The 55,425-nt window shown below is 65.7% G+C and carries 53 protein-coding genes and 1 pseudogene (1 of these 54 only partly in view); 28 read left to right on the top strand and 26 right to left on the bottom strand.

Annotation, left to right across the window (positions count from 1 at the left end; translation table 11 throughout):
• Positions 1–1,576, bottom strand: partial view of a sigma-54-dependent Fis family transcriptional regulator gene (locus ACIQ09_RS05335; RefSeq protein WP_398306956.1) — the 5' portion only. 464 nt of this gene lie to the left of the window's left edge; only the first 1,576 of its 2,040 coding nucleotides appear in the window; its start codon is at positions 1,574–1,576; its stop codon lies beyond the left edge, outside the window.
• A gap of 306 nt (positions 1,577–1,882) precedes the next feature.
• On the opposite strand from ACIQ09_RS05335, the gene pedF reads away from it, so the two are divergent.
• From pedF to ACIQ09_RS05320, 3 genes are read left to right on the top strand one after another with little or no spacing between them, the layout of a single operon-like run.
• Positions 1,883–2,311 carry a cytochrome c-550 PedF gene (gene pedF / locus ACIQ09_RS05330; protein ID WP_398306954.1) on the top strand — a complete coding sequence of 143 codons (429 nt, stop codon included), beginning with the start codon at positions 1,883–1,885 and terminating at the stop codon, positions 2,309–2,311.
• On the top strand, positions 2,301–3,146 hold the full coding sequence (locus tag ACIQ09_RS05325; protein ID WP_398306952.1) for a substrate-binding periplasmic protein: 846 nt from the start codon (positions 2,301–2,303) through the stop codon (positions 3,144–3,146). Before pedF ends, ACIQ09_RS05325 begins: the two co-directional genes overlap by 11 nt.
• 5 nt (positions 3,147–3,151) lie before the next feature.
• Positions 3,152–4,102, top strand: a complete 951-nt coding sequence (locus ACIQ09_RS05320) for a beta-propeller fold lactonase family protein (protein WP_398306950.1) — start codon at positions 3,152–3,154, stop codon at positions 4,100–4,102.
• A gap of 127 nt (positions 4,103–4,229) precedes the next feature.
• Here ACIQ09_RS05320 and ACIQ09_RS05315 read toward each other — a convergent pair whose 3' ends face one another.
• Positions 4,230–4,544, bottom strand: a complete 315-nt coding sequence (locus ACIQ09_RS05315) for a c-type cytochrome (protein ID WP_398306948.1) — start codon at positions 4,542–4,544, stop codon at positions 4,230–4,232.
• Positions 4,545–4,969: 425 nt separating this feature from the next.
• Between ACIQ09_RS05315 and ACIQ09_RS05310 the strand changes: the two genes are divergently transcribed.
• Together ACIQ09_RS05310 and ACIQ09_RS05305 are read left to right on the top strand one after the other, a co-directional pair.
• On the top strand, positions 4,970–6,835 hold the full coding sequence (locus ACIQ09_RS05310; protein WP_398306946.1) for a sigma-54-dependent Fis family transcriptional regulator: 1,866 nt from the start codon (positions 4,970–4,972) through the stop codon (positions 6,833–6,835).
• Between the two features lie 315 nt (positions 6,836–7,150).
• Entirely contained in the window at positions 7,151–7,522 is a 372-nt protein-coding gene (locus tag ACIQ09_RS05305) for a hypothetical protein (RefSeq protein WP_398306944.1), read from the top strand.
• Positions 7,523–7,610: 88 nt separating this feature from the next.
• Here the strand turns inward: ACIQ09_RS05305 and ACIQ09_RS05300 are convergent, their stop codons facing one another.
• The 3 genes from ACIQ09_RS05300 to ACIQ09_RS05290 are packed head-to-tail and all read right to left on the bottom strand — an operon-like array spanning position 7,611 to position 9,990.
• Positions 7,611–7,991, bottom strand: coding sequence for a c-type cytochrome (locus tag ACIQ09_RS05300; protein ID WP_398306942.1), 381 nt, complete (start codon positions 7,989–7,991; stop codon positions 7,611–7,613).
• A gap of 45 nt (positions 7,992–8,036) precedes the next feature.
• Positions 8,037–8,684, bottom strand: a complete 648-nt coding sequence (locus ACIQ09_RS05295) for a response regulator (RefSeq protein WP_398306940.1) — start codon at positions 8,682–8,684, stop codon at positions 8,037–8,039.
• A 10-nt stretch (positions 8,685–8,694) separates the two neighbouring features.
• Positions 8,695–9,990 (bottom strand): histidine kinase, encoded by a 1,296-nt coding sequence (locus ACIQ09_RS05290; protein ID WP_398306938.1) that lies wholly within the window; start codon positions 9,988–9,990, stop codon positions 8,695–8,697.
• Between the two features lie 215 nt (positions 9,991–10,205).
• On the opposite strand from ACIQ09_RS05290, the gene ACIQ09_RS05285 reads away from it, so the two are divergent.
• The 7 genes from ACIQ09_RS05285 (at position 10,206) to ACIQ09_RS05255 (ending at position 17,954) form a co-directional block, all read left to right on the top strand.
• A complete protein-coding gene (locus tag ACIQ09_RS05285) occupies positions 10,206–12,077 on the top strand; it encodes a methanol/ethanol family PQQ-dependent dehydrogenase (protein ID WP_398306936.1) in 1,872 nt (623 codons plus the stop codon).
• Between the two features lie 118 nt (positions 12,078–12,195).
• Positions 12,196–12,777, top strand: coding sequence for a pentapeptide repeat-containing protein (locus ACIQ09_RS05280; protein WP_398306934.1), 582 nt, complete (start codon positions 12,196–12,198; stop codon positions 12,775–12,777).
• Between the two features lie 5 nt (positions 12,778–12,782).
• Positions 12,783–13,244, top strand: a complete 462-nt coding sequence (locus ACIQ09_RS05275; RefSeq protein WP_398306932.1) for a c-type cytochrome — start codon at positions 12,783–12,785, stop codon at positions 13,242–13,244.
• A 55-nt stretch (positions 13,245–13,299) separates the two neighbouring features.
• A complete protein-coding gene (locus ACIQ09_RS05270; protein WP_398306930.1) occupies positions 13,300–13,830 on the top strand; it encodes a GNAT family N-acetyltransferase in 531 nt (176 codons plus the stop codon).
• 61 nt (positions 13,831–13,891) lie between these two features.
• A complete protein-coding gene (locus ACIQ09_RS05265; RefSeq protein WP_398306928.1) occupies positions 13,892–14,194 on the top strand; it encodes a c-type cytochrome in 303 nt (100 codons plus the stop codon).
• 10 nt (positions 14,195–14,204) lie between these two features.
• Positions 14,205–15,527: an FAD-dependent oxidoreductase gene (locus tag ACIQ09_RS05260; RefSeq protein WP_398306926.1), complete on the top strand. Its 1,323-nt coding sequence runs from the start codon at positions 14,205–14,207 to the stop codon at positions 15,525–15,527.
• 81 nt (positions 15,528–15,608) lie between these two features.
• Positions 15,609–17,954, top strand: a complete 2,346-nt coding sequence (locus tag ACIQ09_RS05255; RefSeq protein WP_398306924.1) for a fatty acid cis/trans isomerase — start codon at positions 15,609–15,611, stop codon at positions 17,952–17,954.
• Positions 17,955–18,071: 117 nt separating this feature from the next.
• On the opposite strand, the gene ACIQ09_RS05250 is transcribed toward ACIQ09_RS05255, so the two are convergent.
• Entirely contained in the window at positions 18,072–18,641 is a 570-nt protein-coding gene (locus ACIQ09_RS05250) for a hypothetical protein (protein ID WP_398306922.1), read from the bottom strand.
• A gap of 331 nt (positions 18,642–18,972) precedes the next feature.
• Here ACIQ09_RS05250 and ACIQ09_RS05245 point away from each other — a divergent pair, with 331 nt between their 5' ends.
• Both ACIQ09_RS05245 and ACIQ09_RS05240 read left to right on the top strand, forming a co-directional pair.
• Entirely contained in the window at positions 18,973–19,161 is a 189-nt protein-coding gene (locus ACIQ09_RS05245) for a hypothetical protein (protein ID WP_398306920.1), read from the top strand.
• Positions 19,162–19,233: 72 nt separating this feature from the next.
• Positions 19,234–20,154, top strand: coding sequence for a bestrophin family protein (locus ACIQ09_RS05240; protein ID WP_398306918.1), 921 nt, complete (start codon positions 19,234–19,236; stop codon positions 20,152–20,154).
• Positions 20,155–20,172: 18 nt separating this feature from the next.
• Here ACIQ09_RS05240 and ACIQ09_RS05235 read toward each other — a convergent pair whose 3' ends face one another.
• On the bottom strand, positions 20,173–20,556 hold the full coding sequence (locus tag ACIQ09_RS05235; RefSeq protein WP_398306916.1) for a VOC family protein: 384 nt from the start codon (positions 20,554–20,556) through the stop codon (positions 20,173–20,175).
• Between the two features lie 141 nt (positions 20,557–20,697).
• Between ACIQ09_RS05235 and ACIQ09_RS05230 the strand changes: the two genes are divergently transcribed.
• Complete coding sequence (locus tag ACIQ09_RS05230) at positions 20,698–21,390, top strand: helix-turn-helix transcriptional regulator (protein WP_398306914.1); 693 nt, start codon at positions 20,698–20,700, stop codon at positions 21,388–21,390.
• A 24-nt stretch (positions 21,391–21,414) separates the two neighbouring features.
• Here the strand turns inward: ACIQ09_RS05230 and ACIQ09_RS05225 are convergent, their stop codons facing one another.
• From ACIQ09_RS05225 to ACIQ09_RS05205, 5 genes are read right to left on the bottom strand one after another with little or no spacing between them, the layout of a single operon-like run.
• Positions 21,415–23,070 carry a PepSY-associated TM helix domain-containing protein gene (locus ACIQ09_RS05225; protein ID WP_398306912.1) on the bottom strand — a complete coding sequence of 552 codons (1,656 nt, stop codon included), beginning with the start codon at positions 23,068–23,070 and terminating at the stop codon, positions 21,415–21,417.
• A 17-nt stretch (positions 23,071–23,087) separates the two neighbouring features.
• Complete coding sequence (locus ACIQ09_RS05220) at positions 23,088–23,372, bottom strand: hypothetical protein (protein WP_398306910.1); 285 nt, start codon at positions 23,370–23,372, stop codon at positions 23,088–23,090.
• A gap of 1 nt (position 23,373) precedes the next feature.
• Positions 23,374–23,646 (bottom strand): hypothetical protein, encoded by a 273-nt coding sequence (locus ACIQ09_RS05215; protein ID WP_398306908.1) that lies wholly within the window; start codon positions 23,644–23,646, stop codon positions 23,374–23,376.
• Positions 23,643–24,602, bottom strand: a complete 960-nt coding sequence (locus ACIQ09_RS05210) for an alpha/beta hydrolase (RefSeq protein WP_398306906.1) — start codon at positions 24,600–24,602, stop codon at positions 23,643–23,645. Before ACIQ09_RS05210 ends, ACIQ09_RS05215 begins: the two co-directional genes overlap by 4 nt.
• On the bottom strand, positions 24,602–26,755 hold the full coding sequence (locus tag ACIQ09_RS05205; protein ID WP_398306904.1) for a TonB-dependent receptor: 2,154 nt from the start codon (positions 26,753–26,755) through the stop codon (positions 24,602–24,604). Before ACIQ09_RS05205 ends, ACIQ09_RS05210 begins: the two co-directional genes overlap by 1 nt.
• Before the next feature lie 257 nt (positions 26,756–27,012).
• On the opposite strand from ACIQ09_RS05205, the gene ACIQ09_RS05200 reads away from it, so the two are divergent.
• From ACIQ09_RS05200 to ACIQ09_RS05180, 5 genes are all read left to right on the top strand, one after another.
• On the top strand, positions 27,013–27,333 hold the full coding sequence (locus ACIQ09_RS05200) for a YkgJ family cysteine cluster protein (RefSeq protein ID WP_398306902.1): 321 nt from the start codon (positions 27,013–27,015) through the stop codon (positions 27,331–27,333).
• Between the two features lie 74 nt (positions 27,334–27,407).
• Positions 27,408–28,430, top strand: a complete 1,023-nt coding sequence (locus ACIQ09_RS05195; RefSeq protein WP_398306900.1) for an extracellular solute-binding protein — start codon at positions 27,408–27,410, stop codon at positions 28,428–28,430.
• Between the two features lie 216 nt (positions 28,431–28,646).
• Positions 28,647–30,935, top strand: coding sequence for a TonB-dependent receptor (locus ACIQ09_RS05190; protein ID WP_398306898.1), 2,289 nt, complete (start codon positions 28,647–28,649; stop codon positions 30,933–30,935).
• A gap of 94 nt (positions 30,936–31,029) precedes the next feature.
• A complete protein-coding gene (locus ACIQ09_RS05185) occupies positions 31,030–31,713 on the top strand; it encodes a Fe2+-dependent dioxygenase (protein ID WP_398306896.1) in 684 nt (227 codons plus the stop codon).
• A gap of 4 nt (positions 31,714–31,717) precedes the next feature.
• Positions 31,718–32,833 carry an alpha-hydroxy acid oxidase gene (locus tag ACIQ09_RS05180; protein WP_398306894.1) on the top strand — a complete coding sequence of 372 codons (1,116 nt, stop codon included), beginning with the start codon at positions 31,718–31,720 and terminating at the stop codon, positions 32,831–32,833.
• Between the two features lie 36 nt (positions 32,834–32,869).
• On the opposite strand, the gene ACIQ09_RS05175 is transcribed toward ACIQ09_RS05180, so the two are convergent.
• Both ACIQ09_RS05175 and ACIQ09_RS05170 read right to left on the bottom strand, forming a co-directional pair.
• Positions 32,870–34,897 carry a methyl-accepting chemotaxis protein gene (locus ACIQ09_RS05175; RefSeq protein ID WP_398306892.1) on the bottom strand — a complete coding sequence of 676 codons (2,028 nt, stop codon included), beginning with the start codon at positions 34,895–34,897 and terminating at the stop codon, positions 32,870–32,872.
• A gap of 152 nt (positions 34,898–35,049) precedes the next feature.
• Positions 35,050–36,294 (bottom strand): polyhydroxyalkanoate depolymerase, encoded by a 1,245-nt coding sequence (locus ACIQ09_RS05170; RefSeq protein WP_398306890.1) that lies wholly within the window; start codon positions 36,292–36,294, stop codon positions 35,050–35,052.
• Between the two features lie 146 nt (positions 36,295–36,440).
• On the opposite strand from ACIQ09_RS05170, the gene ACIQ09_RS05165 reads away from it, so the two are divergent.
• Positions 36,441–37,094 (top strand): glutathione S-transferase family protein, encoded by a 654-nt coding sequence (locus tag ACIQ09_RS05165; protein ID WP_398306888.1) that lies wholly within the window; start codon positions 36,441–36,443, stop codon positions 37,092–37,094.
• 72 nt (positions 37,095–37,166) lie between these two features.
• Here the strand turns inward: ACIQ09_RS05165 and ACIQ09_RS05160 are convergent, their stop codons facing one another.
• On the bottom strand, positions 37,167–38,216 hold the full coding sequence (locus tag ACIQ09_RS05160; protein ID WP_398306886.1) for a patatin-like phospholipase family protein: 1,050 nt from the start codon (positions 38,214–38,216) through the stop codon (positions 37,167–37,169).
• A 425-nt stretch (positions 38,217–38,641) separates the two neighbouring features.
• On the opposite strand from ACIQ09_RS05160, the gene ACIQ09_RS05155 reads away from it, so the two are divergent.
• Positions 38,642–39,565: a DMT family transporter gene (locus tag ACIQ09_RS05155; protein ID WP_398306884.1), complete on the top strand. Its 924-nt coding sequence runs from the start codon at positions 38,642–38,644 to the stop codon at positions 39,563–39,565.
• Positions 39,566–39,595: 30 nt separating this feature from the next.
• On the opposite strand, the pseudogene ACIQ09_RS05150 reads toward ACIQ09_RS05155, so the two are convergent.
• Positions 39,596–39,727, bottom strand: a pseudogene (locus tag ACIQ09_RS05150) (IS5/IS1182 family transposase); the annotation flags it as partial.
• 239 nt (positions 39,728–39,966) lie between these two features.
• On the opposite strand from ACIQ09_RS05150, the gene ACIQ09_RS05145 reads away from it, so the two are divergent.
• Positions 39,967–40,842, top strand: coding sequence for a lysostaphin resistance A-like protein (locus ACIQ09_RS05145; RefSeq protein WP_398306882.1), 876 nt, complete (start codon positions 39,967–39,969; stop codon positions 40,840–40,842).
• A gap of 142 nt (positions 40,843–40,984) precedes the next feature.
• Here ACIQ09_RS05145 and ACIQ09_RS05140 read toward each other — a convergent pair whose 3' ends face one another.
• Complete coding sequence (locus ACIQ09_RS05140; RefSeq protein ID WP_398306880.1) at positions 40,985–41,416, bottom strand: PRC-barrel domain-containing protein; 432 nt, start codon at positions 41,414–41,416, stop codon at positions 40,985–40,987.
• A 142-nt stretch (positions 41,417–41,558) separates the two neighbouring features.
• Positions 41,559–42,128, bottom strand: a complete 570-nt coding sequence (locus ACIQ09_RS05135; protein ID WP_398306878.1) for a hypothetical protein — start codon at positions 42,126–42,128, stop codon at positions 41,559–41,561.
• A 299-nt stretch (positions 42,129–42,427) separates the two neighbouring features.
• Between ACIQ09_RS05135 and ACIQ09_RS05130 the strand changes: the two genes are divergently transcribed.
• Positions 42,428–43,147: an alpha/beta fold hydrolase gene (locus ACIQ09_RS05130; RefSeq protein ID WP_398306876.1), complete on the top strand. Its 720-nt coding sequence runs from the start codon at positions 42,428–42,430 to the stop codon at positions 43,145–43,147.
• Positions 43,148–43,322: 175 nt separating this feature from the next.
• Here ACIQ09_RS05130 and ACIQ09_RS05125 read toward each other — a convergent pair whose 3' ends face one another.
• On the bottom strand, positions 43,323–44,237 hold the full coding sequence (locus ACIQ09_RS05125; protein ID WP_398306874.1) for a LysR family transcriptional regulator: 915 nt from the start codon (positions 44,235–44,237) through the stop codon (positions 43,323–43,325).
• Positions 44,238–44,354: 117 nt separating this feature from the next.
• Here ACIQ09_RS05125 and ACIQ09_RS05120 point away from each other — a divergent pair, with 117 nt between their 5' ends.
• A complete protein-coding gene (locus ACIQ09_RS05120; protein WP_398306872.1) occupies positions 44,355–45,128 on the top strand; it encodes a sulfite exporter TauE/SafE family protein in 774 nt (257 codons plus the stop codon).
• 28 nt (positions 45,129–45,156) lie between these two features.
• Here the strand turns inward: ACIQ09_RS05120 and ACIQ09_RS05115 are convergent, their stop codons facing one another.
• The 3 genes from ACIQ09_RS05115 to ACIQ09_RS05105 all read right to left on the bottom strand — a co-directional run bounded on the left by ACIQ09_RS05115 (position 45,157) and on the right by ACIQ09_RS05105 (position 46,571).
• Positions 45,157–45,672 carry a DUF4240 domain-containing protein gene (locus ACIQ09_RS05115; RefSeq protein WP_398306870.1) on the bottom strand — a complete coding sequence of 172 codons (516 nt, stop codon included), beginning with the start codon at positions 45,670–45,672 and terminating at the stop codon, positions 45,157–45,159.
• Between the two features lie 87 nt (positions 45,673–45,759).
• A complete protein-coding gene (locus tag ACIQ09_RS05110; RefSeq protein ID WP_398306868.1) occupies positions 45,760–46,248 on the bottom strand; it encodes a hypothetical protein in 489 nt (162 codons plus the stop codon).
• A gap of 116 nt (positions 46,249–46,364) precedes the next feature.
• Positions 46,365–46,571: an addiction module protein gene (locus ACIQ09_RS05105; RefSeq protein ID WP_398306866.1), complete on the bottom strand. Its 207-nt coding sequence runs from the start codon at positions 46,569–46,571 to the stop codon at positions 46,365–46,367.
• Positions 46,572–47,116: 545 nt separating this feature from the next.
• On the opposite strand from ACIQ09_RS05105, the gene ACIQ09_RS05100 reads away from it, so the two are divergent.
• A complete protein-coding gene (locus ACIQ09_RS05100; protein ID WP_398306864.1) occupies positions 47,117–47,716 on the top strand; it encodes a PEP-CTERM sorting domain-containing protein in 600 nt (199 codons plus the stop codon).
• A gap of 198 nt (positions 47,717–47,914) precedes the next feature.
• On the opposite strand, the gene ACIQ09_RS05095 is transcribed toward ACIQ09_RS05100, so the two are convergent.
• Positions 47,915–49,015 carry a hypothetical protein gene (locus tag ACIQ09_RS05095; RefSeq protein WP_398306862.1) on the bottom strand — a complete coding sequence of 367 codons (1,101 nt, stop codon included), beginning with the start codon at positions 49,013–49,015 and terminating at the stop codon, positions 47,915–47,917.
• A gap of 522 nt (positions 49,016–49,537) precedes the next feature.
• Between ACIQ09_RS05095 and ACIQ09_RS05090 the strand changes: the two genes are divergently transcribed.
• Entirely contained in the window at positions 49,538–49,723 is a 186-nt protein-coding gene (locus ACIQ09_RS05090; RefSeq protein WP_398306860.1) for a type II toxin-antitoxin system RelE/ParE family toxin, read from the top strand.
• 117 nt (positions 49,724–49,840) lie between these two features.
• Positions 49,841–50,128: an addiction module antidote protein gene (locus ACIQ09_RS05085; protein WP_398306858.1), complete on the top strand. Its 288-nt coding sequence runs from the start codon at positions 49,841–49,843 to the stop codon at positions 50,126–50,128.
• Between the two features lie 182 nt (positions 50,129–50,310).
• Here ACIQ09_RS05085 and ACIQ09_RS05080 read toward each other — a convergent pair whose 3' ends face one another.
• The 3 genes from ACIQ09_RS05080 to ACIQ09_RS05070 all read right to left on the bottom strand — a co-directional run.
• A complete protein-coding gene (locus tag ACIQ09_RS05080) occupies positions 50,311–51,735 on the bottom strand; it encodes an efflux transporter outer membrane subunit (protein WP_398306856.1) in 1,425 nt (474 codons plus the stop codon).
• A 133-nt stretch (positions 51,736–51,868) separates the two neighbouring features.
• Complete coding sequence (locus ACIQ09_RS05075) at positions 51,869–54,940, bottom strand: multidrug efflux RND transporter permease subunit (protein WP_398306854.1); 3,072 nt, start codon at positions 54,938–54,940, stop codon at positions 51,869–51,871.
• Positions 54,941–55,109: 169 nt separating this feature from the next.
• Positions 55,110–55,425: efflux RND transporter permease subunit (locus ACIQ09_RS05070; protein WP_398306852.1), on the bottom strand; the 316-nt coding region annotated here is incomplete at its 5' end.

Below are 55,425 nucleotides of genomic sequence, written 5' to 3'. Positions count from 1 at the left end.
GGGACGGCAGGTTGATGCACAGGCCGTTGAGGCGGTAGTACAAGTCTTCGCGGAAACCGCCGCGGGCCACCTCCTCCTTGAGCCGCCGGTGGGTGGCGCAGACCAGGGTGATATCCACTGGAATGCTCTTGTTGGTGCCCAGGGGCGTGACGCAGCGCTCCTGCAGCACCCGCAGCAGGCGGGCCTGCAGGGACAGGGGCATGTCGCCGATTTCATCGAGGAACAGGGTGCCACCGTGGGCCTGCTGGATCTTGCCCACGGCCCCTTCCTTGCGCGCGCCGGTGAAGGCCCCGCCGGAATAGCCGAACAGCTCGGACTCGATCAGGGTCTCGGGGATGGCCGCACAGTTGAGGGCCACGAAGGGGCCGCTGGCCCGGGGGCCGCTGTTGTGGAAGGCCTTGGCAAACATCTCCTTGCCGGCACCGGACTCGCCCTGGATGAGGATGGGGATGTCACGACCGAGTATACGGGTGCCCTTGTCGATGGCCGCCTGCAGACGTTCGTCACCGGTGGACAGGGACTGCAGGGTCAGGCGCGGCTTGACCCCTGCAGGTGTAGCAACGGTCGCTGGCTCCTGGCGTGTGCGAGTGGCCAGACGTTCGCCCTTGGCATCCACCAGCACCGGCGCGTTGGCAGCCATGGAACCGAAGTTGCCCCGCAGACGGGCATAGAAGCGCTCGCCGTTACGACCCGAAATGGCAATCAGCGATGAGGGATCGCGGCGTGCCCGATCAATCAGGGTGCTCAGGGGCACGTCGAAAAGCATGTTGTAGTGGCGCCGGGGCAGATCCTCACGGCGCATGCCCAGCAGTTCCAGCGCGGCCTGATCGGCCCCCAACAGGTCGCCGTCGGGGCTGATGGCCAGCAAGGCTTCGCACAGGCTGCCCACATGGTCAGGGCGGGAATGGAAGCTCAGCAGGCCCTGGTGAGCAAATTCGGATTCAAAGAGGCGTTTTTCGATGATTCGGGAGGACATCTTGACGAGGCCGAGGGAGTGACGCTGAAAGGCGCGATAGTCACTGGAAATATCCAGAACCCCCATCAGACGGCCCTGAGCATCCTGGATGGGTGAAGCGCTGCAGGTGAGGAAGGCGTTGCCTTCGAAAAAGTGCTCGGAGCCGAACACGTTGACTGCGCCCCGTTCGGCAAGGGCGGTGCCGATGGCGTTGGTACCACGCTCGAACTCATGCCAGCTGGCACCCGGGTGCAGGGCCACCTGTTCTGCCCGGCTCAGGAAGTCGGCATCGCCATAGCTCTGCAGCACCATGCCCCGGGCGTCGGCCAGGATAACCATACTGTGGGAGTTGCGGATCTGCTCGAAGAGATGCTCGAGCACCGGCTGAGCATGGGAAATCAGAGTGCGGTTGCGCTCCCGGGCTTCGGCCACGCCACGCACATTGGGCTCGTTGACCTCGACCCGGGCCGGGTCCAGCCCGGCCTGGCGGCAACGTTCCCAGGAGCGCAGCACATTCTGGTCGAGCAGGGCTTCAGGGAGCTCGCCCCGATCAAAATACAGCGATCGCGCTTCCTGGAGGCTCACGGCGCGAGCCTCGACACTAATAGGAACCAGCATCATCTCCTCCTCCGCTTGTGCGGATTGTCACCAGCCCGGGGCCGGTTTTTTGGGTGTGTTCCAAAATGTAGCAGGTGGGTCACATTTCAACAACGCGACTGCTCCACTACGATTCCCTTACAGCAAGTGTCGGGCCAGCTTATCGGCCCATAAGGAAAACTGAGAAAGGGCGCCCCCACCTAAGCACCCCACCGCCACCACGACTCCGCTCGGCAATTGGCACGCCCCTTGCTGAATGGGAAGTACACGGTGGTCTGCCAGCCCGCGGGTCCACTCGATGAATTCCAATCATGACCAAAGGTGATCCAGGTGACTGTTCGTAACTCTTCCCTCCTCCGCGCCCTTTCCGCTGCTGCCCTGACCCTGGCCACGAGCCTCGCCCTCGCCCACGGCGACGTCGTGCCTCAGGCTGTCGACACCTCGTCCCTCAAGCAAGTCGGCAACGACTGGCTGACCAAGAACCCCTACCTGGGCAACAAGGAAGCGATCCGCATCGGCGACTCCGCCTTCAACCAGAACTGCGCCCGCTGCCACGGCCTCGGCGCCGTGTCCGGTGGCATCGCCCCTGATCTGCGCTACCTGCCCGCTGGCCAAGAGGGCGACGAGATCTTCATGCAGCGCATCCGTAAGGGTGCCACCCGCGACGGCCGCGTTTACATGCCCCCGTTCGAAGGCATCCTGAGCCAGGAAGCCATGTGGACCATCCGCGCCTGGCTGGAGACCGTCCGTGAAGACTGATCGTCGTCACTTTCTGCTGACGGCCTGCGCTGCGGCGCTGGCCGTCAGCCTGCCCGCCCGGGCCGACAGCCTGAACGACATCCGCAAACGCGGCAGCCTGCGGGTGGCCGTGTACAACAACTTCCCGCCCTACTCTCACCAGGGCAAGGGCATCGACGTGGAACTCGCCGAGGCTCTGGGCAAGCAGCTCGGGCTCGCTGTCCAGGTGGCCGGCTACAACCCCGACGAGGACATGGACGACGACCTGCGCAACATGGTCTGGAAGGGGCACTATCTGGGCACCCAACCGTCCGACGTGATGATGCACGTGCCCGTGGATTCTTACCTGCAGGGCAAGAACGACAAGGTAAAGATCTTCGGGCCTTACCACATGGAGTCCATCGCCGTCGCCCGCGTGCAGCGCATCAATCCGATTCGCGGCTCGGCGGCCAACGCGCTGGAAGTCTTCACCCGCGAGAAGATCGGCGTGGAAGGCCGGACCCTGGCCGACGGCTTCCTGCTCGGCGCCCTCAATGGTCGCCTGCGCGAAAACGTGGTGCACTTTGCCAGCGTGGCTGCCGCCATCGACAAGCTGAAAGCCGGCGAGTTGGCGGCCGTGATGGGCTCGCGCTCGGAGATCGAGGCCGCCCTGGGCAAGGATACGCGCTTCGTGATTGAAGCAGTGCAGATGCCCGAACTGAAGTTCAATCACTGGCCTCTGGGCATGGCGGTGAAAGCGGATGACAGTACCCTGGCAGACGCCCTCGCCGGCGCCCTCAAGGAACTGCAGAAGAACGGCACGATCGCAGCCATCTTCGCCCGCAACGGCATCACCCACCTGCCCCCGACCCTCTGACACCAATGCGCTCAAGCCCCTCCTTCCGCCTGCTGCCCGCCCTGCTCGCCGGCCTGATCCTGCCCGCTGGGGTACTGGCCGCGCCCTTTGCCTATGTGCCCAATGAAAAGTCAGCCTCGGTATCGGTGATCGACACCGCCACCGACACGCTGGTACGCACCCTGCCCGGCGGCCAGCGCCCCCGCGGCATCGCTACGGACGGCAAGTATCTGTACATCAGCGAGGCCCCCAGCAGTAGCCTGGTGGTGGTGGATATCGACAAGGCTAAACAGGTTAAGAGCATTCGCCTGGGCGAGTCACCGGAAGGGGTCAGCGTGTCGGCCGACCATCGTCTGATCGCCGCAGCGGTGGAGGAGTCCAACAGCGTCGTCGTGCTGGACGCCCGCAAGCGCAAGCAGCTCGCCGAGATCAAGGTGGAAGGCGAGAACCCCGAGCACGCCGTATTCAGCCCCGACGGGCGCTGGCTACTGGTCAGTGCGGAGAACGCCGAACAGGTGGATCTGATCGACGTGAAAGCGCGCCGCCAAGTAGGCAGCATCCCGGTGGGCAAGCGCCCCCGGGGGATCGGTTTCACCCCGGACGGCAAGCGCGCCTACGTAGCCTGCGAGCTGGCCAGTACGGTTTACGCCATCGACATGGAAAGCCGGAAGGTGATCGCCGAGATCAAGGCCGGCACCTACTCCAACGGTGTGGCCATGGCCCCGGACGGCAGCCGGGCCTATATTTCAAACGGCAAGGACGGCACGGTGAGCGTCATCCGCACCGCCGACAATCAGATCGAGGCAACCATACCGGTCGGCAAGCGCCCCTGGAACATGGCCGTCACCCCGGACGGTCAAAAGCTCTATGTCGCCAACGGACGCTCGAACAGTGTTTCGGTCATCGACACGCGGCGGCTCGAGGTCATTTCCGAGGTTCCAGTTGGGGAATTACCCTGGGGCGTGGTGATCCACTAGCACCTCCGCGCAAGGCGCAAATGACCGACTTCTGAACACCCATGCGCCAAAATGGAGCGATCGCTCCACACTGACACAGAGATACAAAAAGGCCCTTACGGGCCTTTTTGCTTGTCCGGGTCCCGAATCACAGCTTGAGGATCCACTCCACTGCCGCCTTCAGATCCGCATCGCTGATCTTGTCAGCCGCGTGGGGGGGCATCGGAATCTGACCCCAGTTGCCAGTGCCGCCACTGCGGATCTTGGCACTCAGCACGGCTACCGCATCGCCCTGCCCCTTGTACTTGGCTGCAACGTCTTTGTAGGCCGGACCGACGCGCTTCTGATCGACGGCGTGACACGCCACACAGCGCGCCTTCTTGATGATCTCCTCCGACGCCATGGCAGGCGACACGGCAGCGAGACCCAGCGCGACAGCGCAAGCCAGTTGGACAACTTTCATGAATGTGCTCCTCCAAGTTCTGGATTGATTTTGATCCGCGAGAGCGGGCCAGACGGGCCGGAAAAAAAGCCGGACGGCACGAAGCCGCCCGAAAACCGCCTTGCACCCTGGTATCAGCAAAAAGTGTGCGGACTCCGACAAAAGGAAGAAACCCCTTTTACGACAACAACTTGAGTCAATAGCCAGACAAGCCCAGGTGCTCCCGCCGTGCTCAGGGCTTGCACACCTGCTCCATAGCGTTACGCCGCCAATGAACACCTGCACACCGCCATACCCACGCGCAGAAAAAGGCCGCTCTGCCACCTGCATGACAAAGGCACGCGCAAACCCTGCACTGGCGGGAGATCCAGACAGGACGCGGCGCGGCGCATGCATATTTACAAACGCTCCCACGCCACGGGCATGTTTCGTGCTGTTAAACCCGAGTGAAAGACACGGACCCCAACGCCACTCCCCTCTCCCCGGAAGCCATCCGGCGTTCCTGGGAACGCTGTGCGGCAAGCGGGCTGCGGCCTGACGAGCGCCAGCCGGAGGATCGCAGCCACCCCGCTCGCCTGTCCGACCGCCTGGAGGCGAACGCCCGGCTGGTGACTTATGCGCAACCCATCATGGAGCATCTGCACCAGCAGATCGCACGCAGCTCGTCCACCATCCTGCTGGCCGACGACACGGGCACCATCCTGCGCTCAGTAGGCGACTCGGATTTCATTGAACGGGCCGCCCGCGTCGCCCTCAAGCCCGGCCACTCCTGGTCGGAAGCCGTCATGGGCACCAACGCCATCGGCACCGCCCTGGCCGAGCAGCGCGCGGTCGCGGTGATTGGCGATGAGCACTACCTGGACCGCAACAAGTTCCTCACCTGTATCGCCACGCCCATCCACGCTCCCACTGGCGGCGTACTGGGCATTCTCGATGTATCCACCAGCGCCCGCCTGACGCAGGTTCACGCCCAGGCCCTGCTCCAGACCACCGCCGAGATCATTGAGAACCGCCTGATCGAAACCGTCACCGATGCAGCCGTGGTGATCCACTTCCACCACCAGCCAGAAGCCCTTGCCTCGCCGCTGGAAGGCTTGGCTGTGTTTGATGAGGCAGGCAACTTCCTGGCTTGCAACCGGCGCGCCGAGCGCCTGCTTGGCATTGCCGACACCCGCTTCACCCGGCCACCCTTCTGGGATATCTTCGAGACCCGCTGGAACACGCTGCTCGACCACGCCCTGCAGAGCAGCGCCCGTCCGACCACACTGCGCAGCCACCTGGCGCGCGAGTTTGTCGCCCACGTGCGGGTCAGCAACCTGCAGCGCCTGCGTACCGCCACGGCATCCAGGGAAAGCACCGTCAAGCCCCGCGCTCGGGATCTGCCGACCCTGGACGACCTGGACCTGGGCGACAAGACCGTCACCCACGCCATCCGGCGCGCCCGACGCATCCTAGGACTGGATATTCCCCTGCTCGTCCAGGGCGAGACCGGCACCGGCAAGGAAGTCTTTGCCCAGGCCTTTCACCACAGCGGCCCGCGCCGCCACGGCCCCTTCGTGGCGATCAACTGCGCCGCCATCCCGGCCACGCTCATCGAGGCCGAACTGTTCGGCTACACGCCGGGCGCCTACACCAGCGCCCGCAGCGAAGGTGCCCGCGGCAAGCTGCGCGAGGCCCACGGCGGCACCCTGTTCCTCGATGAAATCGGCGACATGCCCCTGAAGCTCCAGGCGGTACTGCTTCGTGTGCTCGAAACCCGGAGAGTCACGCCCCTGGGTGGCGGGCCGGAAGAATCCATCGATCTGTCCCTGGTGTGTGCCAGCCACCGCTCCCTTAAAGCCCTGTGCGAGCGCGGTGAGTTCCGTCCCGACCTGTATTTCCGCCTCTCGGCCATGAGCCTGTCATTGCCCGCCCTGCGTGAGCGCGGCGACATCGAGGCCCTGGCCCGGCGCCTGCTCCACGACGAATCCCCTGGACGGCCAATCCGCCTGTCGGCCTCATCCCTGGATCTGATCCGCCGCCACCCCTGGCCAGGCAACATCCGCCAGCTGCGCAACGCCCTGCGACTCGCCGCCGCCATGCTGGCGCCCGACGAAGACACCCTGACCCCGGCCCACCTGCCCCAGGAGCTCACCGACGACCCGGATCTGCCCCCCGCCGGCCCCGCCGCCCAGAGCCTGCGCGCCGCCGAGAGCCGTCTGGTCGGCGATACCGTAGCGCGTCACAAAGGCAACATCTCCGCTGCCGCCCGCGAACTGGGCATCACCCGCACCACCCTCTACCGCAAACTCCGCCAGCAAGTGGCTCCCTGACTGTTGCCGGGAGTACCAGCGGAGCTTGCGCTCCCCTTGGCCGGATGCGCTGAGAATGGCAAAAGAGATTCCAGGGGCGGCGCGTAGGGGCGACTTCAGTCGCCCATCATGCACAGATCACCGGCATGCCCCTGATCGAAGTCCGCGGGCGACTGAAGTCGCCCACACAAGTGAGGCCACACGGGCAGTCAGACGACGCATGAAACCGGGCGCTCCAGGATAAATTCGACGCTACGAAGGCCCGCCTTCTCAGCCCGTCGTGACCCGCGCCCTGTGGGATACTTCGGCCCGGACTGCCACTCAGGAACACGCGCCTTGAATCTTCGCCCCTTTTCCGCCCTCGCCGCCGCTCTCGCCCTCTCGGCCTGCGCGCCCGCACCCAGCCCGATCCCTGCCGAGATGCAGGCCGAGTTCCAGCCCGGCATGACACTGGAGGATGCCAGCAAGCGGCTTACCGCCCGCGGCACCACTTTCTCCCTGAAGACCGAGGCGGAGTGCATGGCCCTGGTGGAGCGCAGCCCCAACATCTCCCAGCTCCGTCCGCGGGGCGGTCCGTGCATCTTCGGCAAGATTCCCCTGTCGAAAACCTGGTTCGGCGGCCATACCGACCTCATCCTGCAGATCGTGTTCTCGGCCGACAACACCCTGGCCGATGCCCACTTCGAGGAAATCGGCAGCCTGATGTAGGCCCCGAAATGGAAAAACCCCGACGGGGGGACGACCGGGGTTTTTCGCTACAGCATCCTTCGCGGCCACAGCCGCGCGCATCACGCCATCACTTGGGCGCCAGGGTCAGGATCCACTTCACCAGTTTCTTGGCGTCGGCTTCCTTGATGGCGACCTTGTTGGGAGGCATGGCCAGACCGCTGACCTGATCCTTCCAGTGGCTGCCGTAGGGGTTGGAGCCTTCCAGCACCACGCGGGTCAGGAACGCATCGGCACCCGGCTTGCCCTTGTACATCTTGGCCACATCCTGCCAGGCGGGGCCGATCGGGGCCATGCCGTTAGGGCCGGGCGTGCCATGCTCGATGGAATGACAGGTCATGCAGCCGCTCTTCGCAGCCAGGGCCTTCATGTCGTCGTCCACGGCCGCGAAGGCGGTCGTCGCGGTCATGCCCAGACCGGCCAGAAGGGCGATCTTGTGTAAGGCGTTCATCTTTCTTCTCCTTGACTAAAAAAGGCGTTCATCCGGGCTCCATCGTCACGCCGGGCTCGCCGACCAATCGATCAGTCCGTAGCGTGCGGCAAGCCGCAGCAGCTTGAAATCGTTGTCGGCATCCAGCTTCTGGCGAATGGCCGACATGTGATTGTGTATGGTCTTCTGACTCAGATGCATGGTGCTGGCGATGGCACAGGGCGATTCGCCGCTGGCCGCCAGGCGCAACACGTCGAACTCCCGCGGCGTCAGGCGGGACAGCAGGGCCTCGCCATCAAGGGCAGCGCCGGCCAGCGCCTGGGCCACATCGGGGGACAGAACACGACGACCGGCGGCCACGTCGCGGATTGCATCAAGCAACTCGACTGGCTCGCTGTTCTTGGTCAGATAGCCCAGGGCGCCGACACGAATGGCCTGGGTCACGTAGCTCGGGTTGTCGTGCATGGACACCACCAGCACCCGCAAGCCGGGCTCGCGGGCCAGCATGCGGCGGATCGCGTCGATGCCGCTGCTGCCGCGCAGGTTCAGGTCCACGATGGCGAGGTCGGCGCCCTGCTCGACCAGACGGGCATAGGCTTCGTCGGCGGAGGCCGCCTCGCCGACGACACGCATGTCGTCCTCCGCGTCAAACAGGCGCCGGTAGCCGTTACGCACCACCGCGTGGTCTTCCACCAACAGGATCCGGATCATCATCGAGCCCTCCTCAGGCTTGCCCCTGAGCCAGGGGCAAGCTCAAATGCACGCGCAGACCACCACCGGGGGCCTCATCCAGCCAGCAGCGGCCGCCCGCCATCTCGGCCCGCTCCCGCATGCCGAGAAGCCCGCCACGGGCCTTGCGGACCACATCCGCCACCTGCCCGACCCCGTTGTCGCATACGGTCAGCTCCACTGCCCGGCCAACCTGCTGCAGCGACAGACGGACACGGCTTGCCACACTGTGGCGCAGCACGTTGGTAAGAGACTCCTGCAGTGTCCGGTAGAGGGCAAGCCCTGCCGCCGGAGGCAGGCTCGGAAGCGTGTCCGGAAACTCCGTCTCGATACCAATATCAGGCGCCCGACCACGCCAGCCGCTCACCAGATCGTTGAGAGCATCCACCATCTGTAGTCCTTCGAGTCCGTGAGGGCGCAGTTGGGAGAGAAGAGTCCGAACCTGACCGATCATGCGAGTCGCTTCATTGCGTATGTCTCGGGCGCTTTCCGCCAGGTCTTCCGGGGAGGCCCGGCCGGCGTGGCGTTCGATATAAGCGGCGGAAATATTGACAGCCGTCAAGGCCTGGCCAAACTCATCGTGCAACTCCCGTGCCAGCTCCCGGCGTTCGGTTTCCTGCAGCTCCAGCAGCTGACGGGCAAGCTGCTGGCGCGCTGCCCGGGTCTCGGCCAGCTCAACCGACAGGCGCTCCATGGCCCCGGCGATGCTGGCGAATTCCTTGAGGCGGAAAGGCGGCAGACTGATCTTCTCCTCGCTGCGGCCAATGCGGGCCAGCCCCTGCTCCAGCTCCCGCACCGGCTTCAGGGCCCGATGGGCGGCCAGCCAGGCCACGACAGCCATGGCCAGGGAGAAGATCACCAGCGTGGCGATGATGCGCACACCATCGCGCAGCACCTCATGGATCTCGGCCCGGGCATCGGCGCGAATCACCAGAACGCCATCGCCAAGGGGAATGCGCCGCTCGTGGATCGGGCGCCCCGCCATGAAGTAATCCACCAGCGTCGGCAGCACGCCATCTGACGCTGGCGCAACACTCTGCTCCAGATTGGAGCGCTCCACCGACAGCGCAACGTGTCGCAACTGACCACCTGCCAGCAAGGCCTCCAGTTCGCCGGCTCGCTGACCGTCAGAGGCACGCAAAGCTAGGATGGTATTGACGAGGCGTGTCGAGGCTTCCATCTCCTCGGCCACATCCTCCCGCAGGGCCAGCCCCACCCAGGCCACGGCCATTGCCAGTAGCGCCATGGCGAAGCCAAGCACGTAGCCAAACAGTCTCCAGCGCAGGTCCATGCCCGCCTCCTTCTTATTGATTTATGGAGACGAAGCAGCAAGGCATGTGCCAGCTCCCGGAACCAGCGGGAAAACTTCCCGCCCCCGGGGGGAGGCGTTCCCACGACAGGGGCCGGAGGCGCCTTCCATACTGCGCCTCGTTCCGGGCCAAGGTGCCGCATGGGAGGCAGGCCCGGAAGCGACGAACGACAACATTCCGGAGACAAGGACTCACCATGAAAAACAGACGCGTCAATCTCAAGCCCGGCCTTCTGGCCTTCGCCCTCGCCGCTGCATTCGGGACTTCCGCCCAGGCAGCCGGTACCAAGGTTACGTGGGACGACATCCGGAACGACGACAAGACCCCCGGCGATGTGCTCTCCTATGGCCTCGGCCTGAAGGCCCAGCGCCACAGCACCCTGAAGACGGTCAACACCAAGAACGTGGCTAACCTCGTCCCCGCCTGGAGCTTCTCTTTTGGTGGCGAAAAGCAGCGGGGCCAGGAAAGCCAGGCTCTGGTGCACGATGGCGTCATCTACGTGACGGCCTCCTACTCCCGCATCTATGCGATTGATGCCCGCACCGGCAAGCGCCTGTGGGAGTACGAAGCCCGCCTGCCCGAGGACATCCGTCCCTGCTGTGACGTGGTGAACCGTGGCGCCGCCATCTACGGCGACAAGGTCTTCTTCGGCACCCTGGACGCCGGCATCGTGGCCCTCAACAAAGACACCGGCAAGGTGGTTTGGAAGAAGAAGTGGGGCGACCATAAGGTCGGCTACACCATGACCGGCGCGCCCTTCGTGATCCAGGACCAAAAGAGCGGCAAGGTGCTGCTGGTGCATGGTTCCTCGGGTGACGAGTTCGGCGTTGTGGGTTGGCTGTTTGCCCGCGACACAGAGACCGGCGAGGAAGTCTGGGCCCGCCCGATGGTGGAAGGCCACATGGGCCGTCTCAACGGCAAGGACAGCACCTACACCGGCGACCCGAAGGCACCCAGCTGGCCCGAGGGCCCGGACGGCAAGAAGGTGGAAGCCTGGAGCCACGGCGGCGGCGCCCCGTGGCAGACCGCCAGCTTCGACATCGAGAAGAACATGGTGGTCATCGGCACCGGCAACCCGGCCCCGTGGAACACCTGGAAGCGCACCAAGGAAGGCGACGATCCGCGCAACTGGGACAGCCTGTTCACCTCCGGCCAGGCCTATGTGGACGCCAGCACCGGCGAGCTGAAGGGCTTCTTCCAGCACACCCCCAACGACTCGTGGGATTTCTCCGGCAACAACTCGGTGGTGCTGTTTGAATACAAGGATCCGAAGACCGGCAAGCTGGTGAAGGCCTCAGCCCACGCCGACCGCAACGGTTTCTTCTTCGTGACCGACCGGGAAAAGCTGGCCACCGGCGCCGGCTACCCCAACAAGCCCACCTCCCTCCTCGGCGCCTACCCGTTTGTGGATGGCATCACCTGGGCCAAGGGCTTCGATCTGAAGACCGGCAAGCCGATCATCGTCGAAGGCCAGCACCCGCCCAAGGTCAAGGAAGGCGCCGACAAGGGCGAGAGCATCTTCGTCTCCCCGCCCTTCCTGGGCGGCACCAACTGGATGCCCATGTCTTACAGCCCGGACACCGGTCTGTTCTACATCCCCGCCAACCACTGGGCCATGGACTACTGGACCGAGAACCTGACCTACAAGGCCGGCTCCGCCTACCTGGGCCAGGGCTTCCGCATCAAGCGCCTGTTTGACGACCACGTGGGCACCCTGCGCGCCATCGACCCGAAGACCGGCAAGATCGTGTGGGAACAGAAAGAGAAGTTCCCCCTGTGGGCCGGCACCCTCACCACCGCAGGTGGGCTGCTGATCACCGGCACCTCCGACGGCTACGTGAAGGCCTTCGACGCGAAGAACGGCAAGGAGCTGTGGAAGTTCCAGACCGGCTCCGGCGTGGTGTCGGTGCCCATCACCTGGGAGATGGACGGGGAGCAGTACGTCGGCATCTCCTCCGGCTACGGCGGTGCGGTGCCCCTGTGGGGCGGCGACATGGCCGACCTGACCAAGCAGGTCACTCAGGGTTCGTCCTTCTGGGCCTTCAAGCTGCCCAAGAGCGCACGCTGAGCAGGGCAGCCCCGGGCCGGAATACCTCCGGCCGGCCCGGGGCCTTTTCCCTGTCCGCCCCCGTGGGGTCGAGTTTATTCGACCCCACGGGATAGCCGCATCCACAAGGAGTTTCCCCATGCTTCGCCCACCATTGTTCGCACTGCTGGCAGGGCTAACGCTCGTCACCGCGCCCGCCTCTGCCGCCGGCAACCCTGCCGAGCCCCAGGTCTACGGCACCTGCGGTATGTGGCCTCACGCCCGCTGTCGCGGCGTCGACCTGCGCCACAAGGACCTCTCCGCCCTCGACCTCGCCGGCGCCGACTTCACCGGTGCCAACCTGGCCCGGGCCGACCTGCGCGCCGCCAACCTGGCCGGTGCGATCTTCGACGGCGCCGACCTGAGTGGCGCCCGCATGGCCAAGGTCAACGCCCCCGGCGCATCTTTCCGCAACGCCAAACTGATCGGCACCGACCTGGAGTTCGCCAAGCTGATGCGCACCGACTTCACCGGAGCCGACCTCACGGTGGCCAACCTGGAGGCCGCCCGCACGCCCTTTGCCTGGTTCGTCGGCGCCCGCCTGACCAACGCCAACCTGCAGGAAACCAAATTCAACGCCACCAATCTGCGCAACGCCAACCTGGAAGGTGCGCTGCTGCGCTACACCATCTTCCCCGACTCGTCCTTTGAGGGCTGCACCGGCTGCCCCACCGACTGGTGACCCCCATGGCTGCCCCCCTTCTGCTTCGCCTCAGCGCCGCACTCCTGATCCTGAGCAGCCCCGTGCTCGCGGCCGAAATCGCCGACCCCAACGTCGTCGTCGATACGTCGAGCCTTCCCCCCATTGCCGCCAACGCACCCGAGGGCAACCCCTACCGGGGCAATGCCCAGGCTGCCGAGATCGGTCGCGCGGCCTTCAACCAGGCCTGCTCCCGCTGCCACGGCGTTGACGCCGTCAACAAGGGGCAGGTCGGCCCCGACCTACTCAAAATGGACCGCTCCTGCCCGCGCATTGCCGACCCCGCGATCCGTCAGATGTGCATCCTGGACCAGGACGACTTCTTCCTGAAATCGGTCCAGGACGGCAAGACCCGCGTCGGCGTGGTGCATATGCCGGCCTGGAAGGATGTGCTGCCGCCGGCCGCCATCTGGACGATCCGGACCTTCCTCGAAAGCCGCAGCCGCTGAAATCCCGGGCCGGACGGGGGATAATGCGCGGCCCATCCTGTCACCGCCTGTGTCCGTGTCCTCCCCGCTCCTCGTCCGCCCCGCCCGCCTCGCCGACCTGCCGGCGATCCTGCACATCCAGGCCCGTTGCTACACCGCCATCGTCCCCGAGTCCGCTGCATCCATGGGGGCCAAGGTGGTGGCAGCACCCGACAGCAGCTTCGTCGCCTGCCAGGGTGAGCACATCGTTGCCTACCTGCTGGCCCTGCCCTGGCGCTTCGATGCCCCGCCCTGCCTGGATGCCACCGAGTGCCGACTCCCCGAGCAGCCCGACACCCTCTACCTGCACGACCTGGCCGTTGCCCCCGAGGCCCGCGGCAGCGGCGCCGCCGACGCGCTGGTGCAGGCTTTCCTTGCAGCGCTGGGCCGCCTGCTGCTGCCGCGCGCCAGCCTGATCGCCATCCAGGGCTCCGCCCCCTGGTGGGCCCGCCACGGCTTTGCCCGGGTGCCCGTTGATGACGCTTTGCGCGCCCGCCTGGCCGGTTATGGCCACGACGCGTCATACATGTCCCGCAGTGCAGGTCAAGCCACCCTAGCCGTCACTTAAGGCCGACTTAAGCCGCAAGCCCGACAGTTCGTCTCCGACACCCCACCATCGGAGACAACCCATGACAAAAACGTCAGCGCCCTGCCTGGCAGCACTCCTGCTGCTCGCTGCGCCTGCCTTTGCCCAGACCGTCGACAACGGCCGCCTGCTGGCCTCCAACTGCTTCCAGTGCCACGGCACCAACGGCAAGCCCAGCGTCGGTGGCTTCGACCGCCTGGCCGGCATGTCCGCCTCGGAGGTCTATTCGGAGCTCAAGGAGATGCAGGGCAAGACCGTCGGCAACGACATCATGAAGATCCACGCACGGGGCTACACCGACGCCCAGCTGCGGGCCATCGGCAACTACTTTGCCGCCCAACGCTGAGGAGCCCACCATGATTGATCGCAGACAATTCGTCACCCTGCTGGGTGCAGGCGGACTCGGCATGCTGCTCAACGCGTGCGGTGGCGGCGGTGGTGGTGGCGGTTCGGATGCCGTGGGAACCGGCGGCACCGGCAGCACCAACAGCGTGCCCACCAGCGGCACCAGCGGCCGGGTCGTCATCGTGGGGGGCGGCATGGCCGGCGCCACCGCGGCCAAGTTCCTGCGCCTGTGGGGCGGCAGCGGCATGGACGTGACCCTGGTCGAGCGCGACCGCCAGTACCAGTCCAACATCCTCTCCAACCTCGTTCTTACCGGGCAGCGCACCATGGCCAGCCTGGCCTACACCCATGCCCAGCTGGCCAGCGCCTATGGCGTGAAGGTCGTGTACGGCGATGTGGCCGAGATCGATCCGGCCGGCAAGCGCGTCCTGCTGGCCGACCGCAGCAACCTGCCCTACGACCGCCTGATCCTCGCGCCGGGCATCGCCTTCGACACCCTGCCCGGGCTCGAGGGCGCGGGCGACAGCATCGTCCACGCCTGGCAGGCCGGCCCCCAGACGGTCACCCTGCAGCAACAGCTGGCCGGCATGAACGCGGGCGAAGTGTTCGTGATGACCATTCCGAAGACGCCCTACCGCTGCCCGCCTGGCCCCTACGAGCGGGCCTGCGTGGTGGCCGACTGGCTGAAGACCCGCAAGGCGGGCGCCAAGGTGATCGTTCTCGACGCCAATGCGAGCATCGCCGCCGAGCCGGCCACCTTCGAAACCGCCTTCAACTTCACCCATGCCGGGGTCATCGAATACCACACCGGGGTCACGATCAACCACATCGACCCGTCCACCCGCACGCTCGACACCAGCGCCGGACTGATCCGCGGCGATGTGCTCAACCCCATTCCGCCCCAGCGCGCCGGCGCCATCGTCAGCAACACCGCCGGCCTGGTGAACGTCAATGGGCGCTGGGCCGGTGTGGACGTGCGCAGCTACGAGTCCACTGCGGTCGCCGGCATCCATGTGATCGGCGACGCCAACGGCTCGACCCAGCCCAAGGCCGGCCACATCGCCAACGCCGAGGCCAAGGTCTGCGCCGACGCCATCCTGCGCATCTTTGCCGGCGGCAGCCCCGACCCCTCCCCGGTGACCAACTCGGCCTGCTATTCGCCGATCACCGCCAACACCGCCTCGTGGCTTACCGTGGTGTTTGCCTACGACACGCTCACCGGCACCATGAAGGCTGTGCCCGGCGCCTCCGGCGAAGCCTCGTCGATCAACCGGGAGAACTACGACGACATGTTCGTGTGGTTCAACAACCTGATGGGAGACAGCTTCGCCTGATCTCCACCGGATTCGACCCGCCCGGCAAGGGCGGGCGGATTCCGGCACAATTCGCGCACTCGCCACCCCACCCCTGACCCGATGCGTGCGCTGCTCCACCTGATCCTTCTCCTCCTCGTTGCCGGCTGTACCACTGTCGTGACCCAGGTCCAGCTCGACCGGCAACTTGGCCGACCCGACCCGACGCGCTTCGACCGCCCCGCGGCACCGCCCGCCGAGGCCCCGGACTACCAGACGCGCGTGCGCCCCATCCTCGAACGCCGCTGCGTGGCCTGCCATGCCTGCTACGACGCCCCCTGCCAGCTCAAGCTGACCCGCCACGACGGCATCACCCGCGGCGCCAATCCCGAGTCAGTGTATGCAGGCACCCGCCTGCTGGCGGCCAGCCCAAACCGGCTTGGTTTCGATGCCCACAGCAACGCGGCCTGGCGCGACAAGGGCTTCCACCCGGTACTCAACGAGCGCGCCTCCACCCCCCAGGCCAACCGGGATGCCAGCGTGCTATACCGCATCCTGGCCCTCAAGCAGCGCTACCCCGGGCCCGACAGCGGCCCCCTGCCTGCAGGGCGCTTCGACTTCTCCCTCGACCGCGCGCAAACCTGCAGCCGCATTGAGGGCATGGGGGATTTCGAGAAAGATCATCCGGAATGGGGCATGCCCTTCGGCCTGCCTGCCCTGAGCCCGGCAGAGCACGACACCCTGAGCCGCTGGATCGAAGCCGGCGCCCCCTTCGGCCCCCGTGCGCCGCTGCCACCCCAGGTGCTGGCGCGAGTGGGCGAATGGGAGGCGCTGCTCAACGGCAACAGCCTGCGTGACCAGCTGGCGGCCCGCTACATCTACGAGCACTGGTTCATCGGCCAACTGTACCTGGACGACAAGCACGAGCACCGTTTCGAGCTGGTGCGCAGCCGCAGTGCCCCGGGCCAGCCCATCGACGTCATCGCCACCCGGCGCCCCTATGACGACCCCGGCGTGGCCCGGGTGTACTACCGCCTGCGCCCGACCGACGAAACCCTGGTGGCCAAGACCCACATGCCACTGGCCCTCGATGAAGCGCGCCGGGCCCGCCTGAAAAAATGGTTCTTCGACGCGCCCATCAGCGTGGATCGCCTGCCCGGCTACGACCCGAAGATCGCCTCCAACCCCTTCACCACCTTCAAGGCCCTGCCGGTGGACGCCCGCTACCGCTTCATGCTCGACGACGCCGGCTTCACGGTGATGGGCTTCATGAAGGGACCGGTGTGCCGCGGGCAGGTGGCCCTCAACGTAATCAACGATCATTTCTGGGTGCTCTTCTACTCACCGGAGAGCGAAGTCGCCCGCGACACCCAGGGCCTGCTCGACGCCACCCGCCCCAACCTGCGCATGCCCGCCGAGGACGACAGCAGCACCGGCATCCTGGCCTGGAACAAGTACGCCCGGGCCGAGCGGCGCTACCTGGAAACCAAGAGCAGCTACCTGGCCAACCTCCCCCGCATCAGGCCGCAGGTCACCGACCTGTGGAACGGCGACGGACGCAACCCCAATGCCGGCCTCACCGTGTTCCGCCACTTCGACAGCGCCTCCGTGATCCGCGGCCTGGCTGGCGAACAGCCCCAGACGGTGCTGCTCATGGGCTACCCCTTGTTCGAACGCATGCACTACCTGCTGGCGGCCGGCTTTGACGTGTATGGCAACACCGGGCACCAGCTCGCCACCCGCCTGTACATGGACTTCCTGCGCATGGAAGGCGAGGAGAACTTCCTCACCCTGCTGCCTCTGAAGAACCGCCAGAAGGTCCTCGACAGCTGGTACCGGGGCCGCCCCGACCCGCGCATCCGCCAGTTTGCCGACGCCCGTGCCTACTTTCCGGGTGAAACCGGCATGCGCTATCGCACGGCCGACCCCCTGGGCGAGCTCTACGCCACCGTGCACCGCCACCTCCGCCCAGTGCGCCCCGGCGCCCTGGAGCTCGCGCCCAACGGGCTGAGGGCCGAGCAGGTGGCCCAGTTGCGCAGCCTCAACGACATCACCGGCCGCAGCGCCTCGCAGATGCCCGAGCACAGCCTGCTGGTCGTGCACAACGGCAAGGGCCCTGTCCGCGTCCTGTCCCTGCTGCGCAACAGCGCCCACAGCAACGTGGCGGGCCTGTTCGACGAAGACGCCCGACGCCTGCCCGACGAAGACAGCCTGATCGTGCTGGACGGCGTTGTCGGCGCCTACCCCAACGTGATCTTTCATCTGGATGCCGACGAGCTGCCACGCTTTGTACGCACGGTACGCAACCTGGCCAGCGATGCCGACATCCTGCGCCTGCACCAGCGCTTCGCCATCCGCCGCACCGACGCGCGCTTCTGGCGGATCAGCGATGCCATCCACGACTACTGGCAGAACGCCGACCCGCGGCAGGCCGCCATCCTGGACTACAGCCGCCTCGACAACCGCTGAGCGGGCCCAACGCCCAGCATCAATAACAAGGGGCTGCCGAAGCTGCCCCTGCTGACCCTGGCGGACGGGGATGGCGGCCACCCCCGGCGCTTGGTCAAGCCATCCTGCACCTGGCCATCAAGGCAGACACAGCTTGCCGGTGACCGACGCCGAGGTGCCGATACTGTTGCCCAACACAGCAAGGTGTCCGGTGACTTTGGCGTACGCCCCCTTGCCGTCGGAGCCCGAAATCAGGATCTGCTCGGTCACGGCACCGGTGCTCAGGGAGCCATCAGCCGCCACCTTCACCTGGGCCACGATCACGTCGTTGCTGTAAAGCGCCGTGCGGTGCTTGCCCGAGCCGATGTAAACGACACTGCGGGCCGTCTGGATGCTCTGACGCGGCAGCGAGGTGGCAGCGTCGATCACCGCAGCCGGCGTCGCCGTGGGGCCGGTGAGGCCCACCAGCGGCTCGGCCGTCACGCCGGCATACCCCGTCGCGGCCGGAAAGCCGATCAGGTTGAGAGCCACGCTGAAACACTGGTTCTGGTAAGCCGGCACCTGGCTGCCCAGGGTATTGATCTGGCAAGAGGTATCGGGCAGCAGGCGGACATTGCCCAGCACCGGCACACAGGCGGCACCGGCAACGCCGGACAGCAGGGCCAGGACGACGGGAGCGAGGACTCGGGAAGCGACACGTGCATTCATGGGGGGCAGTCTCCTTGACAGATAATCGGACAACACAGGCCCACCCGACAGCACGTGGCCGCCGCCGCGGGCAATCCGCAATCATGATGACGGCACGCTCCCTGTGGACGGGTCAGCACCCGCCGGCGAGCGTGACGGATTTAACGAAACCAGCTCACACGCAGCCCTCCCAATGGACGGCAAACAGCCTCACTCCCCCCAGAAACCCCCCTTATCCCCGCATTGAATCAAGCAATTTGTGCAATGCAACATCCCGCGCTAAGGTAAAAGTACCCGGCCATACCGCCCACAAGGCCAGGCCGGGCCCCATAGTTCCCACAAGGAAAGCGCCATGCACACCCCAGACCATCCCGGCAGCGACCTGTTGCACCTGATGACCACCGCCCGCCTCGAACACGACCGCGCCCTAACCAACGGCTTCCGCAGCCTGGCCGCTGCACTTGCCACCGCAGTTGCCGCCATCGTAAAACCGTCCCTCAGGGCCCTTGCCCGCCCCGGCCCCCTGCACTCCGTGCATTGAACTGCCCGCAGGGACGAAGACCGGCCCCGCCCCACGGGGCCGTCTTTCATTTATCCAGCCACCCATCCGCCCATGATCGTTCGCCCCCGCCCCACCATGCGCCAGCTCTTCTTCATCTGGAAGGGCTCCATCATTCCCCTGATCTTTCCCCAGGTGCTGTTCGTCACCGTGGTCGCCACCCTCGTCACCCTGGTGGCGTCCCTGGCAGGCCCACGCTTTCCCGATTTCGCCAGCGGCCCCTTCACCTTCCTGGGCATTTCCCTGTCGCTCTTTCTGGGCTTTCGCAACAACGCCTGTTATGACCGCTGGTGGGAAGCCCGCAAGCACTACGGCAACCTGCTGGTAGTGATGCGCAGCCTGGCCCGGGACAGCCAGATCCTCGACTGTGATGCCGACGGCCGCCACCAACGCCGTGAAGTCCTGCGCCTCGCCACCGCCTTCACCAAGGCACTGACCGCCCGCCTGCGCGACCGCCCCGTGGCGGATGCCGTCGATGGCGAACTGAGCGCCAGCGAACTCGCTGCCCTGGTCACCGCCAGCAACCCGCCCGACCACCTCCTGCGCCGGATCACCAGCGTACTGCTCGAAGCACGCCGGCCCGGCCGCCTCGACTCCGTCACCTACATGGGACTGGCCGAACACATCAACCAGCTCACCGCCATCCAGGGCGCCTGCGAACGCATCCGCCACACCGCCCTGCCCTTCGCCTACACCCTGCTGCTGCACCGCACCGCGCACCTGTTCTGCGTGCTGCTGCCTTTTGGCGTGGTGCACTCCCTGGGCTACGCCACCCCGCTACTGACCGCGCTGGTGGCCTACACCTTCTTCGGCCTGGATGCCCTCGGCGACGAGCTGGAAGAGCCCTTCGGCACCGCCCAGAACGACCTGCCCCTGGACGCCATGACCCGCAACATCGAGATCGACCTGGCCGAGTATCGGGGCCTGGACGAGGTGCCCGCCCCCCTGAAGCCGGTGGACTTCGTGCTCATGTGATGAGCGCACCGGCCTCGCTCAGACCTTGTCGGCGCATCCTGGAGCATGCAGCCCAACGCGGTTGCCTTCACTATCGGCAAACATGGCGATGCTTCCGATCTCCGGGGACAGCGCCGTTGGCGGCATCAGCACCTTGCCGCCGGCGGCCTCGGCCCGGGCCAGGGGAATCGACAGATCGTCCCCCCCGTGGAGGTAGATGACCACGCCGTGATCACCGGGGCGACCCTGGGGACAGGCCAGGAGCGCCCCGCCGGTCGCCGGCTCGTCATACGGGAAGAGCGCCATCTGCATCCCCTCCATCTCCTCCAGCCTGAGCTGGACGTCAAAAGTCGCTTCGTAGAAGGCCCGGGCACGGGCCAGGTCGGACACGGGGATCTCGAACCAGTTGATCAGTCTTTTCATGGCAGGCTCCTGAATGAAATCATTGAAGTAACGGGAGACGCCAGTCTGCCAAGGTCCTCCTGACACCCTTGCGTCAGGAGCCCCCGGCAGATCGGTCCGCCAGCGGGGTTATCCTGACAGCCTTATGTCAGGAGCCCAGGTATGCGCCGTGCCGACCGCCTGTTTCAGATTGTCCTTTTGCTCGACCGGGGCCGCGCCGTAACCGCCCGGGAGCTGGCCGAAGCCCTCCAGGTATCGGAGCGCACGGTGTACCGGGACGTGGCCGACCTGTGCCAGGCCGGCGTACCCATCAAGGGAGAAGCCGGTGTGGGCTACCTGCTCCGCCCCGGCTACCGCCTGACCCCGCTGATGTTCGATCCGGAAGAGCTGGTAGCCTTGTCCCTGGGCAGCAGGATGGTGCGCAGCTGGGCCGACCCCGCGCTGGGCCATGCCGCCGAGCGGGCCCTCCTGCGCATCGAGTCTGTATTGCCCAGGCACCTCCGCCAGGCCCCGGGCAGGGACGCCCTGCTGGTGCCAGACTTTCATGTGCCCGACGCCATGCGCGCGCCCATGAGCACCCTCCGCGCCGGAATCGCGGCCCATCACAAGCTGCGCATCACCTACACCCGGGCCGATGGCGCCTGCAGCGAGCGGGTGATCCAGCCCGTCGGCCTGGTGTTCTGGGGTGAAACCTGGACCCTCGGCGCCTGGTGCGAGCTCAGGGGCGGGTTCCGCAGCTTCCGTCTTGATCGCATCGCCAGCGCCACGCCCCTGGCCGAGCACTTCGACAGCACCGGCATGCTCGCCCGCTACCTGCAGGCCGCGCAGGAGGAGAGCTGCCATAACACAGCCTGACGCGGCAGCATGAGCCGCCCCCGATCACCTGCCCTGGAGACCCACCTCGCCCCGGCTCTCCCCGGGGCGCCCGGGCGCCCCATCTGACCACACACTGTCCGGCGCCCCCTGCCGGACACGGCGCGCGGTGGCCCGGGCCATCCAGGCAAGTGCCCCGGCGCCGGCAAGGGCCGTCAGATCCACCCCGATGCAGGGCAGGGATGTATGTGCCCAAAGCTTCAGACCCGGCGCCAGCACGGCGAAACCGGAGGTGAGCGGAATGGCCAGGGTGGCAATCACGGCCAGCCACAGCAGGGGCACCACAGCTCTCGCCGCCCCCCGCAGGAAAGCCCAGGCCACCGCGCCCAGGAAGGTCGCGTAGTAGACGGGAAGCAACCAGGCGTTCGCATCACCCACAAGCGCGTAGGCCCACCGGGTACCTGCAATGGTCAGGGAGATTCCGCTGACGCAACCGAGGCACACCCCCACGGTGGCTGCGGCCAGCAGGCGCACATCACGGCGTTGCTCCGGCACGTCGCCCCCCTGCCGCGGAAGCTTCCGGCGTCGGCTCTCGACCCATAGCAGGTTGCCGCTGTAAAACAGCCAGGCGCCCGCCAGGCCTAGCAGGAAGTACATCCACTGGACCGCGACTCCGCCGAAAGCCGCCATGTGGAGAGCAAAGAAGCTGCTGACAAAGAGATTCGGCGTGCTCTGCCGTCCGGGCAGAAAGTCGCTGTTGATCACCTTGCCGGTGTAGGGGTCCAGCGCGGCGAAACCGCCCCTCGCCCGCGGCGAGACGGCGGCAGCATCCTTGCCCCAGACCCGGACCACCGCCCGCGGCCCGGTGACCTGCTGATACTGCAGCAGTGTCGGCTCGAAGCCCGGGGCGAACGCCCTGGCCCGGGCGAGGAGTTCGAGGGGCGGCAGCATGCCTGCCGGATCACGCACCGGCGCCGCAGCCGCCACGGGCTGGCGCTGAAGGGCTGTTGCCCACTTGCCGTCATGGAGGAGCCTGTCCTGCACCACGTAAATACCGTCATGGTAGGCAAACACCACCGCAGTCAGCGCCATGACCAGGTGAAAGGGCAGGCTGACAATGCCAACCACATTGTGGGCGTCCAGCCACATGCGCTTCAGGTTCTTCCCCACCCGCAAGGCAAAGAAATCCTTGACCAGCGAGGGCAGGAGCACCACCACCCCCGAGACCAGCGCCAGGGTGTAAAGCGCCGCCACCACGCCCATCACCCAGCGATTCGGGTCGCTATCCACGGGCAGGCCGACCACCCGGTGGAGTACGTCAATGAAGGACGCCACCCGGGAGGGATGAGCCGTCTCGATACGCGCCTGTCCTGCGCCGTCCAGGGTTGCCACGTAGTGGCGCACGGCGGATTCGTCGTGGTCATCCCCGTCCGGGTCGCGAACCTCCCAGGTCATGGGGCCCGGCCGGTGCTCCGCGTCGGCGAGGTGAAGGCTAAAGTCCCGCGCCACCGTCGGGTCCGCAGCCAGCACCCGGGCGATCAGCTGGGGCGCTTCGGTCAGCGGCACAGTATCGATCATCGCCGGGGGTGAAGCCCAGCGGGCCAGAGGCTCCTTGAAGACGGTCAAAGCCCCCGCATAGAAGGCGATGAACAGGGCCATCCCCGTAAGGATGCCCGTCCAGGTGTGAACCACCTTATAGATACGGACAAATTCACTTCTCATGATTCAGGCCCCACAGGTCAGAGGAGATACAGAAGGCCGGCAACGAACGCACTGGCCGCGCCAAGCCACAGCCAGGCCCGCACACCGCTGGAGAAGAAATACACAGCGCTGAGGACGCTGAGCCATATCGGGGGCACCATCCACATGGCGAGCTGCCCCCGGACGGCCAGGGGTATCCCGGCGTTCACACGGGAGAACAGGCCACTGCAGGCGATCGCCAGCACGCCCCCCAACACGAGGCCGGCCAGCGTCTTGGAGAGCCAGTCGCGCTGCACTGGCCGGCGGGATTGTTCAGCCCCCATGTCAGCGCCTCCTCCCCATGCCCCACATCGCCCCCAGATAAGGCAGCACAGACAGGGCGAGCATCAGCAGGGTGACAAGAACAAAGCTGGCCGCCAGCGCGTGCAGGCCCTGAGCAAGGCACAGCCAGGCCGCGACGATCAGCGCCAGGGCCACGATACGTGCCGGCACGGCCGGCAAGGGCTGCGTACGCCAGCTCTGGTTGGGTGAAGCCAGATAGAGGCAGCTACAGCCCGCGATGCAGGCAGCGATGCCGATCAAGCCAAGGATGTTCATTCGATGGTGTCCGCCTTGGGTTGGGAAGACAGCCCTTTTGCCCGGGGCTGCTCGAGGAAAAACTGCATGCCCCGGCTCATCGCCGGCAGCCAGACGGGGCCATGATCCTCGCCTGCCAGTTCGTGATAGACCACCCGGTCCTGTCCGCCAGGCTGGCCCTGCAGCAGCCTCGCCAGCGCGCGCGCCTCCGGGATCATGCTGCGGCTCCGGATCATGGCCAGGAGGTCGGGGGAGTAATTGCCCTTCGGAGGGTCATCCTCCAGGGCTCCAACACTGATCTGCACGCGGGGCAGGCCTGCCGGCCCCTGCCGCAGGGGCGGGCTCTTCATCACCCGGTGCTTGCGCCACCAGATCGAGGGACTGGATGCAATGAAGGTGGAGAAGCTGTCCGGCCGGGTCAGCAGGGCGTGCGTCACCAGCAGGCCACCAAAGGAATGTCCAAAGAGGGCCTGCCGCGTCCTGTCGATGGGATAGCGGGCCTCAATCAAGGGCTTCACTTCCCCCTCGATGAAGTCCAGGAAGGCCTCTGCCCCTCCGCCGCCGTCCGGGCTACCGGCCTCCACCCCACCCGGCGTGTAGTCGCGCCTGCGGGCCACCACATCAAAATCGCCTGCACCGGGATAGCCGATACCCACTACGAGGGGCGGCACCAGCCCGGTCACCTCGCGGCGGCTGGCTGCGCTGCGGGCCAGAAAAGCGGCCACTGGAAAGGCGGCGTTGCCATCGAGCACATAGATCACCGGATGCCCCTCGGCGGGGGCGGGCGACGCCGGTTCGGACACAAAAATCCGGTACGGGTGGCCGCTCTGCCGGGCCTTCAGATCCAGCTGCCGCGCAGCGGGCAGAACCACCGCCGACCATCCGCCCTCCCCATCGGCCGCACCGGCCGGGAGTGCCATGCCTCCCAGCAGGATGGCGGCCGACACGCACACCGCCCCCCGTTGCCACTCTCTCATCACAGATCGAAGGTCGCCGAGGCCGACACCGTCCGCGGCGCACCCAGCGTCGCCATGGAGAAGCTGTCGCTGAAGCTGCCGGACCAGTAGTGCTTGTCGAAGAGGTTGTTGATGTTGAGCCGCAGCACCACTCGGCGCTGCTCCACGCGGGTCACGTAACGGGCCCCCACATCCACGGTGGTCCAGCTGGGAATCTGCTGTCGATTGGCCGCATCCAGATACTGGCTGCTGGTCGCGATGATGCGACCGGTAAGGGTCAGGCCGGACAACCAGGGGGTGTCCCATTCGGTCCCCAGGTTGCCCTGCCAGCGCGGTGCACCAATGGCTGTGTTGCCGTTGTAGCGGTCGTAGGCAGTGCGGGTCTGCACGCCCTGGGTGTAGGTGGCGCCCCCCAGCAGTCGAAGCGTGCGCGTCAGCTCGCCAAAGGTGTTCCACTCCAGCCCTCGGACCCGCTTCTCACCCTCATCGGTATAAGTCGGGTTGCTGCTGCTGCCAATGGCCACCATGGTCGGGCGGGTAATCTCGAACAGGCTCACGGTGTTCGAGAAGCCCCCGACGCTCCACTTCCCGCCCAGCTCCTTCTGCTCGGTCTCGTAGGGCGCAAACACGACGTTGCGGTTGGTGGCCAGGGTATCGGTGACCGTATCTCCCCGGCTCAAACCCTGAACATAGTTAGCGTACAAGGACAGCGACGGCCCCCAGGGCTTCACCACCACCGCCAGGGCCGGCGTCACCACGCTCTTGTCGTACCTGGCCGTCACCGCACCGCTCGTGGCGTTGTAGTTGACCGTCTTGACGTTCTGGTTGCGCAGGCCGAGGGTCAGGCGGACCCGGTCATCCAGGAAGGAGACCGTATCCACCAGCGCGAGGCTGGAGAGCGTCGTATCGCTGGTCTTCGGCGCCCGGCCCGGCGCCTGGGGCATGACCAGGGTCGTCAGGGGCGAGTAGATGTTGGAAGTGACCGCCGCAGCCGAATTGGTGGCCAAGCCGCTTTCCTGCTCCAACGTGGTCAAGTGCAGGACCAGCTCATGCCCGACCCCGGCGGTCGAGAACTGCGACCTGAGCCCCGCCTCGGACGAGATGCTGTCGGTATAGGAGCGGGTGCCATTGCCGATCGCCATGAAATTGCCGTTGGCAGCGATGTTGCGTGCGTGGGTACCGTTGATGAAGCCGACCGACTCGAAATCCATCACCCCCAGGCCGGCAAAGGCCGTCAGGAAGCGATTGAACTCATACTCCGCCCGCGCCACCACGGCCTTGCTCTCCAGGGTGCCGCTGGCACCGGGGAAGAGATTGGTACGAGGGCTAAGGGCGTCGGGGATCGGGGTGGTCGCCTGGAACCAGTACATCGCCGGCGTCCCGCCGGAGAAGGACTCCTTGCTGTAGTAGGCATCCACCGATGCCTTGAGGGCCTTGCCCTGGTAATCCGCCGCCGCCGATACAAACTCGCGCTTCTTCGACTGGCCATCCAGATAGGTGTCGCCGTCATTGAACGCACCGTTGATCCTCAGGCCCACCTCCTTGCCCTCGCCAAACCGCCGCCCCAGATCCAGGCTGGTGCCGAACTGGCTTTTCGACTGATAGCCCACCGACACGCGACTCAGCGGATCGTCCCCGGCGCGCTTGGGCACCAGATTGATCACACCGCCCACCCCCCCACCGGGCGCCATGCCGGTGAACAGGGCCCCCGGCCCCTTCAGCACCTCGACCCGCTCCACTGCCTCCAGGGGCGCATGGCCACTGGGCGCGAGGCCGAACATGCCATTGAGGGCAAGCTCCGAGGCATTCACATCGAAGCCACGGATGCGGTAGTTCTCATAGGCGTGGCCACTCGACGTGGTAAAGCGCACGGACGGATCATTGGCCATCACGTCGGCCACATTGCGCGCCTGTTGATCGGCGATCAGCTCGGCCGTGTAGCTGGTGATGTTGAAGGGCACGTCCATCACATCCTGGTTTCCAATGGCCCCCAAACGGGCTCCTTTCGCCACCTGGCGGCCCGCATGGGGCGCTGGCAGATCGGACGCACGCTCCGCCTCCACCGACACCCTCACGGCCGGCAGGGTGACCTCCCCTGCCCCGCCCGAAACCACCTGTGCCAGTACCAAAGTCGGACACGCGATCGCGCTGATCGCCAGCGCGACCGGAGTCATTCGCAGCGCCATGTTTCTTGTTCTCCCTGAATGAATAAGACACTGGCTGGCGACGGCTGGCTTGTGCGGACGGTGGAGGTGGGCAAACCCGATGGGATACCGCCCCTCCGTGACAGCACGCACTTTAAATGATAATTATTATCATTACAATACCATTTACCCGGCGATCCGGCGAGACCGTGAGGTGCTGCAGGGCTCTCCCGCTGCTCGCAGGGCATGCCAGAATCCTGGTCTGCAACCTGCGAGCACGCCTGCCCATGAGCCACACCGCCCCCAACCCCTGTCTCGACTGCGGTGCCTGCTGCGCCAGTTTCCGGGTGTCCTTCTATTGGTCAGAAGCCGAAGCCCGGGGCCTGCCGGTCGAGCTCACCGAGCAGGTCAATGCCTGGTTCAGCTGCATGGGGGGCACCAACCAGGCCCGCCCTCACTGCATCGCCCTCGAGGGCCAGGTTGGCGGCGCAACCCACTGTCGCGTCTATGAGCAACGCCCCTCCCCCTGCCGCGAAGTGGAGGCCGGTGACAGCCAATGCGCGAAGGCCCGGGCACGGCACAATCTGCCCGCCCTGTTTTGCGAATGACTTGCATTTGCAAACAGCAACAAGTCTCGATAACATCTGTCGAGTCTTCCGCCCTTATCTGCACCGACCCGACCATGACCAAGCTGAAAACCCTTGCCGCCCTGCTGGCCGCCAGCGTCACCGTGGGCAATACGGCTTATGCCGCAGACAGCGAACTGAACCTCTACACGGCCCGTCACTACCAGACCGACGAAGCCCTGTACTCCAACTTCACCGCCCGCACCGGCATCAAGATCAACCGCATCGAAGGCAAGGAAGAAGAGCTTCTCGAGCGCATCCGCAACGAAGGGGCAAACAGCCCGGCCGACGTCTTCATCACCGTTGACGCTGCCCGCCTGGCCGCCGCTGACCAGTACGGCATCTTCGCCAATGTGGATTCGCCGACGCTCAAGTCAGCCATCCCGGCCCACCTGCGCACCGACCGCTGGTTCGCCTTCTCCACCCGCGCCCGGGTCATCGTGTACAACAAGCTTGACGTGAAGCCTGACCAGGTACGCAACTACGAAGACCTGGCCAAGCCCGAACTCAAGGGCAAGGTGTGCGTTCGCTCCGGCAACCACCCCTACAACCTGTCCCTCGGCTCGGCCCTGATTCAGCACATCGGCGCAGCCAAGACCGAAGAATGGGCCCGCGGCCTGGTGGCCAACTTTGCCCGCGCGCCCAAGGGCGGCGACACCGACCAGATCAAGGCTGTCGGCGCTGGCGAATGCGGCGTGGCCCTGGTCAATTCCTACTACCTGGCACGCATGCTCAAGTCCACCAAGCCGGACGACCAGAAGGCCGTCGAGCGCATCGGCGTGGTGTGGCCCAACCAGTCCAGCTACGGTGCCCACATCAACATCTCCGGCGGCGGCATGCTGAAGACGGCACCGCACAAGGAAGCCGCGGTCAAGTTCCTGGAATACCTGGCCTCTCCCGAAGCCCAGGATTACTTCGCCAACGGCAATAACGAATGGCCGGTGGTGGCCGGCGTCAAGATCTCCAACCGGGGGCTTGAGGCCATGGGCAAGTTCAAGGCTGACACCCTGCCGGTCGGCAAACTCGCTGACTCGGTGATTGAAGCCCAGAAGATCTACGACCGCGCCGGCTTCCGCTGATTCCAGCTGTTAGCGGCAGTTCGCTGCACATCATGTAAAGGCCGGGAAGTTCCCGGCCTTTACATTTCTTGACGCAGTGCAGCGCACTTATTGCCAATCATTCTCATTAGCATTACAATTGCAACAAGATCTTTCGGGCAAGCCAGCCATCTGCTAGCCAAGCCAGCCAGCCTCAGGTCGTGAAACTCCAACGTTTTCATTACGAGAGGCTTTGCCATGGCTCACAAAAAAACCCGCCGCCACGCGGCTGCAGACCGCCACCGAACCCCCGCTCCGTCGGCCGCGCCGGCCGCATCCGTCTCTGACAAGGTGGTGCTGCCCCTCGGCGCCATGATGTTCGCCGCCTCCATGGGCGCCTTCGCCCAGACACCCGCCGCCCAAGGCGACGAGAAAACCCTCAAGCCGGTGGTCGTGAAGGCCGATGCCGAGCGCGAGCAGGAAGGCAAGAACACCCTGCGCACCACCTCCACCCGCATCGGCAAGGGCAAGCAGGAGCTCCGCGACATTCCCCAGTCCGTCACCGTCGTCACCGAGAAGCTGATGGACGATCGCAAGATCGACACCGTCAAGGAAGCCCTCAAGATGACCTCGGGCATCACCTTCCTGGCGGCCGAAGGCGGCGAGGAAGACATCCGCCTGCGCGGCTTCCCCCTCAACACGACCGGCGACCTCTTCATCGACGGCATGCGTGACCCGGCCTTCTACGACCGCGACACCTTCAACTTCGACCGCATCGAAGTGCTGCGCGGCTCGGCCTCCATGCTGTTCGGCCGCGGCTCCACCGGCGGCGCGGTCAACCAGGTCAACAAGCAGGCCCGTCTGCTCGACGAGACCCAGGTAGACGTAACCCTCGGCAGCCACCAGTACCGCCGCGTGGTGGCCGACATCAACCTCAAGACCGGGGACGACTCGGCCCTGCGCATCAACGCCATGCGCACCCTGGCCGACAACAACGGTTCCGGTTCCAGCCTGGACAAGTACGGCTTCGCCGCCGACTACCGCTGGGGCATCGGCAGCCGTGACGAGTTCGAGGTGGGCTTCTTCTACCTGGAGAACAACAACGGTATCAACTACGGCCTGCCCTACATCCGCAAGAGCGCCACCGATGCGAGCCTGACCACCATCCCGGTCGACCCGAAGAGCTACTACGGTGCCACCAGCGACTACAACCGCGGCTCCGCCGGCTATGCCAGCTTTGCCCACACCCATCGCTTCTCCAGCGATACCGAGCTGGTCACCAAGGTCCGCAAGGGCGACTTCAACCGCGACCAGCGTGCCAGCACCGTGCGCATTGCCGGCGCAGCCCTTCAGCCTGGCGGCATCCTGGCCACCCGCGAGAACTTCAGCAATAACACCGTGCTGAACCGCGGCACCCAGAACAAGATCCAGAGCATGGAGAACCTGTTCGCCCAGAGCGACCTGTCCACCAAGTTCGAATCCTGGGGCCTCAAGCACCATGTGCTCGCGGGTGTCGATTTCGCCTGGGAGAAGAAGATCGTCCGCGGCGCCCGTACGGCTGCCCAGGGCGGGGTGACCATTCCGGCCAAGCCCACCACCACCATCGGTGGCGGTGGTACCGGCTGGGTGGACGAAGACGCCCGCGTCATCGGCAAGACCGGCGAGTTCGAGAGCCTCGCCGCCGGCGTGTATGCCCAGGACCTGATCCAGGTGGCCCCCCACTGGAAGCTGCTGGCCGGCCTGCGCTACGACGGCATGTCGGCCCAGTACGACACCTTCAACCTGACCTCCGGTGCCGTCAGCAACTACCAGCAATCGATCTACAAGATGAGCAACCGCTTCGGCGTGCTGTTCCAGCCGTCCGACCGCCACTCCTTCCACCTGTCCTACGGCACCTCGTTCAACACCTCCGGCGACACCTACTCCTACAGTGCGGCCACGGTGAACACCCCGCCCGAGAAGAGCATGAACCTGGAGCTCGGTGCCAAGATCGACTCGGAGGATCGCCGCATGAGCAGCCGCTTTGCCCTGTTCCGCGGAGTCAAGCTCAACGAGCGCAACACCGATCCGCTGCTCAATATCGCCGTGCTGTCCGGCAAGCGTCACGCCACCGGCTTTGAAACCGACGTGATCGGCAAGATCACCCCGCGCTGGGAAGTCTTCGGCTCCTACACCTGGATCTGGGACGCCGAGATCGACAAGGGTGCGGAAGGTGCCGAGGGGGTGGGCCGTCGTCCGTCCCTGATCCCGAAGCACCAGGGCACCCTGTGGAGCACCTACCAGGTCACCGAAAAACTGCGTGTCGGCGCCGGCGCCAACGCCCGCACCAAGATGACCCCCAACCGCAACCCGGTAAACCTCTACTCCGATGGCTACGTGACCTACGACGCCATGGCCGAGTACGAAGCCATCCCCGAGCGGCTGACCCTGAAGGCCAACCTCACCAACCTGACCAACAAGTTCTACGCCGACGCCATGTACGCCAACGGGCACTACATCCCTGGCTTCGGGCGTACCTACTACCTCACCGCCAGCATCAAGTTCTGATGAAGCGCGCAGGATAAGCAGCACGAAGGAGGGGATGCACCTGTCGGGGCATCCCCTCCTTGATCCTTCCCAGCTAGCCATCGCACACCCAGCCATGCTCCTCCAGATCCCCGAACTGCTGACCGCCGACGAAGTCCGCCAGGCCCGTCAGGCCCTCATCGACGCCCCCTGGGCCGATGGCCGCGACAGCGCTGGCCCCCAGGCCGCCACGGTGAAGAACAACGAACAACTCCCTCACGACTGCGCCCCGGCGACCCTGATCCGCCAGCTGGTGCTGCGCGCCCTCGACCGACACCCCCTCTTCCTCACCGCCGCCCTGCCCAAGAAGATCTTCACCCCCCGGGTGAATCGCTATGGCGGCGACACCCCTTACTACGGTGGCCACGTGGACAACGCCATCCGCTTCCGTGCCGACACCGGCGAGCGGGTGCGCACCGACGTCTCATGCACCGTCTTCCTGGCTGACCCGGACGAATACGAGGGCGGCGAGCTGCAGGTCCAGGACACCTATGGCGCCCGCGGCGTCAAGCTCCCTGCCGGCCACGCCGTGCTCTACCCGGGCACCAGCATCCACGAAGTCACCCCGGTCACCCGCGGCCACCGCCTCGCCTGTTTCTTCTGGATTGAAAGCATGGTGCGCAGCGACGAACAGCGCCGCCTGCTCTTCGACCTGGACATGGCCATCATGCGCCTGCGCGAAAAGCACGGCGAAACCGCCGAGGCCGTGGACCTCACCGGCACCTATCACAACCTGCTGCGCATGTGGGCGGACACCTGAGACCATGAACACCCGGACCACCCTGCCCGAGGGCGTGATCTCCCTGCCCGGCCACGAGGCCCATGCCCGCAGTGTCCTCGACGCCAACGCCTGGGCCTACTTTGCCGGCGGTGCGGCCGACGAACACACCCTGCGCGCCAACCCCGCGGCCTGGGAGGCCCTGCGCCTGCACCCGCGCATCCTGCGCCCGGTGGCGGGCGGGCACACTCGGGTCAGCCTCCTGGGGCGTCGCCTGGCCCACCCCATCCTGCTTGCCCCGGTGGCCTACCAGCGCATGGCCCACCCCGACGGCGAGCTCGGCACCGCGGTTGCCGCCTCGGCCCAGGAGGCCGGCCTGGTGCTCAGCACCCAGGCCAGCACGCCCCTCGAAGCGGTGGCCGACGCCATCCGCAATGATCCCGACCGGGGCCCCCTGTGGTTCCAGCTCTACCTGCAGCACGACCGGGGCTTCAACCTCGAACTGATCCGTCGCGCCGAAGCCGCCGGCTACGAAGCCCTGGTGCTCACGGTCGACGCCCCCTGCAACGGCGCCCGCGACCGGGAACGCCAGGCCGGCTTCCGCCTGCCCCCCGGCATAAGCGCCGTCAACCTGTCCCAGCTTTCGCCGCGCCCAGACCCCGCGCGGCACCCTCACCAGAGCGCACTGTTCGACGACCTGCTGCAGCAAGCCCCTACCTGGGACGACATCGCCTGGTTGCAGGCCAGCACACGCCTGCCCCTCATCCTCAAGGGCGTGCTGCACCCCGACGACGCCCGCGAGGCCGCCCGGCTGCAGGTGGGCGGCCTCATCGTCTCCAACCACGGCGGGCGCACCCTCGACACCTTGCCCCCCACCGCCGAAGTACTGCCCGAGATCGTGGAGGCTGTCGGCGGCAGCCTGCCGGTGCTGGTGGATGGCGGCATCCGCCGCGGCACCGACGTGCTCAAGGCCATGGCCCTCGGCGCCGCCGCGGTGCTCATCGGCCGCCCCTACATCTACGGCCTCGCCAATGCCGGCGCCCTGGGCGTCGCCCATGTGATCCGCCTGCTCCGCGATGAGCTGGAAATCGCCATGGCCCTGAGCGGCTGCCGGACCCTGCAGGCCATCCCCACCGACCTGATCCGCCTCGCACGCTCGTAACCCGGCGCCCCTGAACCGGCGCCGGGGGCCTCCGGCCTAGAGGCGCAGACGCGCCACTTCGCCGTCCAGCTCGCGGGCCACCTTGAGAAGCTCTTCGGCCTGACCGCGGTTGACCTCGGCCGACTGGCTGGTTTCAGACACCGCGCGGGCCACCGAGTCAATGCCGCCGGAGATCGCCTGACTGGCCTGGGTCTGCTCGCGGGTGACGCGGGCAATCTCGGCCACCGCGCCGGAAGTGCGCTCGGCCCGCTCGTGAATGGCCCCGAGAGCAGCCTCGACGCGACGCGATGCGTCGACGTTGCGCCCCACCTGTTCCACCGCCCGGCGGGCCGAGGCGGCCACCGAATCCACACCCTCCTGGATGCTGCCAAGAATGGTGCCGATGAAGGAGGCCGACTTGGCCGACTGCTCGGCCAGCTTGCGCACCTCATCGGCCACCACGGCAAAGCCGCGCCCCTGCTCGCCGGCCCGGGCGGCCTCGATGGCCGCATTGAGGGCCAGCAGGTTGGTCTGGTCAGAGATATCACGGATGGCGTTGAGGGCCTTGTGGATCTCCAGGGAGCGCTGGCCCAGCTGCTCCACCTGGGTGGCCGCGTCCTGCACCGTGTCGGCGGTGCTGCTCAGATGGACGATGGTTTCATGCACCGTGCCGACCCCCTCCTGCACCGACGCCGCCGTTTCACGGGTCAGCTCCAGCGCATGGGCCGCGTTGCTGGCCACCTGCTCGACGCTATTGCTGAGTTGGCCCGTGGTGCTGGCCATGGCGCCGGCCGACGCGCTTTGCTGGCGGGTCGTCTCACCCAGCAGGCGGGACGATTCGGACATGCTGCCGGCGGTGCGCTGCAGGTGATCGCTGGTCTGACGGATGCTGCCCGCCAGGACACGCATCGAATCGGCGGCGCTGTTGATGCTGTGGCCGATCAGGTCCACCTCGCTGCGGCTGCCCGGGCTGGCCGCGGCACGCACGGTCAGGTCACCGCTACCGAAGCGCGACACCAGCTCGGCCAGATGAGACAAGGGGCGGAGACGCTGACGCAGAAAGAAGGCCAGGGCCAGCACCAGCAGGGCACCGCAGCCCACCGCCAGCAGGGCGATCTGATTGCGCAGGGCATTGGAGTCCTCGATGAACTCGTCCACCCACGACCCCGTGGCCACCAACCAGTGCAGGTCGGGCAGCTCGCGCACCACCACCATCTTCTCGGCCTCGGCACCGGACTCGCCCCAGCGGTAGGTCAAGGTGCCGTTCTTTTTCTCGATCAGGCTCCCGACAATGCGGCGTACAGGTTCGTCCATCTCGGCCAGGGTCTTGCCCTGGAACGTCGGGTGATAGATGAAACGCACATCCTTGGCATCACCGGAGGGCACCGACACGATGTAGGGGTAGCCGGTCTTGCCGACCTTCATGCCAGCCAGCTTCTCCTTGATGAGGCTCACATTGGATTCCGCATCCACACGCATGGTCACCGCACCGATCACGGCGCCGGACGCATCCCGCAGGGGTTCTGCGGCGAGCACGAACATCTTGCCGTTGCGCTCCAGAGAGCCCAGGAAGGGCTTGCCGGTGAGCAGGATCGACGGATAGTCGCCGTTGTTGTCCACCACCTCACCGTGCCGGGGCTTGCCCTCCTTGTCCTTGAGCAGGGTGGCCACCCGGTAGAAGCGGTCGCCCTTGCGCACCAGGAAGGCGGGTTCCCGGTCGCTGTGCAGCTTGCTGTAAGCGGACAGGATGTCGGTGTTGGCGTTGAGCACCAGGTTGCCGATGGCGATGCCCGGCAAGCTGGCCTTGCCGGTGGGTAGCTCGGCGCCGGTGAGGTGCGGGGTGCCGGGCATGGACTCGATGAACTGGCCGAGGGCATCCTTGGAACGCTTCTCCAGGGCATCCTGGGCGTAGGCCAGCATGGATACGGTCATGTCGGCCTGCAGGGACAGGGACTCCTCCGCCCGGTCGATGGCGTTCTGGCGGGACATGATGGCAAGGGTGGCCACCAGGATGGCGACCATGAGGGCGATTCCGACAGTGCACAGCAGTACGACCTGCTGCACGATGGGCTTTTGCTTGAGCATGTATTTTTATTCTCGAAATGGCGAAAACCGCAGCAGGAGCCAATCTCCGGGGAGAGGACCGGCAACGCTGCAGCCACTTCGTATCGGCCCGCAAGCCGTCAGCTTGAGCGCCTTTACACGCCCCGCACCTCGAAAAAGGCCGGCGCCGAAGCCTATTCGTCGAAAGCGTGGATGAAATCCCGGATGCGCGGATAGATCTGGCGATCCCAGCGCTTGCCGTTGAAGACGCCGTAGTGGCCGACCGAGGCCTGCAGGTGGTGCTGCTTTCGGTAGGGCGCCAGCTTGCTGCACAGATCGTGGGCGGCCAGGGTCTGGCCGATGGAGCAGATGTCGTCCCGCTCGCCCTCCACCGTGAACAGCGCAGTGCGGCGGATCGCCTCGGGTTTCACCAGGCGGCCGCGGTATTCCAGCACACCACGCGGCAGCTGGTATTCCTGGAAGACCTTGCGCACCGTCTGCAGGTAGAACTCGGCGGGCAGATCCATCATGGCCAGGTATTCGTCGTAGAACTCCTTGATGCCATGGGCCTTCACCGTGTCGCCCTCCACGTAGTGGCCGTACATCTTGCGGAACGATTCCTTGTGGCGGTCCAGGTTCATGCTCATGAAAGCCGAGATCTGCAGAAAGCCCGGATACACCCGGCGCAGGGCCCCCTTGTAGCGCAGGGGCACCACGCCGATCAGCTTGCTCTCGAACCACTCCATGGGCTTGGCGGTGGCCAGGTTGTTCACCTCGGTGGGGTTGATGCGGCAGTCGATGGGCCCGGCCATCAACGTCATACTGCGGGGCTGGTGGGGGTGATTGTCCTCCGCCATCACCGCCACGGCGGCCAGGGTTGGCACCGTGGGCTGGCATACGGCCACCAGGTGGGTGTGGGGGCCGAGCCAATCCACGAAACGGATGATGTGCTCGATGAAGGTGTCCAGGTCGAAGGCCCCCTCGGACAGGGGAATGTCGCGCACGTTGTGCCAGTCGGTCACGTACACGTCGTGGTCCTGCAGCAGGGTCTGCACGGTGCCGCGCAGCAGCGTCGCAAAATGCCCCGACACCGGCGCCACCAGCAGCACCTTGGGCTCGACGCCGGTGGCCGGGGTCTTGCGAAAGCGCAGCAGCGAACAGAAGGGCGTATTGAAGACCACCTCCTCGGTCACCGCACAGGTGCCCGACGGCGTGTCGACAGTGTCGATATTGAAGGGCGGGCGATGATGGGTCAGGCCGGACAGGGCCAGCACCTCACAGGCCGCCGCCGCCTTGCGCAACGTGCGGCTGTGGGGCAGCCAGAACAGGCTATGGTGTAGCCAGGGCGCCAGGAAACGCGCCGCACCGCGCATCGGTGTGGTCAGGTCGGCCACGGCCTGATAGGCCTGGTAATGCAGGGCAGGACTATTGGGGAGCATGATTTTTTTGTGATGCTGCTGTTGGGTTCCGGATACTAGCAATTGGCATGCCGTCACGGATACCCTTGCAGGCACGTGGCTTGCTCGTATCCTCACCACACCAGGCTCAACGCCCCACCCCGAACGCCCTGCCGGAGAACCCCACCATGGCCGTCACCCTCACCCTGAGCAGCAAGAATTACTCGTCCTGGTCCCTGCGCGGCTGGCTGATGGCCCGCTTCGCCGGCCTCAGTTTCAAGGAGGAGATGGTCGAGCAGGACGACGCCGGCGCTCGCGCCGAGCTCCTGCTGCTGGCGCCCTCGGTGCGCGTGCCGCGCCTCACCCACGGGGACATCTCCGTCTGGGACACCCTGGCCATCGGCGAATACCTCAACGAGCTCAAACCCAAGGCCGGGCTATTGCCGGCCGACCCCGCCGCCCGGGCCCACTGCCGCTCCATCTGCGGCGAAATGCACTCGGGATTCAGTGCCCTGCGCTCGGCGCTGCCCATGAACCTCAAGGCGCGCTTCCCCAATTTCACCGTGTGGTCGCGGGCCAATGGCGATATCGAACGGGTCACCGAGATCTGGCGCGACTGCCTCACGCGCTACGGCGGCCCCTACCTGTTCGGCGCCCGGCGCAGCCTGGCCGATGCCATGTACGCCCCCGTAGCCACCCGCTTTCTGACCTACGACGTGCCCCTCGACGAAGCCTGCGCAGGCTACTGCCAGACCATCATGGCCATGCCCGAGATGGGCGAATGGATCGCCGCGGCCAAGCTCGAACCGGACGACATCGAAGAGCTGGAAGTGGAGTTCTGAGAGCCACGCACCACCCCGCGAGACCGCACCATGTCGAGGCGCATGCCCGAACCCGGTGCGCTGCGGCCGCCACTACTCGAAGAGCCCCCCCAGATCGATGGAGGTTTCCCGCCCGACACGGGGTAGATGGTGACCGACCCAGCGTTCCGCACGGGCCCGGCCCTGATCGCGCAGGGTGTGCAGGAAGGCCCGGGTTGCGTTGAGCTTGCTGGCCGTCCCGGCCTCGAGCAGCTCCTCGGCCTCGATCAGGTGAAAGCGCAGATCCATCAGCTTGCGCTCAAAACGCCCCAGCGGCAGCCAGCCACGTTCCGCACCGATATGCCGACGCGCGTGGGCGATCATGCGCATCTCGCGCAGGAAAGTCGTTGAAAACCCCAGCTCCACGCTGCGTGCAGCAATCTCCTCGGCACTGCGCGGGGCCCTCGGCCGCACCAGCGGATTGAGCAGGATCAGCAGGATGTCCGGCGTGGAGCACTCGTACATCAGCGGGTAGATCGCCGGATTGGCAGTGAAGCCCCCGTCCCAGTAAGCCTCGCCATCAATCTCCACCGCATGGTGCAGGGTGGGCAGACAGGCCGAGGCCAGCAGCGCATCCTCGCTCAGCTCGGCGGTATGGAACAGGCGCACCTTGCCTGTGCGCACCTGGGTGGCGGCAATGAAGAGCTTGAGGGAGCACTCGCGCCGGATACGCTCAAAATCGAACTGGGCCCGCACCACGTCGCGCAGGGGGTTCAGCTCGAAAGGGTTGAGCTGGTAGGGCGAGAAAAGCCGGGTGATGCCCAGCATCATGTTCACCGCCGCCGGCAGCGAACCATCCCCCGCCGGGTTGAGGCTGTGCAGCAGATCCAGCTCGAAGGGCGTGGTATCGGCCACCGCCTCCCAGAAGGCGCTCAGACTCTCCCTCGCCCCCTCCGCGCCCCCTGTCGTCCAGCCCTGGGCCAGGGCCACAGCGTTCATCGCCCCGGCGCTGGTGCCGCTGATGCCCTCCAGCGCCAGCCCCTCTTCCAGCAGGCGGTCCAGCACGCCCCAGGTGTAGGCGCCGTGGGCACCGCCCCCCTGCAGGGCCAGGCTCAGGGCCGGTGAAGCCGCTGCGTCCCTCTTCCACCATCGACTGACTGACATTGCGTGACTCCTTCAAATCGGCACATGTTGCACTGCACAATACCTGAAGGATGGACGGAGAAGGGTTTCAGAAGTTCGATACAGACCGCCATACTGCGCCCTCCTCCCCGGTCGCTTCGCCGGGTTCAGCCCCCAGGTGCAGCCGATCCCGATTGCCGGGCCGTATGCGATGAGCCAGCGCATCACCCTGCCGATCCCCCGCAACCGGGCAAAGGCCCCAAACCTGCTGACACGTTAGGCCGGAGCGCCGGAGGTTCCGGAGAAAGGCAGGAGGCCAACGCCAGCCAGCTGCGAAGTCTCTGCAAAGGCGGCGCTGATTCACGCGCCGGATGAGTCTGTTGCCATCAAAAACACGTCGCCCTGAATCTGGGCAGGGACGCCCTCCCGTGCTCTACTCCCTCCGCCAGAAACCTCATCGACACCCCATGAACAATCCCTTGCACCCCCATCAGCCGCAGCGGCTATCGGACACCACAAAAGGCCTGATCGCCGGACTGCTGGTCGTAGCCTGCTGGTCCGGGTTCAACATCGTCTCGCGCTTCGGCAGCAAGGGGCTGTTTACGCCTTTTGATCTGGCGGCCATGCGCTATGGCGTTTCGGGCCTGCTGGGCGGATTCTATTTTCTGCGCAATACCCCTTTCGCCGACTGGCCACGCTATTTCGTACTCAGCGTTTTTGGCGGCCTGGGCTACGGGTTGTTTGTTTACTCCGGCTTCTCGTTTGCCCCGAGCGCCCATGCAGGCATTTTTGTAAACGGAGGGATCCCGTTCTGCACCGCAGTCCTCGTAGCGCTCACCACCGGCCTCCACCTGGCACGGCACACCATGCTCGCCCTTGCCCTGTCTGCCTGCGGGCTGCTGCTGATCGGCATCGACAGCCTCCTGTCCCACCACGGCCAGAACGAACTCATTGGTGACGCGCTCTTTCTGGCTGCCGCCATGTCCTGGTCCATCTTTGGCCTGCTGATGCGCCGCTGGCAGATTCGCCCCGTGCTGGGCGTCTGCGGCATCGCCTTCTTTGCCCTGTTGCTCTACTCACCGGTCTACCTGCTCTACCTGCCCAAAAACCTGCCCACCGCCGGCTGGGGCGACATCGCGCTGCAGTGCGTCTACCAGGGCTTCATCGCCGCCATGCTGGCCGCCGGCCTCTATAGCTACGCTAACCAGAAGATCGGCGCCTGCCAGGCCTCGATGATGCTCTCGCTGGTTCCGGCGGTTTCCGCGATTGGGGCATATTTCATCCTGGACGAACAACTGACGTGGACGGTCATGGCAGGCATCGTTGTCGTTTCGGTGGGTGCGGTAATCGGGGCGATGCCGGTGCGGGGCAGCGAGCGGGTGATGCGCTAGCGGGCCGATGCAAAACACCGAGATCTGGGGTCGGGCTTCTCCGATGAAGCGGGTCTTTCTCATTCCGCCCACTGTCTTCAGCCACCCGAAGATCTCTTCAACACGCTTTCGTTTCCGCTGGCTGACCTTGTAGCCCCCGGTGCAGCTTGTCCGTCCGTCGAGCCCCGGTGAATTGCCCCGCCGCCTGATGCTCACCCAGGGTGGCGTCGGTGATGAGCAGATCCACGCACAGACCGCTCCGGTTCTCCATGAGGGGATGTCCTTCTTGAGCGAGGCTTGCCTCTGATGGATATCCGCAAGTATAAACTTGAGCCCTCGACCACGTATTCGGCATGCAAAATGCGCACGACACGCCCATCGTCCCGGATCTGCGTCCGGCAGTCTGAAGCGGGTACAGGTGCATGAGCCCGGCCCATGACGCGAGACCGGCCCTGTGGCTGCGTGTCCTGCAGTTCCCTCTCGTGCGGCTGATTCTGCTGGGTGGCACCCTGTTCTTGATGATGGGTGTGAGCAACGGTTTCAGGCTCAATCTCTCGGCCGAGCCCCTGCTGGCCCTGGCGGCGGCAGCGGGTATGGCGGCGCTGGGACTCGCCGTGTATTTTGGCCTTGTTCGGCTCATCGAAAGGCGCCCGGTCAGCGAGCTTGCCCTGCCGGGGATGGGCCGGGAATTCGGAACCGGGCTGTTGATCGGCGCCGGCCTATACACCCTCTGCGTGCTGATCCTGATGGTGCTCGGCATCTATCGCGTCGACGGCATCAACCCCTGGGCGTTCATGCTCCCGGCCATGGCCATGGCCTTGAGCTCGGGGGTGCTGGAAGAGCTGATCTACCGGGGAGTGCTTTTCCGTGTTCTGGAGGAGTCCTTTGGAAGCTGGATCTCTCTGGCCGTGTCATCGCTCATATTCGGCCTGCGCCATTGGCTTGCCCCGTCAGGCACCCTGCTGGGCGCTCTCTGCATCAGCATCGAGGCCGGCCTGCTGCTTGCCGCCGCCTACATGCTGACCCGCCGTCTGTGGATGAGCATTGGCTTTCACATGGCCTGGAACTACACACAGTCAGGTATTTTTTCCGGAATTGTGTCCGGGGCTTACGCCAAACCGGGCCTGATCAAGGCCACCATCGAGGGACCGCTTGTAATGACCGGAGGCGAATTCGGTCTGGAATCCTCGCTGATGGCCTTGCTGCTCTGCACCAGCGCTGGCGTGGTGCTGCTGATCAAGGCCATCCGGCGCGGCAGCATCGTGCCGCCGTTCTGGAATCGCACCAGGACGAACTAGGCCGCGCATGGCACCGCGGTACTCTCCATCGCCAGACCGGACATCTCTTCAGGACTGGAGAGGCGCCACGATACCGGGGTGTCGCACCCCTCCTTACCACGCACCGCCACCCACGCCACAAGGCTGACGCCGGCTTGCAGCGCTAGATCGAGTACATGGGGCGACCGTAGTAGGCGTGAATCCCCTCGGCCCATTCGGGGTTGGCCATGTCGGGCCAGGTGTCCTTGTCGAAGCCCGGCGCCCGCGCCAGCTGCTCCTTGTCCACGTCGAGCATGAAGCGCTTGTTCATGGTGTCCAGGGTCAGGGCGCTCCAGGGGATTGCAAAGAGCTTTTCACCCATGCCGAGAAAGCCACCGAAGGACAGCACGGCGTAGGAGATGCGCCCGCTGCGCATGTCCAGCATGATCTCCTTCACCTCCCCCAGCTTTTCCGCCTGACGGCTGTACACGTCGTTGCCGATCAGCGTTTCAGCGCCCATCAGCGCCGGGCCGGGCCCCTGCCCTGCATCTCGCCCGATCCCGCCATCGACCCCGGCCTTGTAGATGCCCAACTTGTCGCGCTCTTCGTAGTTCATGACTGCCTCCTACTGGATTCCCTGGAAAAACTGCCGGAACGCCGAGCCAGGTCCATGACGTTCTGCACACCACCATGGGCTCGCGGCGGACAACGGTCTGTCGGGCAGCGCACACACCCGGGCCGCAACCCGGCGGACACGCTCAGGTGGACTCCGTGGTGACGCCATCCCGGCCGCGGAACGAGGCCTCAAGAACTACCCTGGCCAGTTCCCGATCGGGGGCCGCGTGTGTGCGGACCACCAGCACCGTGTTGCCGGCCTGAATGGCATCCGTCACCAGGTCCGAGAAGCGCCCGTCCTTGCGATTGGCCCCGACAGCCGCCCCAACAATGCCACCGATGCCGGCAAACCAGCCGAGCATGGCAAGGGGGGCCACCACCGGGCTGGCGACAAACAGGGTGATGCCGGACGCCACGATGGCCAGGGCACCGAGGGCGCCCACTCCGGTCCCCATCAGCGTGCCGATGCCGCCATCGACCAGCACATCCTTGAGCACGTCATCACTGAGCACGTCGCCGGGCTGGGGCGGCGTTTCATGGAAGATCCGCATCTCGGTGGCAGAAATGCCTTGCTCCTCTAGCAACTGGCGCACGCCTTCGGCCTCGTCCCGCCCGGGATAGACGGCGGAGAGCACATGAGTTGTTTGTTCGATCCCCGGGCCTGCATTCAGGTCAGGGGCGCGCGTCATTGTCAGTTCGGTCAGATTGTTCATGGAAGCTCCTCGTCAGCATGGGTAAAGGCCTTGGCAGAGACACGGCAAAGGCCCCCTGGCATCAGCGGCGCGGCACGAGCAGCGTCCACGGCAGCCAGACTGGCCTTGGGAAAGCCGGCAACTGATTGTCTTCCCGGTGTTGGACGCGTTCCGTACGCTGGCATACATCCAGCACAGGAAGCACCGCGAACTAAAATCCTTACAAGAAGATCATAGTAAGTGCGACAGCGTACCGACGTGGCCAGGGCGGCCCTGTCACCGTTCCCTCACTGATATGCCCCCCTTCCAAGGAGCTCACCATGAAGCCGACAAGCTGCGTCCCCCACGTTCTGTTTCTGCCCGGCCTGCTCAACGACGCCAGTCTGTTCCAGAAGCAGATTGACGTCCTCACCGCCGTAACCACCACCGAGGTGGCCGACCTGACCCAATCCGACAGCATTGCCGGCATGGCCGACAGCGTACTGAAGAACACCCCGGAAGCACCCTGTGTGCTGGTCGGCCTGTCCATGGGCGGCTACGTGGCCTTCGAGATCATGCGCAGGGCGCCCGAGCGCGTGGCCAGCCTGGTGCTGCTCGATACCTCGGCCCGGCCCGACACACCGGAAGCCACGGCCGCACGGGTGGCACTGATGAAGCTGGCAGAGACCGATCTCGAAGCCGTCTTTGAACAGCTGATGCCGCGCCTGTCCCACCCTTTGCGCATGAACCTGCCGGCAGTGCGCGGCGTGGTGCACTCGATGATGAGCAGCCTCGGCAAGGACGTCTTCATCCGCCAGCAAGGCGCGATCATGACCCGCCCCGACAGCCGCCCGGAGCTTGCCCGCATCCAATGCCCCACCCTGGTGATCTGCGGCCGCCAGGACCTCGTCACACCACCGGAGCTGGCGGAGGAGATTGCCCACGGCATCCCGGACGCCCGCCTCAGCATCGTCGAAGACAGCGGGCACCTGTCTACCCTCGACCAGCCCGACGAGGTCAGCACGCTCCTCCTCGAATGGGTCCGGAACATCAAGTGCTGATCGTTCATCGCCGCGCACCCCAGCCCCATCCTCGCGCGGCGGCTCCCGTGGGGGCGACTTCAGTCGCCCATCCGTGCGTGATACCAGGCACCGTTCGTTTCTCGGAGTCCGCGGGCGACTGAAGTCGCCCCCACGGTCCCTCCAGCCACCCTGCGTAGATCCATGCGCCATTTCGCTATGGCACGTCATTCAGCCCCGTCTGCGCGAACCACGCCTCCAGAAACTCCACACACACCTTGACCTTCGCCGACACCGACAGGCGGGACGGATAGACCGCCCAGACATCGGCCTGCTGGAAATACCCGGGCAGTACCGGCACCAGCACGCCGGTGTCGATCTCGTCGCAGATGTCCCAGGTAGAGCGCAGGATGATGCCGTGGCCGTCGATGGCCCACTGGCGGACGATCTCGCCGTTGTTGGCCGAGAGCGGGCCGCTGACCTTGATGGCGATACGCCCCTCCGGGCCGTCCAGCTCCCAGCGCCCGAAATCCTGGTCGCGCTCGCGGATGGGGATGCAACGATGGGCGTGGAGATCATCCAGGGTGGCAGGCGTGCCGAAGCGCGCCAGATAGGCCGGCGCGGCGCACAGCACGCGCCGGTTGCGGGCGATGCGACGGGCGATGACATTGCTCTCATGGACCCGGCCGATGCGGATGTCGAGCTGGAAGCCCTCCTCCACCAGATCCACCAGCCGGTCATACAGCTCCAACTGGATCTCCAGCTGGGGATGGTGCCCGGCCAGGGCCGACAGGGCCGGGGCCAGGCGGCTGCGCCCGAATCCGGTGCTGCTGCAGATGCGCAGGAGCCCGCGCGGCGCGGCCTTCTCCCGGGAGAGGGCCTCACCCATCAGATCCACATCTTCCAGGATGCGCAGCGCCCACTGGTGCACGATCTCGCCCTGACCGGTGAGCGTCACCTTGCGGGTCGTGCGGTGAAACAGCTTCTCGTGCACAGCGGCCTCAAGCAGGGCGATGCGCTTGCTCACCACGGCCTTGGAGATGCCCAGCTCCCGGGCGGTTTCGGCAAAGCTGCGGTGGCGGGCCACCACGCAGAACAGGCGGAGATCATCGAGCTGGGGATTGATGTTCACGATTCGTGTCCACTGAATTCACATCTTGGCGAATTGTAAATATCTTCGTGGTCTCTAAGCTAGGCGGACAAGGTGGTCGCGCCCGCGCCATCCCGACCCCCCGGAAGACCCTGCTCCATGCACGCCCTGGCCATCACCGACCTCCTCTCCATCCTGACCCTGGGTGCCGCCCTGGGCTTTTTCGGCGGCCTCTTCGGCATCGGAGGCGGGATCATCGCCATCCCCTTCCTGGCCCTGGCCTTCGGCATGGAACAAGCCCTGGCCCAGGGCACCTCCCTGGCCATGATGGTGCCCATCCTGATCGTCGGCTGGTGGCGCTACACCCGCCGGCACCCGGTGGCCCTGGGCACCGCCCTGCCCCTCGCCGTGCTGGCGTCGGCCGCCACCTATGGCGTGGCCCAGGTGGCAACGGGGCTCGATTCCGGCCTGCTGCGCAGCCTGTTCGGCGTCTTCCTGGTCCTGATCGCCCTGCGCATGCTCACCGGCCGACGCCCGGCCGGCAACGCGGACGGGGCCGGCGGCCTGTTCGATCGCCGATGGCAGCCCCTGGTGGGCATTCCGGGAGGTGCCTGCATGGGGCTCCTCGGCGTGGGCGGCGGGCTGCTGGCCACCCCCATCTTCACCCAGGTCTTCGGACAGCGTCAGACGGTGGCCCAGAGCCTGTCCCTGGTCCTTGTCACCCCCTGTTCGGCGGTGGCACTGCTCACCTACGGCCGCGCCCACCAGGTGGACTGGTCGATTGGCCTGCCCATGGCCATCGGCGGCCTGCTCACCGTGTCCGCCGGGGTGTCGGTGGCCCACCGCCTGCCCGAGCGCAGCATGCGCCTGGCCTTTGCCTGGATGATCCTGGCCACCGCCCTGTGGATGCTGCTCAAGCCGCTGATCCTATAAGCGCTGCTGTCAGTCCGAACCGCGCCGCCTAGCTGAAGCGCTTGCACAGCCTGGGGTACAGGCGGTCGAGATCCTCTTCGGACCATTCATCACCCGCCGGCCCGTCCGACTGAATGCCCGAGGGCTTGGATGGGAAAGCCGAGTACTCAAGCCCCGTCTTTCTGCGCCAGGCGTCAACACCGACCGACTGCCATCCTTCGACCTGGCAGTCGACTTCTTCGTCACTCTCTTCGATAACGGACGCGAGTGTGTCCGGGTCAGCCAATGCAGCACTGAATACCTTCTCGCCACGCGAGATTAGCCAGCCCCGGAAGTAGTCGAACCCATCGTCGGAGCAACCGCCACCGATCACATAGGCCGCCCCCCACAATGGCCACGTATATGAGGCCCAAAAGTAGGAAGCGAATAGGTTCTGAAAATCGACAAGCTCATCTTCAGATAATTCGTCCAGGAGGGATTCAAGCTCTTTGAGTTGCTGCTCAGGGTCTCCTTCAGCTGCCTGGCGGGACGTGTCGATAAGTTTCCAGAATGAACCGTTGTCCATGGGTCTTCCTATGAGGTGAAGGGATGCGTGTGCTGCGTGACGTTCAACGTAACCGGCCGGCGGGCCGAAGGTCGGAGGGTTTGGGCCTCACCTGCGAAGTGCCTTCAGGGCAAGAAGTGCCTCAAGGCCGGCAGCCACCAGGTCCTTCATGTCGCCGCCTTGGATTGGCCCCGAACGCGGACTGCTCTCACCGTGATTGCTGACGCAAAGGCGCCAGGCAACAGGGTAGTTCCCGGCGGTTTTCGTAAAACGGGCAAGCAGGCGATTGGTCTCTACGCCGGGAATCTGAAGATGCCTATCCAGAAGAAACACGACGCTCGGATGGACGGAAATGTCACCGTTGGCTACCGTGACTTCCGCAATCCCGGGCATGGACGCACCACTCTTCAGGTCGACTACTGAAGAAACGATGAACTGGCCAAAGGGAACCAAGGGAATCTCAGCGAAAGCTGTTGGTTGCACGTGAGACTCGTCAGCAAGCCCAGAATTGACACCCGACTCGTCGTCGGAAACCCAAGCCCAAATGGGCGTTTGCAGGAAGTCAGCGCGGTTTAGCTTGATGAATGGCTTGGACATGATGCATGCGCAACTGAGCGGCGTATGACGCCCACCGAATCGGGTTTATCCCTCGCGTTCGTAGAACGATGCCGCGTCCAACAGATCCTGCTCGGCGCCCGGGTGAACAATGACGCTCATCCTGGGAAACGAGCTTCCAATCGGGCTACTACATCTTCAAGTGGAAGGCCCGTGACCGAACCGCTTTCAATTTCACCTTCGCGCTGCAGTGCGACTTTACCCCACGCGCCCTCGATCTCTTCGTCCCGGTCGAGGCTGTCAATAAGCGGGCCAAGCTGCCTGGCCCGCACTGCCGGAGCGAGGCGCATGACTTCGGCTTTCACGGACTCGGCGGTATGGGACAGGGGAGACTCAGGGGAAACTCCGGTGGTGTTCAACAAGCACTGTCGCCAGATTGCCACAACTCGCCTCCACCCAACAAACTTACCGGTCGGTCCTCGCCGCCTGACGTCGAGGTAACCGGGGCGCAGCGGCGGTGAAAGACGCTTGCCGGTGTCCCCGGCAGTCAGGGGGCGTGGCCTGGGGATCGCGGGGAACTGTTCCGTGCTGTCGGGCTTGATCTGGCGCATCGAGAAACGGGCCCCGGAACAGGCGCATGGGGCCTGGACCGGAAACAGGAAGCGCCTACTGCGTCCACGTGAGCCGCCCCAGGCTGAAGGCTGGCGTTGTACCGAGCCAGCGCGGGTGACAGGCCGCACGGGGCTTGAGCGCGTGGGCCGCGCAAGCTCAAGAGGCGCCGACCCAAAATCATCGACGCCTGCGAGGGGGTATCTCACTGCTGATATCGGCACGAATTATGCTGAAAAAGGGCAGAAGACGCCTGATTGGCGCCAATTTGTAAAATATCTCGACACAATGGAGACCTGCCATGTCCATCAAAGTTTGGAAGAACGTCGCGGCCCTTGCGGTGGGTCTGGGCGTACTCACCCAGGCGCACGCGCTGCCTTTCACGGATGACCAAGCATATGTCGGGCCGACGAACTTTTCGGGCACGGCTGGCGAGCTCAACGGGCAATCGTTCACGCCTACCAGCAATTCCATCGACGCTGCCGAATTCTTCATTCGCAGCGACGGTGGCAGCAGCACGCTGCATCTGGAGGTTCGGGCAGGACAGGGGCTGACCGGAACGCTGCTGGGCTCCAGTGCGCAAGTCACGATCACCTCCGCCCTCTCCGTGGTTCATTTCGACCTCCTGAGTCCGGTCACTCTGACGCCCGGGGCTCTGTACACTCTGGTGCTGGATCTGGATGCGGGCAGCACCTTCGCGGGGGAGATGAGCAATCTCAATCCTTACGCGGGCGGTTTGGCCATCAACAACTCCGGCATCGCGTTCCAGAATCTTGATTTCTGGTTCCGGGAAGGCACGCATACCGCGCAAGTCCCCGTGCCGCCGACGCTGGCCCTGCTGGGCCTCGGCCTTGCATGCGCGGGATGGTCCCGGCGCAGGAAATCACTCGCCGCAGTGTGAAGAATCAGGGCCCGCCTCGCGCGGGCCCTGAACATTTGGGACGTTCGCAGCCCTCATCCAGGCAGGTTTCGGGCGTCCTGTGTGCCCGGCTGAAGGGCCGTGTCCACTTCAGGCCGGCGTGTACTGTATGTGCGGACAACAGTAACGGATACCGTGGTCTGTCCCCTGATTCCCCCTGATTCCCCCTTAGCCAACCGCTCACCACTGACGCTCCATCGAAAGCAAATAGGAATACGGACTATCGATTCTCGCTCGCCGTCGTTGACTTGCTAATAGCACCGCTGACGCGGTAAGCGAGATTCCTGCGCCGGCAAGTAAGGCCACCGAGCTAGGAATACCTGCAAGGATCGCCGCAGAGGTTGGGGCGGCCGAGAAGAAAGACACCTTTAGCAGTCCGTTGAGCCCAGCATCCCAGCTTTGGGCTCTCAGAGACTCTCGGAGGCTGCGCATCGCTGGCAATACGCTGGCCTGGTACTGATCTGAGACTGCTTGTCTCAGTGCTTCTATGGGCACATCTTTTGGCAAGTCCGTCGTAAGCCGGGCAACCTCTCGGCGGAACACAGCCAGCTCCTCCTTGTGATCCTTCTTGAACTTGAGTATTTCCTTCACCGAAAGGTGCTCGGGCAAAGAGACCCCTTGCACCATAAGATCAATGAGCAAGCTAGGTGCAACATCTGTCGGCAAAGAGCGCCTAGGTCCAAATGCGTCGAAATGGCGACCGATTCTTCGATTGCTAGATGTGCCGAGCGGCTTTCCTTTGCGCACAGCAATCGCCAACTGGTCTGCTGCGGACGACTCGGTGACTAACCCCAAACCTAGTCGTTGAGCCAACTGAGAAGCGAGCAACGTCATATAGAAGTTGGCAAAACCGGGCGCGACATAAAACCAGCCATCATCATTTAGCCCTCGCTCAAGTTCTGAGCGAATCATGTATGGCAGCTTTTCTGGATGTATATGGGCTAGCTCGCGCAACTCATACGACATTTTGTCCGGATGAATTCGGCGAGTTGGATGTTTGTCGGTGTCAAACATGACGCCTGCCGAAGCCGGGTCTGTAAGAAAGTCGAGAACTTTGTCGGTAAGTTCCTCGACCTCATCCATGTCCGATGACACGCGAACTGGTTCAAGCACGCCCTCGTCACAGAGGGCGCGAGCAAAATCATTCGAGTAGGGATCGCGATGCGAAACCGGGACAATTGTTCGGATGGAGTCCCAGAACAGCGCAGCACTTCGTAGCCATCGTTCATCCTTTATGTCGATGTATGGGTAGTAAAGCGCTGAGGAGAATGCTGCGGGCACTGGAGTTCCTCCGTGATAGTTGTTCGGCGGGCTAACGAATAGGGTTTATCCCTCGCGGCACGCAACTGAGTTCGAAGTGAGTGCGCATGTCGCGAGGGATAAGCCTTGTTGAACTGAACCGCCGGGAAAGAGGTAACACTGGGGATTCTACGCGCGGGAAATGCACCTTGGGTAGATCGGGTCGAGGCGTGGAGGACGAAACCACGGCCGGCAAGCGGCGGAGGGGCGCATACCGCGTTCGGTGCGAGGCGCGTGAGGTGGCAACGGAGGTGTTCTCGGAGCAGTCCGGGATGCGGGCGCATGGGACTTCCGACAGGCCCGTTGGTGCAGCCGCCTCAAGCATGCTCGGCGTTGATCAGAGCATGACTCTTGAACCCGTGGCAGCTCGGCTGCCATCGGGGAAGATGCCCGCAGCGCACGATCGGCCAACCTCCACCGCTCGATACGCAAGGGTTTGCACCTCTTGGTCCCTGCGATGGGTTCCGCCTTGCTTGAGTGTATCCATCTGGATACAATACTGCTATGAACACTTTCCTGCGCACGGACGAGTTCGACGCCTGGCTTGCCGGCTTGAACGACAACGTGGCTCGAGCCCGTATCGTCCACCGCATCCGCTCTGCTCAACCCGGTAATTTTGGTGACTGTGGCCCAATCGGCGAAGGCGTTTCGGAAATGCGCATCCACGTCGGCCCTGGGTATCGCGCTTAGTACACACGACGTGGGGCGGTGATCTATCTGCTCCTGCTCGGAGGGGATAAGTCGTCGCAAAAGCGCGACATTAAGCGCGCCATCGAGATGGCGCGGCTCTTGGACAAGGAGTGAACGATGCTTGAGACCACCGCCTTTGACGCTGCCGACTACCTGAACGATGAGGAAGCCATCGCGGAGTACCTGACAGCCGCCCTGGACGATCCCAACCCGGATGTGTTCCTCGCTGCCATTCGTGACGTTGCGCGTGCCCGAGGTATGGCGCAACTGGCCAAAGATGCGGGGCTTGGCCGTGAGAGCCTTTACAAAGCGCTCACGCCCGGTGCGAAGCCACGCTATGACACGGTGCTCAAGCTGCTTCATGCCTTGGGCGTCAAAATTTCCGCGACACCAGTCCATTCGTAAGCGTTGCAGCGGCGCGACCGCGGGGACTTGGCCATCACTCGACACCACCGCCCGCGGGCGACATCCCGACTTCGATCTTGGGCGGTCGACTGCGGTTGAAATTGCCTTTAGCGCAGCGCGTAAGTCCATGACGAGCCCCCGGCGGCCGGGGAAGCGGACGCATGTCGGCGGGAAACTTGGCGTCAGTCCTTTCGGGATGTAACCGTCGACGGATCCGTCGGAGAAAAACTCCCGCCGGCATTCTTTGCCAACAGCACCGCCGCCACCAGGCGCCGGGCGGCCAGATCGTTGGCGCTGCGCTGGGCGCTGAGGTGGGCCGCCTGCAGGACGATCACATTGAGGTAAGCGACGGTGCCGGCCCGGTACTGGTTGAGGGCGATGGCCTCGGCTTGTGCAGCCGCCGCCACGGCCGCCGACTGTTCGACCGCGGCCTCTTCCAGCAGGCGGGCGGCGGCCAGGTTGTCTTCCACTTCCTGGAAGGCCACCAGCACGGTCTGGCGGTAGGTGGCGACGGCCTGCTCCCAGGCCGCCCTGGACTGGCTCACCGCCGCCTTGCGGGCGCCGGCATCGAAGAGGGAAGCGGCCAGGGTCGGCCCGAGGGACCAGTAACGGCTCGGCACAGTGAGCAGATCCTCGATCTGGGAGCGGCGGAAGCCCGCCGAGGCGGACAGGCCCAGCACCGGGAAGCGGGCGGCTTCGGCCGCGCCGATGGCGGCGTTGGCGGCGGCTACCCGGCGCTCGGCGGCGGCGATGTCGGGGCGGCGTTCCAGCAGGGTGGAGGGCAGGGTCACGGCCACCGGGGCGGTGGGCAGCGGGCCGGCGCTCACCGGTAGGGAGAAGCTCGCCGGCGCCTGCCCCAGCAGCACGGCGATGGCGTGTTCGTACTGGCTGCGGGACAGGCGGGCCTCGACGGCCGACGCACGGGCGCTGCGCAGCTGGCTCTCGCCCTGCACCACGTCGGCCTTGCCGGCCACACCGGCGGCGTAGCGGTTGCGGGTGAGTTCAAGGGAGCGCTCGTAGGCGGCCACGGCGGCATCGAGAAGCTCCTGCTGGCGTTCGGCGGCGCGGAGCTGGAAGTAGGTCTGGGCCAGGGTGGCGTGGGCCGACAGGCGCGCGGCGGCCAGGTCGGCCTCGCTGGCCTGGATGCGGGCGTCGGCGGCCTCCACGTTGCGGGCGATGCGGCCCCACACGTCCAGCTCCCAGCTGGCGGTGGCGCCCAGGCTGAAGCTGTTGCGCGGCGGCGCACTGCCGGCGCTGTCGGTGGCCGCCGACGTGGCCGAGCGGGTCGCCCCGGCGGTGGCGTTGACGGCCGGCAGCCACGACGCCCGGGCCGCATCGGCCAGGGCCCGGGCCTGGCGGTACTGGGCTTCGGCGATGCGCAGGTTCTGGTTGGAGATCTCCACCTTGTCCTGCAGGGCATCCAGCACCGGGTCGCCAAAGGCCTTCCACCAAGTATCGGCGGCCAGCGGGTCGCGGGGCTCGGCGGGCTTCCACTCGCCGGCTTCCTTGAAGGCGGCGGGCGTCTCCACCGCGGGGCGGACGTGATCGGGGCCGAGGGTGCAGGCGGCGAGGCTCAGGGCGCAGAGCGCCGCAAACAGCGCATTCACGGCGGCAGGGGCGACTGTAGGGGCGACTTCAGTCGCCCATGGACTTCGATCCAAGGCATGGCGACGATCAACGCACGATGGGCGACTGAAGTCGCCCCCACAAGCCGCCCCGACGGGGACAGGGTGATTCCGGTCATTCATGGGCAGGCAGGCTCCGCTTGCGGCGCAACCGGTCGAGCATCACGAAGACGACCGGCGTGGTGTAGAGGGTGAGGATCTGGCTGAGGATCAGGCCACCGACGATGGCGATGCCCAGGGGCTGGCGCAGCTCGGCGCCGTCGCCGCTGCCGATGGCCAGGGGAATCGCCCCGAAGAGGGCTGCCAGGGTGGTCATCAGGATGGGCCGGAAGCGCAGCAGGCAGGCGTGGTGGATGGCGTCGCGGGCGTTCTCACCGTGCTGGCGCATGCGCGCGATGGCCACGTCGATCATCATGATGGCGTTCTTCTTGACGATGCCGATGAGCAGGATCACCCCGATCATGGCGATCAGGCCGAACTCTGTGTCCCGGGCCATCAGGGCCAGCAAGGCCCCCACCCCGGCCGAGGGCAGGGTGGACAGGATGGTGATGGGGTGGATCAGGCTCTCGTAGAGCATGCCCAGCACGATGTAGATGGTGATGATGGCGGCCAGGATCAGGATGGGCTGGGAGCTCATGGACTTCTGGAAGGCCCCCGCCGAGCCCTCGAAGCTGGTACGTACCCCCACCGGCACGCCGATGCCGGCCAGGGCCTGGTTGATCACCACGGTGGCCTCGCCGATGGAACGCCCCTCCGGCAGGGCGAAGCTGATGGTCGACGCCGCCGCCCCGCCCTGGTGGCTGACCGACAGGGGCGCCAGGGTGGTCTCGAAGCGGGCCAGCGCCGACAGCGGCACCCGCGCCCCGGTGGGGCTGACCAGGTTGAGGCGCGACAGGGATTCCGGCCCCTGCAGGTATTCCGGGGCGGCCTCGAGCACCACCCGGTACTGGTTGAGGGGGTTGTAGATGGTGGACACCTGGCGCTGGCCGTAGGCGTTGTTGAGCGCCGTGGTGGCGGCCCGCATGGTGATGCCGTAGCGGGCCAGGGCGTCCCGGTCGAACAGCACGGTGGTCTGGGGCCCCCGGTCCTGCTGGTCGCTGCTCACGTCGGTGATCTGGTCGAGGCGGCTCATGGCATTGCGGATGCGCGGCTCCCACAGGCGCAGCTCCTCCAGGCTGTCGGACTGCAGGGTGAACTGGTAGGCCGAATTGCCCGAGCGCCCACCAATCCGGATGTCCTGCACCGGGCTCAGGTAGAGGTTGGCGCCGGGCACCCGCGCCAGCTTCTTGCGCAGCCGCCCGACCACCGCGTCGGCGGATTCCTTGCGCTCGGCGATGGGCTTGAGGGTGACGAACATGGAGCCGTAGTTGCGCTGGGAACCGCCGGTGAAGCCGGTCACCGTGGCCACCGCCGGGTCGGCGCCGACGATGGTCAGAAACTGATCCATCTTCTCCTTCATGGCCTGGAAGGAGATGGCCTGGTCGGCCTCAACAAAGCCGCGCAGGCGGCCGGTGTCCTGCTGGGGGAAGAAGCCCTTGGGGATGGTCTGATAGAGATGCACGTTGAGGCCGACGGTGGCGGCCAGCACCAGCAGCACGATCCAGCGATGGGCCAGGGCCCAGCCCAGGGTGCGCCGGTAGCCCTCCAGCAGCGCCGCCAGGGCACGCCCGATGGCCCGGTCCACCCGCCCCCGCTCGGCCTCCGGCGGGCGTGGCCGCAGCAGGCGGGCGCACATCATTGGCGTGGTGGTAAGGGACACCACCATGGACACCAGGATGGCCGCCGACAGCACCACCGCAAACTCCCGGAACAACCGCCCGACAATGCCGCCCATGGCCAGGATGGGGATGAACACGGCGATCAGCGACAGGCTCATGGACAGCACCGTGAAGCTGATTTCCCGCGCGCCGCGCAGGGCCGCCTGACGGGGTGGCATGCCCTCGTCCACGTGGCGGGCGATGTTCTCCAGTACCACGATGGCGTCGTCCACCACAAAGCCGGTGGCAATGGTGAGGGCCATCAGGGACAGGTTGTCGAGGCTGAAACCGGCCAGGTACATGATGGAAAAGGTGCCCACCAGGGACACCGGCACCACCACGCTGGGGATGAGGGTGGCGCGCCAGTTGCGCAGAAACAGGAAGACCACCATCACCACCAGGGCCACCGAGATCACCAGGGTGCGCTCCACTTCGCGCAGGGAGCCGCGGATGGTGGGGGTGCGGTCCATCACCACGTCCAGGTCGATGGCCGGCGACACGCTGGCGCGCAGCAGGGGCAGCAGGGCGCTCACCCGATCGACGGTCTCGATGATGTTGGCGCCGGGCTGGCGATTGACCATCAGCAGCACCGCCGGGCGGCCATTGGCGTAACCGTAGTTGCGGTCGTTCTCGACCCCGTCGCGCACCCGCGCCACGTCCCCCAGGCGCACCGCCGCGCCGCTCTTCCAGGACACGATCAGCGGACGGTAGTCGGCGGCCGTGCGGGCCTGGTCGTTGGCCCCCACCTGCCAGGCGTTCTCGCCATCCTCGAGCACGCCCTTGGGCCGGTTGGCGTTGGTGCCGACGATGGCGGCGCGCACATCATCCAGGTTGAGGCCGGCCGCAGCCAGTCGGTCAGGCTCAACCTCGACCCGCACCGCCGGCAGCGAGGCGCCGCCGATGGACACCTGCCCTACCCCGTCCACCTGGGCCAGGCGCTGGGCCAGCACGGTGGAGGCAGCGTCGTAGAGTTGGCCCTGGGTCAGGGTGGCGGAGGTGAGCGCCAGGATGATGATGGGCGTCTCGGCCGGGTTCACCTTGCGATAGGTGGGGTTGTTGGGCAGGCTCGACGGCAGCTGGCCGCGGGCCGCGTTGATGGCCGCCTGCACGTCCCGGGCGGCACCGTCGATGTCCCGGGAGAGGTCGAACTGCAGGGTCACCCGGGTGGAACCGAGGGAGCTGCTGGACGTCATCTCGGTGACGCCGGCGATCTGCCCGAGGATGCGCTCCAGCGGCCCGGCCACCGTGGCCGACATGATCTCCGGGCTGGCCCCGGGCAGGTTGGCCGAGACGGAGATGGTGGGGTAATCCACCTGGGGCAGCGGCGACACCGGCAGCAGCCGGAAGGCAATCGCCCCCGCCAGCACCACGGCCAGCGTCAGCAGGGTGGTGGCCACCGGGCGGAAGATGAACAGGCGCGAGAGGTTCATTGCACCGGGCGCCCCAGGCCGTCATTCCGGAGCGCGCCCCATCGCCTGGACCGCAGGGCCCTTGTAGGGGCGACTTCAGTCGCCCACCACGCGCCAATCACAGGCATGCCTTTGCTCGACGTCCGCGGGCGACTGAAGTCGCCCCTACAAGTCGCGCCTGCGGGCAAGCTCACGCCGACCTCCGGGCCAGGCGGTCGAAGGCCAGGTAGATCACCGGGGTGGTGAACAGCGTGAGCACCTGGCTCACCAGCAGGCCGCCGACCATGGTGATGCCCAGGGGCTGGCGCAGCTCGGAGCCGACGCCGCTGCCCAGCATCAGCGGCAGCGCCCCCAGGAGGGCCGCCAGGGTGGTCATCAGGATGGGCCGGAAGCGCAGCAGGCAGGCCTGGAAGATGGCCTCCCGGGGCGCCAGGCCCTGGTTGCGTTCGGCGTCCAGGGCGAAGTCGATCATCATGATGGCGTTCTTCTTGACGATGCCGATCAGC

Origin of the sequence: Zoogloea sp., from assembly GCF_044344315.1 — a bacterium.
GTDB lineage: Bacteria > Pseudomonadota > Gammaproteobacteria > Burkholderiales > Rhodocyclaceae > Zoogloea.
This window is presented reverse-complemented; position numbering and strand designations above follow the sequence as displayed.

What these genes read in the sequence shown, in the direction of transcription:
- ACIQ09_RS05320 (WP_398306950.1), top strand. Translation starts at nt 3,152, where the DNA reads ATGCGCTCAAGCCCCTCCTTCCGCCTGCTGCCCGCCCTGCTCGCCGGC.
- ACIQ09_RS05315 (WP_398306948.1), bottom strand. Translation starts at nt 4,544, where the DNA reads ATGAAAGTTGTCCAACTGGCTTGCGCTGTCGCGCTGGGTCTCGCTGCC.
- ACIQ09_RS05300 (WP_398306942.1), bottom strand. Translation starts at nt 7,991, where the DNA reads ATGAACGCCTTACACAAGATCGCCCTTCTGGCCGGTCTGGGCATGACC.
- ACIQ09_RS05295 (WP_398306940.1), bottom strand. Translation starts at nt 8,684, where the DNA reads ATGATGATCCGGATCCTGTTGGTGGAAGACCACGCGGTGGTGCGTAAC.
- ACIQ09_RS05290 (WP_398306938.1), bottom strand. Translation starts at nt 9,990, where the DNA reads ATGGACCTGCGCTGGAGACTGTTTGGCTACGTGCTTGGCTTCGCCATG.
- ACIQ09_RS05285 (WP_398306936.1), top strand. Translation starts at nt 10,206, where the DNA reads ATGAAAAACAGACGCGTCAATCTCAAGCCCGGCCTTCTGGCCTTCGCC.
- ACIQ09_RS05280 (WP_398306934.1), top strand. Translation starts at nt 12,196, where the DNA reads ATGCTTCGCCCACCATTGTTCGCACTGCTGGCAGGGCTAACGCTCGTC.
- ACIQ09_RS05275 (WP_398306932.1), top strand. Translation starts at nt 12,783, where the DNA reads ATGGCTGCCCCCCTTCTGCTTCGCCTCAGCGCCGCACTCCTGATCCTG.
- ACIQ09_RS05265 (WP_398306928.1), top strand. Translation starts at nt 13,892, where the DNA reads ATGACAAAAACGTCAGCGCCCTGCCTGGCAGCACTCCTGCTGCTCGCT.
- ACIQ09_RS05260 (WP_398306926.1), top strand. Translation starts at nt 14,205, where the DNA reads ATGATTGATCGCAGACAATTCGTCACCCTGCTGGGTGCAGGCGGACTC.
- ACIQ09_RS05255 (WP_398306924.1), top strand. Translation starts at nt 15,609, where the DNA reads ATGCGTGCGCTGCTCCACCTGATCCTTCTCCTCCTCGTTGCCGGCTGT.
- ACIQ09_RS05250 (WP_398306922.1), bottom strand. Translation starts at nt 18,641, where the DNA reads ATGAATGCACGTGTCGCTTCCCGAGTCCTCGCTCCCGTCGTCCTGGCC.
- ACIQ09_RS05245 (WP_398306920.1), top strand. Translation starts at nt 18,973, where the DNA reads ATGCACACCCCAGACCATCCCGGCAGCGACCTGTTGCACCTGATGACC.
- ACIQ09_RS05240 (WP_398306918.1), top strand. Translation starts at nt 19,234, where the DNA reads ATGATCGTTCGCCCCCGCCCCACCATGCGCCAGCTCTTCTTCATCTGG.
- ACIQ09_RS05235 (WP_398306916.1), bottom strand. Translation starts at nt 20,556, where the DNA reads ATGAAAAGACTGATCAACTGGTTCGAGATCCCCGTGTCCGACCTGGCC.
- ACIQ09_RS05230 (WP_398306914.1), top strand. Translation starts at nt 20,698, where the DNA reads ATGCGCCGTGCCGACCGCCTGTTTCAGATTGTCCTTTTGCTCGACCGG.
- ACIQ09_RS05225 (WP_398306912.1), bottom strand. Translation starts at nt 23,070, where the DNA reads ATGAGAAGTGAATTTGTCCGTATCTATAAGGTGGTTCACACCTGGACG.
- ACIQ09_RS05220 (WP_398306910.1), bottom strand. Translation starts at nt 23,372, where the DNA reads ATGGGGGCTGAACAATCCCGCCGGCCAGTGCAGCGCGACTGGCTCTCC.
- ACIQ09_RS05215 (WP_398306908.1), bottom strand. Translation starts at nt 23,646, where the DNA reads ATGAACATCCTTGGCTTGATCGGCATCGCTGCCTGCATCGCGGGCTGT.
- ACIQ09_RS05210 (WP_398306906.1), bottom strand. Translation starts at nt 24,602, where the DNA reads ATGAGAGAGTGGCAACGGGGGGCGGTGTGCGTGTCGGCCGCCATCCTG.
- ACIQ09_RS05205 (WP_398306904.1), bottom strand. Translation starts at nt 26,755, where the DNA reads ATGACTCCGGTCGCGCTGGCGATCAGCGCGATCGCGTGTCCGACTTTG.
- ACIQ09_RS05200 (WP_398306902.1), top strand. Translation starts at nt 27,013, where the DNA reads ATGAGCCACACCGCCCCCAACCCCTGTCTCGACTGCGGTGCCTGCTGC.
- ACIQ09_RS05195 (WP_398306900.1), top strand. Translation starts at nt 27,408, where the DNA reads ATGACCAAGCTGAAAACCCTTGCCGCCCTGCTGGCCGCCAGCGTCACC.
- ACIQ09_RS05190 (WP_398306898.1), top strand. Translation starts at nt 28,647, where the DNA reads ATGGCTCACAAAAAAACCCGCCGCCACGCGGCTGCAGACCGCCACCGA.
- ACIQ09_RS05185 (WP_398306896.1), top strand. Translation starts at nt 31,030, where the DNA reads ATGCTCCTCCAGATCCCCGAACTGCTGACCGCCGACGAAGTCCGCCAG.
- ACIQ09_RS05180 (WP_398306894.1), top strand. Translation starts at nt 31,718, where the DNA reads ATGAACACCCGGACCACCCTGCCCGAGGGCGTGATCTCCCTGCCCGGC.
- ACIQ09_RS05175 (WP_398306892.1), bottom strand. Translation starts at nt 34,897, where the DNA reads ATGCTCAAGCAAAAGCCCATCGTGCAGCAGGTCGTACTGCTGTGCACT.
- ACIQ09_RS05170 (WP_398306890.1), bottom strand. Translation starts at nt 36,294, where the DNA reads ATGCTCCCCAATAGTCCTGCCCTGCATTACCAGGCCTATCAGGCCGTG.
- ACIQ09_RS05165 (WP_398306888.1), top strand. Translation starts at nt 36,441, where the DNA reads ATGGCCGTCACCCTCACCCTGAGCAGCAAGAATTACTCGTCCTGGTCC.
- ACIQ09_RS05160 (WP_398306886.1), bottom strand. Translation starts at nt 38,216, where the DNA reads ATGTCAGTCAGTCGATGGTGGAAGAGGGACGCAGCGGCTTCACCGGCC.
- ACIQ09_RS05155 (WP_398306884.1), top strand. Translation starts at nt 38,642, where the DNA reads ATGAACAATCCCTTGCACCCCCATCAGCCGCAGCGGCTATCGGACACC.
- ACIQ09_RS05145 (WP_398306882.1), top strand. Translation starts at nt 39,967, where the DNA reads ATGAGCCCGGCCCATGACGCGAGACCGGCCCTGTGGCTGCGTGTCCTG.
- ACIQ09_RS05140 (WP_398306880.1), bottom strand. Translation starts at nt 41,416, where the DNA reads ATGAACTACGAAGAGCGCGACAAGTTGGGCATCTACAAGGCCGGGGTC.
- ACIQ09_RS05135 (WP_398306878.1), bottom strand. Translation starts at nt 42,128, where the DNA reads ATGAACAATCTGACCGAACTGACAATGACGCGCGCCCCTGACCTGAAT.
- ACIQ09_RS05130 (WP_398306876.1), top strand. Translation starts at nt 42,428, where the DNA reads ATGAAGCCGACAAGCTGCGTCCCCCACGTTCTGTTTCTGCCCGGCCTG.
- ACIQ09_RS05120 (WP_398306872.1), top strand. Translation starts at nt 44,355, where the DNA reads ATGCACGCCCTGGCCATCACCGACCTCCTCTCCATCCTGACCCTGGGT.
- ACIQ09_RS05115 (WP_398306870.1), bottom strand. Translation starts at nt 45,672, where the DNA reads ATGGACAACGGTTCATTCTGGAAACTTATCGACACGTCCCGCCAGGCA.
- ACIQ09_RS05110 (WP_398306868.1), bottom strand. Translation starts at nt 46,248, where the DNA reads ATGTCCAAGCCATTCATCAAGCTAAACCGCGCTGACTTCCTGCAAACG.
- ACIQ09_RS05100 (WP_398306864.1), top strand. Translation starts at nt 47,117, where the DNA reads ATGTCCATCAAAGTTTGGAAGAACGTCGCGGCCCTTGCGGTGGGTCTG.
- ACIQ09_RS05090 (WP_398306860.1), top strand. Translation starts at nt 49,538, where the DNA reads ATGAACACTTTCCTGCGCACGGACGAGTTCGACGCCTGGCTTGCCGGC.
- ACIQ09_RS05085 (WP_398306858.1), top strand. Translation starts at nt 49,841, where the DNA reads ATGCTTGAGACCACCGCCTTTGACGCTGCCGACTACCTGAACGATGAG.
- ACIQ09_RS05075 (WP_398306854.1), bottom strand. Translation starts at nt 54,940, where the DNA reads ATGAACCTCTCGCGCCTGTTCATCTTCCGCCCGGTGGCCACCACCCTG.